Source organism: Streptomyces sp. NPDC102462 (assembly GCF_044765425.1).
Taxonomy (GTDB): Bacteria; Actinomycetota; Actinomycetes; order Streptomycetales; family Streptomycetaceae; genus Streptomyces.
In genome coordinates this window covers 441,254-495,748 of sequence record NZ_JBIWKB010000001.1, presented here as the reverse complement: position 1 = coordinate 495,748, position 54,495 = coordinate 441,254, and the positions used below count along the sequence as shown (strand labels likewise).

The following is a 54,495-nucleotide window of genomic DNA, read 5'->3' as shown; positions in this document are numbered from 1 at the left end:
CTGACGGGCGACGAACGTGTCGACCTGGCCGCCCGGCCGCCCCTCGAAGCCGCGCGCATGCTCACCCAGCAGATCTCCGACACCCAGCCCCTGACCGGCTGGGCCTTCGTCAAGGACCTCGCTGCCCGCAGCGGCGCCTCCCCGGCCACCACCCGCTGGGACACCGGCTCCGTCCTCGTCGCCGTCGCCGCCTTGGCCGGCCCCGAACTGCTCACCCGTATCCTGCGCCAACTCCCGGGCGGCTATGCGCTGCTGTTCGGCCGCGCCGAACTCACCGCAGCCGCATAGGCGGCCCTTTCGGCGGTGGTCCGGGCGGCCGTCAGTCTCCGTCGCTCGCACGGGACGCCGTTGGCTGGTGACGCTCCACCAGCGTCGTACGGCACCGACGGTGGTTGCGACGGCGGCGAACCGGCCGGTCAGCCGAGATCGAGGACGGCTTTGCCGTGCAGGCGGCGGTCGAGCAGAGCCTCGACCGCCTCCAAGTGGCGGGTCCAGGGGCCGCGCCAGCTGATGCCCGGATCGAGGCGGCCCGCGGCGATCTCTCCGGCCAGCCAGGTCAGATCCGCGGAGAAGTCGGTGGCGGGGTCGCCGAGGAGGAAGAAGGTGCGGATCGACCGGTCGTGCCGTCCTTGGTCGCCCAGCAGGGCATCCGGTGACAGCACCGCGTCGGCCTCGGAGGAGCGGCCCACGCTGAAGAGGCTGCCGCCGGCCGACAGCGCGGCGAAGGCGTCGACGAGGTGGTGTCCGCCGACGTTGTCGAGGACGGCTGACACGGGCTGCCGCACCGCGGCCGGCTCGGGGTGGACCTCGTCGGCGCCCAGGGCGCGCAGCCCGTCTGCCTGGGCGGGGCTTCGGCTGATGGCAACGACATGCGCGCCCGCGCGGGCGGCCAACTGGACGGCGTAGCGGCCTACACCGCCGGAAGCACCGGTGATCATCACACGGCGGCCGAGCAGCGATCCCATGCGGCGCAGCACGTGCAGGGCGCTCAGCCCCGCCACGGGAATAGTGCTCAGCGCACCGGGGTCGGCGTCCTTCGGCGCGGTGCCGAGCAGGGCGGCGGGCACGGCCCGCAGTTCGGCCCAGCCGGCCTCGCCGAGGGTGACGACCCTCTCCCCCTCGGCCGGACCCGAGCCGTCGGCGGCCGGCTGGACGACCACGCCCGCCGCGTCCCATCCGGGCACGGTGCCGTCCGGCGTCTTCGCATGGATCGCCTCATGGACCTCACCGAAGTTCAGCGAGACGGCCTCGACCCGTACAAGGGCCTCGTGCGCGGCGGGACGCGGGGCGGGGACGTCCGTCAGCGACAGGTGTCCGGGTGAGGTGTGGTCGACGACGAGTGCGCGCACGGGAAGATCCCTTTCCAAAGTGCCACAGTGAGGCGTTTGCTTCAGTAGAGCATATGCACAATCTCGGCGCGCTTGGTACAGTGCCGGTGATGACCAGCTCCGAACAGCCCACCACCCTGCGCGAACGCAAAAAGCTGCGTACGCGCCAGGAACTGATCGACACTGCCGTCACGCTCTTCGGTGAGCGCGGATTCGACGGCACTCCGCTGGACGCGCTGCTGGAGCAGGTGGAGGTGTCCCGGCGGACCTTCTTCCGCAACTTCCGCTCGAAGGAGGATGTGGCGCTCACCGCCGTCAAGCAACTCTGGGCCACCTACCTGGAAGTCCTCGACGGCATGGAGAAGTCCGGGCCGCTGGCCGATGTCTTCCTCGCCGCCATGCTGACCACGCTGGAGCGCATGGACGAGGGCTGGTACCGGCGCTTTCCCCTCACGCTCCGGCTGATCGCCGGCTCACCCGCACTCGACGGGTACACGCTGCGGCACTGCGCCGAAGTCCAGGCCGAGATCGCGCGCCGATTCGACGAACGGAACCGACTCGAACTGCGGCTCCTCATCGAGTTCTTCACGGCCGCCTGGCGCTGCGCTCTGGACGAATGGCTGCCCGACTGCACACCGGGCGAACTGCCCGCGCTCCTGCGCCGGGTCTACTCGACCATGAACTCCGCGCTCGCCCTTGAGGCATGAGCCGGCCACCGGCGGCCCTGCCGGGCGGCCGACGGAGCCGGAACAGCGGGCTGTCCGGTGGACGGCGTGGTGTCAGGGGTGTTCTGGCTTTGTGGGGAGCGGGTCGAGCACCGGGTTGGTGAGGTGCTGGTAGATGATCGAGGTGCGGAAGCCGGCGATCTCCCGGCGGTTGGTGAACTGGTCCAGGAGGAACGCGTGCAGGTGGTCGATGTCCGGGGCCGTGACATGGACGAGGAAGTCGTCGCTGCCGGCCATCGTGTAGACGGAGATCACCTCCGGCAGCCGCGTCACCGACCGCTCGAAGGCGGCGACGACATCCCGGCGCAGCGGCCGGACCTGGGTGAAGACCATCGCTTGCACGGAGCGGTTGAGCGCCCGCAGGGAGACCTGGGCACGGTAGCCCTGGATGACGCCGCGCCTGTGCAGCAACCTGGTGCGTTCGAGGCAGGTGGAGGGGGCGATGCCGAGCTTCTCGGCGAGGGCCCGGTTGGACTGCCGACCGTCGGCCTGCAGATGGTGCACGATCGCCGAATCAAGTTCATCCATGGCTGCCTCCTGGACCGTGACACCGAATTTCCTTCGGTGTCACGTCAATTGTTCCGTGCATCAGCCTAGCTTCGGGGCATGAGCCGAGCACTTGCGCATGAAGACGTGGTCATTCGACGTGGACGCCGTTCTGGGCTGCCGCTGATCGTGGCCGTCCACTCCCGGGCGCTGGGCCCGGCGGTCGGCGGCTGCCGGCTGCGCCGCTACGACACCTGGCAGCATGGACTGGCTGACGCGCTGCGCCTGTCGGAGGCGATGACCTACAAGGCCGCGGTGGCCGGTCTGGACTTCGGTGGCGGCAAGAGCGTGATCGCCCTCGGCAACGACACGGCGCTCACCCCGCGGTTGCGTGCGGCCGCGCTGGAGGACCTGGGCGAGCTGATCGCATCCTTCCGGGGCTCCTACCGCACCGGCCCGGACGTCGGCACCGGCCCCGAGGACATGGTGGTCCTGCGGCGTTTCTCGCCGTACGCGTACTGCGCGCCCGAGGAGCACGGCGGTACCGGCGATTCCGGGGGCCCCACCGCCACCGGGGTCCTGGCGGCCCTGCGCGCCGGTGCGCGGCATGTATTCGGCGATGCCTCCTGTGCCGGGCGGACCGTGGTGATCAGCGGCTTCGGGTCGGTCGGCAGCGGTATTGCCGCCGGCCTGGCCGCCGAGGGCGCGCATGTCGTCGTCTCGGACCTGGAAGCCTCCCGCAAGGAGGTGGCCCTGGCGAGCGGGTACGGATGGGTCGAGCCCGGTCAGGCTCTGTCCGCGTCGGCCGACATCCTGGTCCCCGCTGCCGTCGGCGGCGTACTCGATGACGTGACGGTCCCGCGGATCACCGCGCGCCTGGTCGTCGGTCCGGCGAACAACCAGCTCACCGAGGAGCGCGTGGCCGATGTGCTTGCGGAGCGGGGCATCGTGTGGGTGCCCGACTATGTCGCCGGGGCCGGCGGTATCGTCTACGCCCTGAGCCGGGAGTCGGAGAACCACGGCCATGAGGCCGCGCAGAAGCGGGTGGAGGGCATCGGTGACACCGTGACCCGCATCCTCGACCTGGCGCTCTCGTCCGGCATCACGCCGCTGCGGACGGCCCGGCAGATCGCCGAGCGCAGGCTGGCGTCCTCGGCCTCGCGGGCCAAGGCCGGCTGACGACCGGACGGCGGCCTGCCGGTCCACACCGGCGCGGCCGAACCGGCCAGTTGCCCCGGACGTGTAGGTGTACGCAACGTGAGGGAGGACGGTATGGAGGCAGGGGAACTCCGCCGCGCAATCGAGGCAGGACGGGCGGCCGCTTCGGAGTCGGGCCTACAGATCAACGATGTGGTCGTCATCCACAACTCGGACCGCGTCGCGCTGCGCCTGGTCCCTTGCGATGTTCTGGCCCGGGTCGCACCCTCGGGGTATCTGGCCGATTCCGAGTTCGAAGTGGAGGTTGCTCACCGTCTCGCCGCCGTCGACGCTCCCGTGGCTGAGCTCGACCCTCGGGTCGCCCCCCGCGTCCATGTGCGTGATGCCTTCGCCATCTCGTTCTGGACGTACTACGAACCTGTGGGATCACAGATCGCGCCGGCCGACTACGCGGACGCGTTGATGCGGCACCATGCCGCACTGCGTCAGATCGATCTGGGCGCACCGCATGTCAGCGATCGAGTCGCCGTGGCGCTGAGCAAGGTGAACGACCCGGAGCAGTCCCCCGAACTGCCCGATGCCGACCGGCGATTCCTCAGCGACACACTCGGTGGTCTGAGCGCCGCGCTCACCGTCGACAGAGCCGACGACCAGCTGTTGCACGGCGAGCCGCATCCGGGCAACCTCCTCAACACAAGGAGAGGACCGCTTTTCGTGGACCTCGCCACGTGCTGCCGTGGGCCGATCGAGTTCGACCTCGCCCATGCGCCCGACGAAGTGGGACAGCACTGTCCGGGGGCCGACCACGACCTGATTCACCGGTGCCGCGCCCTGAACTGGGCGATGTTCTCGGCGTGGCGCTGGCGCCGGGACGACCGGATGCCTGACCGGGAGCACTGGAGAGCGGTGGGGCTCAACCAGGTTCGTACCGCACTTGATCGCTGCGGACTGGGCTGAACACGTCGAAACTGAGGCGCCGCTGGGCAGAACACTCCGTGAGCGCCCTCAGGGGGTCCGTCGGTGTCTGGGTGAGCATCTTCTCGCTCACCCCCGCCAGTCGCTGCCGCAGCTGCGTGAACCGGGGGACGGCCGCAGGCAGACAAGCGGAGGGGTTCCCCTGCTATGGTGCCCCGATGTCATCGATCAAGAAGTTCCAAGTCACCTTCGACTGCGCGGAACCCGAGCGCGTCGCTCGCTTCTGGTGTGAGGTGCTGGGGTACGTCGTACCGCCGCCACCAAAGGGGTTCGACACGTGGGACGATTTCGATCGCTCTCTGCCGGCTGAGGAGCAGGGTTCGTCGTTCGCCTGCATTGATCCCTCGGGCGTGGGCCCGCGGCTGTACTTCCAGCGCGTCCCCGAGGGCAAGGTCGTCAAGAACCGGGTGCATCTCGACGTGCGGGTCGGCACCGGGCTCGTGGGGGAGGAACGCCTCGCCGCGCTCGAAGCCGAGTGCGCACGTCTGGTCGCGCTCGGCGCGGTACGCGTGCAACTCCTGCTCGCCGATGAACACAACGAGTCGTGCATTTCGATGCAGGACATCGAGGGCAACGAGTTCTGTCTCGACTGAGCATCCTCCGAGCGTGGGAGGTGGGAGCCGACTACGCCACGGGGCCCCGACGCATCAGTCGGTGCGGGTGTCGTACGTCGCGCGGTGGGTGAGCACATCGTCCATGTGTGTCTCGGCCCACGTCTTGAGGCCGCGCATCATGTGGTGCAGGGAGAGGCCGAGATCGGTCAACTCGTAGGAGACCGTGACGGGGACGGTCGGTGTGGCGGTGCGGGTGATCAGACCGTCACGTTCAAGCGAGCGCAGCGTCTGCGTGAGCATTTTCTGGCTGACGCCGGCCAGCAGGCGCGACAGCTCTGAGTAGCGCATCGGCCGGGGCTCACCGGCGCAGTCGGCGCCCGGCTGGTGCGAGCCGCCGCTGCCCAGTGCGGCCAGGATCAGCGTGACCCACTTTCCGGAGATCCGTTCAAGCAGCTTGCGGCTCGGACACACCGCCAGGAAAGCATCGTATTCCGCCTTGGCCTGCGCCCGTCGCTGGGCCGCCGTCGTGGTCATCGACCGTTCCTCTCCCCCATGGGTGCCTTACGCACTTCCAGGTGCCTACTTCCCGTCGGGAAGTCACCTGCCCATACTGGCGCACGGAGCCGAAAGGCACCAATCACCCAGCGCCCCCATGAAAGACAGACACATGAGCACACCCTCCGTTTCCCTTCCCGGCGGCACCTGGACCCTGGGCGATCTGACCGTCACCCGCTTCGGCTACGGCGCCATGCAGCTCGCCGGCCCCGGCGTCATGGGGCCGCCCGCCGACCACGACGCCGCGCTGGCCGTTCTGCGGGAGGCCATCGGCCTCGGGATCACCCATGTCGACACCGCCGGAGCATACGGGCCACGCGTCACGAACCGGCTGATCCGTGAGGCGCTGCACCCCTATCCCGAGGCGCTGCACGTCGTGACCAAGGTCGGCGCGGTCCGCGATCAGCAGGGCGGCTGGCCCCCGGCGCGGCGGCCCGAGGACCTGCGCCGCGCCGTCCACGAGAACCTTGAGGACCTTGGCCTCGATTCGCTCGACGTGGTCAATCTCCGGCTCGGTGACGCTCAGGGCCCGCAGCCCGGTTCGCTCGCCGAGCCCTTCGGGACCCTGGTCGAACTCCAGCAGCAGGGCCTGATCCGGCATCTCGGGGTGAGCAACGCGACGGCGGACCAGGTCGCCGAGGCGCAGGAGATCGCGCCGATCGTGTGCGTGCAGAACATGTACAACCTCGCCCACCGTCAGGACGAGGAACTGATCGACGAACTCGCCGACAAGGGCATCGCCTACGTGCCCTTCTTCCCGCTCGGCGGCTTCACGCCGCTGCAGTCCACGGCGCTCTCCGCCGTGGCCTCCCGGCTGGACGCGACACCGATGTCGGTCGCCCTGGCCTGGCTGCTGCGGCGGTCGCCGAACATCCTGCTCATCCCCGGCACCTCGTCGGTGGCGCACCTGCGCGAGAACGTCGCCGGTGCGGGGCTCTCGCTCTCCGACCAGGAACTCGCCGAGCTGGACAAGATCGGCCGCTAGACCCTGTCGTCAAACCCCCGCCTGCCCTCCGGGCGAACGACGGGAGTGTGACGACAGGACCCAGCAGGAAGCGGTCGGCGGACGAGGTGGCGGCCCGATTGCGGCGCCGGGCCGCACACCCCGGCGACCGGGCACGGCGCCTGGCCGCCCTCCCCGCCTCGGCACCGGCGAGAGCGCGCCCGCTCCCCCGGGCCGCAGCCGAGGACGGCTCGGCATCACCGTGTGCACAACCGGTCCAATGCCGACTGGCTCTCATCGTCCGCGGCACGGAAGATCAGCAACCGTTGATCGGGATCCTGAAGCGGCATGAGGACTTCGAAACGCACGGTGATCACACCGGCGTCAGGGTGCCGCATGATCTTGTGTCCGCGGCCGTTGACCCGGATGTCCCGCTCGGCCCACCATCGGGCGAAATCCTCGTCACGGCTGATGAATTCGGCGATGAGGTCGGTCAGCGCCCGATCCTCCGGATGCGCGGCCCACGCGGCGCGCAGATGGGCGATCCCCTCCCGCACGACGCGTTCCCGGTCGACGTAGAACTCGCGTATCTCCGGGTGCCTCAGGCACAGCCGCATCGCATTGCGCTGCGACGGCGGCAGGGTGTCGAAATCCAGTAGCAGCCTGGTCATTTCGCGGTTGAAGGCCAGGATGTCGTACCGGTGGTTCATCAGCATGGCCGGCAGCGGCGACAGATCGGCGACCAGCCGGGCCAGCGACGGCGCCGCGGTGGTGGCGGGCCTGCCGGCCTCGCGGGGGCGCTGCTGGGCCAGGTCGAACAGGTAGGCGCGTTCGACGGGGGCCAGGCGCAGTGCCCGCGCCAGCGCCTCCACCACGTCCGCCGAGGGCCGCACCCCGCGCCCCTGTTCCAGCCGCACGATGTAGTCGACGCTGACCCCGGCCAGTTCGGCGACCTCTTCGCGGCGCAGTCCCGGGGTCCGGCGGGCCTGGCGACGCGACGGCAGACCGAGATCGCGCGGGTCCAGCCGTTCGCGCCGGTTCCGCAGGAACGCGGCCAGCTCCTGTGTCGGGTCCACGGTGTGAGTCGTCATGCTCGTTGCAACAGCCAGGGTAGGACCGGCGTTCCCAGGAAGCTCCTTCCCTTACCCCCGGCTCTCGGCGGTTGCAGCCTTGATCCCGGCAACGGATCACGAGCACAGGAGGACACCATGTCGCTCACCCTCGACACCTACCGGCTGCTGGGCCGCTCCGGGCTGCGGGTCTCACCACTGGCGCTGGGCACGGCGACCTTCGGCACCGACTGGGGCTGGGGAGCCGAGAAGGACGAGGCACGCAGAGTGTTCGACCTCTACGTCGAGCGAGGCGGCAACTTCATCGACACCGCAAACACCTACACCGATGGCAGCTCGGAGCGTCTGCTGGGCGAATTCACCCGCGACAGGCGCGAAAGCCTGGTGCTGGCGACGAAATACACGACGCTGCGCCGGCCCGGCGACCCGAATTCCGGGGGCGGTCACCGCAAGAGCCTGTTCGCTTCGGTGGAAGCGAGTCTGCGACAGCTCGGCACGGACTACATCGATCTGCTCTATCTGCACGTGTGGGATTTCACGACACCGGTCGAGGAGATCCTGCGCGGCATGGACGATCTGGTCCGGCAGGGCAAGGTCCTGTACCTGGCGATCTGCAACGCCCCGGCCTGGCAGGTGTCGCGCATGCAGGCGATCGCCGACCTGCGCGGCTGGTCGCCGCTCGTGGCGCTGCAGATCGAATACAACCTGATCGAGCGTACCGGGGAACGTGATCTGATCCCCATGGCGCGCGAGATGGGGCTGGGTGTGATCCCGTATTCGCCCCTGGCCGGCGGGGTGCTCACCGGCAAGTACAGCCGCGACGACCTGACCGCGGAGAACGGCGCGTCCGACGACGGCACCCGCAGGAACTTCAACCGCGCCGTGGGCACGCTCACCGAACGCAACCTCGCCCTTGCGGATGTCGTGAAGGAGGTCGCCACGGAGCTGGGCCGCACACCCGCCCAGGCCGGGCTGGCCTGGACCCTGCGGAATCCGAGCGTGACGGCACCGATCATCGGCGCCCGCACCCGCACGCAACTGAAGGACAATCTGGGCGCCCTGACGGTCGAGTTCACCGACTCCCAACTGGCCCGCCTCGACGAGGCCAGCGCGATCGCACTCGGTTTCCCGCACGACATGCTCGCCGGCGACCACATCCGCAAGGTGACCGCGGGTGACCTGAAGATCGAGACCCGCCGCTGACACGATCGGGCGCCCGGAACGGCAGGGGCGGTGGGACCGGGCCGGGTCTCATCCGCGCCGTGCTGCGCTGCCCGCCTCGGCGCCGAGTACGTTCAGCAGAGCCAGCGCCTCGGCGGCCGGGGATCCCGGCGGTGCGCTGTAGAGCACGAGGTGCTGGTCTCGCTCCGTGAGCGCGAGGGTGTCGCAGTCGACGGTGATCTCCCCGAGGGCCGGGTGGCGGAACGTCTTCGTGAACATCTGCACGGCCTGCACGTCGTGCCGCTCCCAGAGCCGGACGAAGTCGGGGCTGGCGTCGCACAGTTCGTCGACGAGGCCGGTCACCGCGGGATCGTCCGGGTAGCGGGCGAGGGTGGCGCGCAGTTCCATGACCACGTGGTGCCGGAACTCGGCGGCGTCGGAGATCCCGTACAGCGTCTCGTCGGCGTGCTCCGATCCGAGGAATGCCCGGCGCGCGAGATTGCGGTCCTCGGGGTCGAGCGGGGCGAAGTCCTCCATGAGCGCGGCCGCGAGGTCGTTCCACGCAAGCACCTCGAACACGGCGGACATCACGAAGGCGGCCGTCTGCGGCAGCCGCTCGATGAGCGCGAGAATGCTCGGACGTACGTCGCGCCGGTGCAGCCGGGTACGGGTCGGCGCGGTACCCGCGAGGACGTGGAGGTGGTCGGACTCGGCGTCGGTGAGCCGCAGCGCGCCTGCGATCCCGGCAAGCACCTCGCCGGACGGTCGCGGCGCCCTGCCCTGTTCGAGCCGGATGTAGTACTCCGTGGAAATGTGCGCGAGGACCGCGGCCTCCTCGCGGCGCAGACCCGGTGTCCGGCGTCGCGGTCCCGAGGGGAGGCCGACGTCCTGCGGCCGAAGCCGCTCACGACGGCTGCGGAGGAACGCCCCGAGCGCTTGCTTGTCCATACCCCGAGTGTGCACGCTGCCCGGCGACGGATCCTGGTACCGCCTGTGCCTGTATCCGGCCCGGGGCCGGCCTGACGCTGGTGTCATGACGAACAACAGCGACATCGCACCCCTCGGCCTGCTCACCGGCAAGGTCGTGTTCATCACCGGCGCCAGCCGCGGCATCGGGGCGGCGGCGGCCCGGCTCTTCGCCGCCGAGGGCGCCGCCGTCGTGCTCGCCGCCCGCAGCACCGATGCCCTCGACGGCATCGTCACCGAGATCCGCGCCGACGGCGGCATCGCCGACGCCGTCACCCTGGACCTCGCCGTCGGTGCGAGCATCCGCGCCGCGGTCGGCCGCGTCGAGGAACTGCACGGACAGCTCGACGGCGCCTTCAACAACGGTGCGGCGATCCAACAACCCGGCCCGCTCGACACCACGAGCGAGGAGGACATCGACGAACAGTTCGCCGTGAACTTCCGCTCCCACTGGACCGCGATGAACGCGGAGGCCGCGCTCATGCGACGAGGCGGCGGCGGGGCGATCGTCAACACCTCAAGCATCGGCAGCCGCCGCGCGAACCCCGCCCTGCCCGCATACGGTGCCATGAAGCGCGCACTCAACAGCATCACCGAGACGGCCGCCGTGACCTGGGGCCGGCAGGGCATACGAGTGAACGGCATCACCCCCGGCGGCACCGCCACGACGATGATCGACGCCTGGGAGGCCGTGTCCCCGGGCATCATCGAGCGCAACAACGCGGCGACCCCACTGGGCCGGATGGCCGAGCCCCGCGAGGTGGCCGAGGTGGCCGCGTGGCTGCTCAGCGACCGTGCCTCGATGGTGACCGGCGCGATCGTGCCGGTCGACGGAGGCGCCGGGGCCTGACCAGGGGACCGCCCGGGCAAGCCGCGTCCTTGAGCACATGTGAGCCGCCGGACCCCGGCCCCGTCCGGGGCAGGGTCCGGCATCGGCCGCGGCTCTCGCCCGGCGCCGGCACCGGGCCGCAGGTCCTAGGTCCTGCCTACGTCTGTGGCCCGTTACACCGCCGTGGCATCCTGCCTAGTGTCCATGCCATGGATACGACAGGAACGTTGGACGAGGCGCTTGTGCGACTGCACGACTCCGGGCCCGAACGGCTCGGGCGGCTCACCAACCACGCGCCGATGGCCGTCGAAGCCCTCGCCGCTCACGGGCAGGCACGTTCGGTGCACCGCTGGCTCGACCTGTACGCACACAAACTGGAGGAGTTCCCGTCACGTGTCGAGCCGGTCACGGACGCCGACTGGTCCGCCGCGCTCGGCGATCCGCGGCGCGCCGCCGACTGGATCGGCTACTTCGAGCGCGAGGTCGCCGAGCGTCCCTGGCCCGAGGTGCTGACTTTGTGGTGGCCCCGCCTGCTGCCCGGCCTGTACGGCGGCTCGACACATCCGGTGATCCGGGTGGGCCACGCCGTGCGCACACTTCTGTCCGGTGAGGTCACCGAACCCCGGCTGGCGGAACTGGCCCACGGCCTCGGCTACTGGGCCGCGCGCCACCGGCCCGTCGCGGTCGTCGCCTCGCTGCCCGGCGCCGACGGCGCGGCTGCCGCGCTCGACACGGTCGCGCCGATCGCCGTGCAGGACGGTGGCTTCTCCGCCCGGCTCGACCAGGTCAGGGCCCTGCCGGTGTGGGCGGCCTCGGTGACGGAGCCGAGCGACGCGTACCGCCACCTCACCGAACTGGTGCGGGCGGCAACACACCGGTATGCCACCCACGGCCACGGCGAGGCGACGATGCTGGTCCACGCGGCCACGGCTCCCAACGCCGTCCTGCGCACCCTGCCCGCGCTCCCCCAGACGCTGTGGGCGCCGAGCCTGCGGGCGGCCTGGACGGCCTCCGCGGCAGTGACCGCGATGTACGCACCGGCCGCGCCGGCCGACTACACCCCGCCCGGCGCCCTCACCCCCGAAGAGGTGTTTGAACGGGCCCTGGCGCACGGCGACGAACATGTCATCAAGCTGACGGACACGGCCCTCGACGTCGGCGACGGACCGGCCATGGCGGCGGCTCTGCGGTCCATGGAGCTGAGCGCCCCGCTGGCCTGAGCACGTGCCTGGGGGCGGTCGCGGGGCGGTGGGCAGGCGGTTCAGCCGGCGCTGGACCAGGTGTGGTGCGCCCAGTCGGTGAACCGGGTCCAGCGGATCTCCGGGTGGGCGGCATGGAGCGCGGGGATGTCGACGCGGTAGCCGGGCCCGTTCAGGAACGCCCACATCGCGTGCATGTCCGGGTTGCCGATGGCTGTCAGCGGTACCCGCTCGTGGCGGACGTCCCGGCCCAGCGCGGCGCCGAGCGCGGCCGCCATCTGCGCAGGGGTGGGGTCGTCAGAGGCCAGTTCGATGCGCCGTGAGACGTACGGAGCGGGGTCGAGGAGCACATGCGCCGCGAACGCGCCGAGGTCGGGCCGGGCGAGCTGCTGCAACGGCCGGTCGGGCGGCAGCGGCAGATCGAGTACGCCGTCCAGGATGCGCCGTGCCCCGCCGAGCGCGTTGTCGAAGAAGTACGTCGGCCCCAGAATCGTGTACGCGACATCGCCGGCGGTCAGTTCCGCCTCGATGCGCGCCTTGCTCTCGAAGTGCGGTACCCCGCTGTTCTGGTCGGCCCCGGCGACCGAGCTGAACACGAGGTGCGGAACACGTTCCTGTGCCGCGGCGGCGAGGATGGCCCGCCCCTGGGCCACCTCCGCCTCGATGCCGGCCTCGAAGGGTGTGGTGAACGCGAAGACACCGGCCACGCCCTTCATGGCCGCGGCGAGCGATCCGCGATCGCTCAGCGAACCCGCCACCACGTCGACACCCTGGCCGGCCAGTTCCCGTGCGGCACCGCGGGCCGGGTCGCGGACCAGCGCCCTGATCCCGGCCCCGCGGGCCAGCAGCGCGTCGACCACGGCCCGGCCCTGTCCACCGGTCGCCGCAAGCACCAAGACCGGTTCATCGACCATCGAAGAACTCCTTTCCCAGCCATGGGGGCATCGGATCGGCAGCCGGCCCCGGCGGTCATCATCCGTGCCGCAGGAGGGCGAACGGCGCCGACATGCCAGAACAGGGCACTGGTGGGCTCATTCCCGTGCACCCACAGTCATGACGAGCGTGCGACCGGCGCCTAGCGTTCCCCACCTCACACGTTTGCCGGAAGAAGAGGGATCCATGCAGTTCGGCATCTTCACGGTCGGGGACGTGACGACCGATCCGACCACAGGCCGTACTCCACCGGAGCACGAACGCATCAAGGCGATGGTCGCCATCGCGCTCAAGGCGGAGGAGGTGGGTCTGGACGTGTTCGCCACCGGCGAGCACCACAACCCGCCGTTCGTGCCGTCGTCCCCGACCACAATGCTCGGCTACGTCGCGGCCCGCACCGAGAAGCTGATCTTGTCCACCGCGACGACACTGATCACCACCAACGACCCGGTGAAGATCGCCGAGGACTTCGCGATGCTCCAGCACCTCGCGGACGGCCGGGTGGACCTGATGCTGGGGCGCGGGAACACCGGGCCCGTCTATCCGTGGTTCGGGCAGGACATCCGGCAGGGCATTGCGCTCGCCCGGGAGAACTACACGCTGCTGCACCGGCTGTGGCGCGAGGACGTGGTGGACTGGGAGGGGAAGTTCCGCACCCCTCTTCAGGGCTTCACCGCGACTCCGCGTCCGCTGGACGGCGTACCGCCGTTCGTCTGGCACGGTTCGATCCGGTCGCCGGAGATCGCCGACCAGGCGGCCTTCTTCGGCGACGGCTTCTTCCACAACAACATCTTCTGGCCGGCCGAGCACACGAGGCGCATGGTGCAGCTGTACCGGCGGCGGTACGCCCACTACGGGCACGGCCGCCCCGAAGAGGCCGTCGTCGGGCTCGGCGGTCAGGTCTTCATGCGGAAGAACTCGCAGGACGCCGTACGGGAGTTCCGCCCCTACTTCGACAACGCCCCTGTGTACGGCCATGGCCCGTCCCTGGAGGACTTCACCGAGCAGACACCGCTGACGGTGGGCTCCCCGCAGCAGGTCATCGAGCGGACGCTGTCGTTCCGGGAGACCGTCGGCGACTACCAGCGGCAGCTGTTCCTGATGGACCACGCGGGCCTGCCTCTGAAGACAGTGCTGGAACAGCTCGACCTGCTCGGCGAACAGGTGGTGCCCGTGCTGCGCAAGGAGTTCGCGAAGGGGCGTCCCACCGACGTGCCCGACGCGCCGACGCACGCGGCCCGGGTCGCCGCGGCGGCGGCCTCGAAGGGGGAGGACGCCGCGTGAAGCTCGTCGCCGTGTCCGCGGGGCTGAGCACCCCGTCCTCCACCCGTCTGCTGGCGGACCGTCTGGCCGAGGCGGCCCACGGCGAGCTGGCCGGCCGGGGCCTGGACCCGAAGACCGAGGTCGTCGAACTGCGCGAGCTGGCCGTCGCCGTCGCCAACAACCTCGTGACCGGGTTTCCGCCGCCCGCGCTGGCCGCCGCGATCGACTCGGTGACGGGGGCCGCCGGTCTGATCGCGGTCACCCCCGTCTTCACCGCCTCCTACAGCGGGCTGTTCAAGTCCTTCTTCGACCTGATCGATCCGGAGGCCCTGACCGGCAAGCCGGTCCTGATCGCGGCGACCGGTGGGACGGCCCGCCACTCCCTGGTGCTGGAGCATGCGCTGCGCCCGCTGTTCTCCTACCTGCGCGCGGCCGTCGTCCCCACCGCGGTGTACGCGGCGTCCGAGGACTGGGGCTCGGGTGGTGACGCGTACACGGAGGGACTGCCCGGGCGCATCCGGCGGGCGGGCGGCGAGCTGGCCGCCCTGATCGCCGCGCGTCCTGCCGGGCCGGCCCCCGAGGACGACGTCACCGCGCTCGAACGGCAGCTTTCCGATCTGCGCTTCGACTGAGCCCGCCCCCTGCGTGCGCCGCCGGACCGCCACCGGTCCGGTCCGTGACCGGTGGCCGGGCTGACGACCGGGGTCCGTGGCCGGCCGGACAGGCCGGGGTGCTGCTCCTGCACGGCGGTCACCGAGGTCCCGGGCGGCGGCCGGAACAGCGGGGCCGGCGGCGCCACGACCACCTCCAGGACGGCCCGCCGTGTGCCGCAGGCGTCATCGCCGGTCCGGTTCACGGGGCCCTGCGCGCAGGACCGTACGGTCGCGGGCGGGTCATTCCCGGCCGGCCGTCAGGTGGTGGACGACTCGGTCCAGATCGATGTGGCGGTGCTCGGTGCCCGGTGGGACCAGGGCGTCGGTGCGGTGCAGAAAGGCCGTGACGGCGCGGGAGGCGACCTCGAGGACCGCTGCCCCGTGCCGTGTCCTGAGCAGGACGCCGACCGTGTCCTGACGGCCACGGTGTCGTGGGATCACCACCACGTCCCCGTACCCGGCGGGGCGGCACAGGCCCTGGGCGAGGAGCGACCGGGCGAAGACCCAGTCGACGGAAGGGGCAGAGGGGGCGCCCAAGGACATGCACACGGCGTAGGGGTCCGTCGCGGTGTAGCGGAGCTGCGCGGGCAGCGGTACCGGCGGATCGTCGGCCACGGTGACGAGGACGGTCGTCGCGCAGACGATCGGGCCCTCGTCCGCGGCACCGGTGTGATGCTGTCCCATGCCGCCCCCTGTCTGCCACTTCCTGCTGTGTTCCGTTCGCCCGCCGGGTGCCGGCGGATCACGGCGGCCATGACCGTACGGCGGCCGGGCCGGGGAGAATTGCCGGCGAGCGCACGGGGTGTTGCCGGTCGGGGAACCGTGACCACGGTTACGGGCCGACTAGTGGTTGAATATGAAACAATTACCTGGCTGAGAGGCGGTCCACCATGAGCAATGTCGAGACGAGGCCCGTCGAGGTGCCGTGCGGCGCGGCGCCGGACGGCGGGCGGCCGGGCGGGGTGCCCCGAGTCGACGTGCTCACCCCGCGGGATGTGCCCCTCGGCGGCCCGCGGGCCATGACCGTGCGGCGCACGCTGCCCCAGCGGGCCAGGACCCTGATCGGCGCCTGGTGTTTCGCGGACCACTACGGTCCCGACGACGTCTCCGAGACCGGCGGCATGGACGTCGCCCCGCATCCGCACACCGGGCTCCAGACCGTCAGCTGGCTGTTCAGCGGCGAGATCGAGCACCGGGACAGCCTGGGCAGCCACGCCTTCGTACGGCCCGGTGAGCTGAACCTCATGACCGGCGGAGGCGGCATCGCGCACTCGGAGGTCTCCACCGCGCGGACCACCGTCCTGCACGGCGTCCAGCTGTGGGTGGCGCTGCCCGAGGAGCACCGGCACACCGCGCGCGACTTCCGGCACCACGTCCCCGACCCGGTACGCGTCGACGGGGCGGAGATCAGGGTCTTCCTGGGCTCGCTGGCCGGCGTCACCTCACCGGTGCCGACCTTCACTCCCCTGCTCGGCGCCGAGATCGTGCTCGCACCCCGCTCGTCGGTCACGCTCGCGGTGGACCCCGGCTTCGAGCACGGCCTCCTGGTCGACCGGGGCGACGTCCGGCTGGCCGACGTCCTCCTGCGCTCCGCAGAACTGGGCTACGTCCACCCGGGTCCCGGCGCGCTGACCCTGACGAACGAGTCGGACGGCCCCGCACGGACGGTCCTGCTCGGCGGGACGCCGTTCGGGGAGCAGATCGTGATGTGGTGGAACTTCATCGGCCGCAGCCACGAGGACATCGTGAAAGCCCGCGAGGACTGGCAGAACTCCGCCGAGCGCTTCGGCGCCGTCGAAGGATATCCAGGGGACCGCCTTCCCGCACCGGCCCTGCCCCATGCGAGCATCAAGCCGCGCGGGAATCCGGCGGATCACTGACCCCGGCCGGGGGCGCCCCACGGGCCGGCCTTCCGCGTACCGGTACGGCCGGCCGTGGCTCCGGCGGCCGGCCTGTGCGGGCAGCGCACCGCTTCCGTCCGCACCGTGCACGGGCCCGCCTGTCGCCCGCCGCGCCGCTTCGGCCGCGGTTAGTGTCGGAAGCGGCTGAATTCCACGGATTTGGTGCTCCGTAGGAATGACGTCGATTCCCGCAAAGACACGAACGGGGTGTTGTTGTGGAGCAATGGACGAGGCGCGAGGACGAGCGGCTGCTTTCCGGGCGGGGCCGGTATGTCGCCGACATCCGCGTTCCCGGATGTCTGGACGCCGCATTTGTGAGAAGCAAGGTGGCCCACGGCGCGCTACGAGCCGTGGACTGCACGGCGGCCCGTGATGTGCCCGGGGTACTGGGAGCCTGGTCGGCCGCCGACCTGCCGGGCCTTCCCCCGGTTCCGTACACCCTGCTGGCCGGACTGTCCACACAGGACGCCGTCGCCGGCCGGGAGTGGCCGGCGCTCGTCAAGGACCGGGTGCGCTATCCGGGCGAGGCGCTGGCCGTCGTCCTCGCGACGGACCGGTACCGGGCCGAGGACGGGGCCGCCGAGGTCACCGCCACGATCGACCCGCTGCCGGCCGTGGTGACCCCCGCCGAGGCGCTGGACGACTCCGTCCGCCTGTTCGACGGACTGAGCAACATCGCCCTGCGCGGCGAGGCGGGCGAGCCCGTCGAACCGGCCGTCTGGCAGGACGCGGCCGTCGTGGTCGAGGCCGCCTATCGCCAGCAACTGCTGATGCCCAGCCCCATGGAATGCCGCACCGTCCTCGCCGTACCCGAGGGGGACCGGCTGACCGTGTGGTCGGGGCACCAGATGCCGCACCGACTGCGGCGGGAACTCGCCGCGCTGCTCGGCTGGTCCACCGACCGGATCCGGGTGGTCGTCCCCGACACGGGAGGCGCCTTCGGGTCCAAGAGCGCCGCCTTTCCCGAGTTCGTGGTCGTCGCCTACCTGGCCGTGCGGCTCGGGCGGCCGGTGCGCTGGATCGAGGACCGCCTGGAGTCGATGCTGGTCGCCACCCGCGGCAGAGGACAGGACCAGAGGGTCCGCCTCGCCGCCGACGCCGAAGGCCGGCTCCTCGCCTATGAGTTGACGATCGACGCGGACGTCGGCGCCTATCCGCACCTCGGCGCGGGACTGCCCATGCAGACGGCGTGGATGGCGACCGGCGCGTACGCCACCCCGCGTGTTCACGCGACCCTGCGCTCGGTGCTCACCAACACCATGGTCACCTACCCGTACCGGGGTGCCGGACGTCCCGAGGCGGCGATCGCCATCGAGCGGACAATGGACGTGCTCGCCCGTCGGCTCGGCATCGACCCGATCGAGCTGCGGCGGCGCAACTTCATCCCGCCGGCGGCCTTTCCGTACCAGACACCGACCGGACGCCGCTACGACAGCGGGAACTACGCCGCCGCCCTGGACCTGGCACTGGATACGCTCGGCTACGAGGAGTGGCGCGCCGAGCAGGCCCGCCGCCGCGAGGATCCGGCCGCGCTGCCGCTGGGCATCGGAGTGTCCTGCTATGTGGAGCGCTCGGGCGGTGAACGGGGCGGCCTGCACGAGTTCGGCAGCCTGGAAGTCCACGAGGACGGCACCGTCACCGCCCGCTGCGGTACGGCCCCCAGTGGCCAGGGGCACGAGACGGTCTTCCCCGCCCTGGTCGCCGAGGTCCTTGGCATCCCCGAGGCGCAGGTACGCCTCGTGGAGGGCGACACCGACGAACAGCCCGAAGGGCTGGGCTCCTTCGCCAGCCGGTCCGCCCAGGTCGCCGGCGCCATGTTCCAGCACGCCGCGACGCTGCTGATCGCGGAGGCCCGCACCAGGGCGGCGGACCTGTGGGGCGTTCCGGCCGACGACGTCGAGTGGGCGGACGGCACCGTGCACCCCGCCCACGACGGTTCGGCGGCCACCGGACTCGGCGATCTGGTGAAGTCCACCGGCCCGTTGCGCGTCGAGGACCGGTACGAGGCCGGCATGGCGTTCCCCTTCGGGGCGCACGCGGCGGTGACCGAGGTGGATCCGGACCTCGGCACCGTGCGCGTCCTGCGGCTCGTGGCCGTGGACGACTGCGGTGTCGTCCTCAACCCCACGGTGGTGCGCGGTCAGGCGTTCGGATCGGCCGTGCAGGGCATCGGCCAGGCCCTCTACGAAGGCATGACGTTCGACGACGCCGGCGTGCCGCAGCTCGCGAACGGTTTCCTGGACTACCTGCTGCCCACGTACTCGGAGATCCCGCCCATCGACGTCAAGGACACCCGCACCCCCGGCCCCAACACACCGCTGGGCGCGAAGGGAGCCGGGGAGTCGGGCTGCATCGGCACTCCGGCCGCCATCGTCAACGCCGTGGCCGACGCCCTGCGGAGCGCCGACCCCGATCTGCTGCAGATGCCGCTCACCCCGGACAGCGTCTGGCATGCGGCGCGAGCCCCGCAGCACGAGGGAGGCGCCCGGTGAAACCCGCATCCTTCGACTACGCGGTGCCCCGCACGGTCGCCGAGGCCGTCGAAGCGCTCGGCGCCAGCGGGCGCAAGGCCCAGGTGCTCGCCGGAGGGCAGAGCCTGATCCTGGAGATGCATCTGCAACGCATCCGCCCCGACCTCGTCGTCGACATCAACCGCATCCCGGATCTCGACCACATGAGCGTCGAGGACGGCGAGCTGCGCGTGGGCGCCCTGATCCGGCACGCGGCCTTCGAACGGGCCGATGCCGTACCGGGTCCGCTCGGCACTCTGCTGTCCCGGGCCGTGGTCAACATCGCACATCCGCCCATCCGTTCCCGCGGCACCATGGCCGGCAGCTTCGGCTGGGCCCATCCCGCCTCCGAATGGTGCGCCATCGGCGTCGCCCTGGACGCCACCGTGGAGGTCACCGGCCCCGCCGGCGCCCGCGCCCTCGCGGCCGGCGACTACTTCCTCGGCCCGTACCGCACGGCCCGCCGGCCGCAGGAGCTGATCACCGCCGTGCGCCTGCCGTTGCTCGGCGAGCACACCGGCGTCGGCTTCATCGAGCACCGCCGCACCCATTTCTGCTTCGCACAGGTCGCGGTCGCGGCGGCCCTCACGGTCCGCGACGGCGTGATCGGCAACGCACGGATCGGACTGGTCAACTCCGCCGACCGCCCGCTACGGGCCCGCGCCGCCGAACAGATGCTGCTCGGTGCCGAGTTCGGCCCGCTGCCCACGGGGCGCAGGCTCCCGGGCGACCATCCGTTCGCCCGGGCCGGCCGGGTCGCCGCCCAGCAGGACGCGGCGCCGGTCGCCGAACCGTACGCCGACGCCGAGTACAAGCGGCAGGCCATCGCCGTCCTGGTCGGCAGAACCCTGTGCGAGGCCGCGACGGATCTGCGCGCGCGTCTCGCCGCACGCGAGGGAGACCACCGATGAAGATCACGCTCAAGGTGAACGGCACCGGCCATCTGCTCGACGTGGAGCCCCGGCGCCTGCTCGCCGACGTCCTCCGCGACGACCTGGGCCTCACCGGTACGCACCTGGGGTGCGAGCACGGTGTCTGCGGGGCCTGCACCGTCCTCATGGACGGTACACCGGTCCGCTCGTGCCTGGTGCTGGCCGTGCAGTGCGACGGCGGCTCCGTCCGTACGGTGGAGGGACTTGCCGGACCCGACGGCGAACCCCACCCGCTGCAACGGGCGTTCTCGGCCGAGCACGCCCTCCAGTGCGGCTTCTGCACACCGGGCTTCTTGATGGTGGCCGCCGGAGCGCTGGAGGCAGACCCCGACCTCGCGGACAAGCCCGACGCCGTAGCGGGCGTGGTCGGCTCCAACATCTGCCGGTGCACCGGCTACGAACCCATCCGGCGCGCCATCGCACGGGCCGCCCTGGAGCATCGGGGAGAAACATCATGAACGGTGACATCCGTGCCGGGGTCATCGACGTCCACGCCACTGGCTGCCACGCGATCTGCTCGCCCTGCCGCCGGAGAACCCGCTCGGCGGCATGCACGACCTGGACGGGAGCGGCGTCAGGGCGTACGGTGCCGGCACCCTCGGCGCGTCGGCACCCGAGGAGACCGCCGTATCGTTCGCGGCGGAACTCATCGCGGTGCGCAACGGCCGCAGCGGCCGTTCGCTCTCCCTGCTGGACGGGCCCCTTCGCACCGCGGCACACCCCGACGGCCCAGGCACCGAGGCGTCCAGCGGCCCCGCGGTGAACGCCCCGCGGTGATCTCGGTCGTCCTGGCTCAGGCCGACGTGGGCCGCCGGGCCCCCCGGCCCAGCCTGCCGCCGAACAGCGCGCACCTGAGCATCGCTGACAGCGCACGGGTCGCGCAGCGCCGAAGGAGAGGAGAAGGCACTGTGCCCGCAACGGCCGAACAGGCCGGGAATCTCCGTGCGCTGTGGGGACATCGAAGGGGCGCTCGGGGAAAACTGCCGCGTGCGCGCAGTGCCTACCGTTCGGTGCAGCGGCGCCGGAGTGTCCGGTACGACGATGCGTGTCGTACCGGGAACGGCCGCCGCGCCCGATGAATCACAGGAGATGCGCATGTCTGATGCCCTCGCGCCGGTCGAGCCGGTGCTGGAACCCGCGGCAGCCGCGTTCGCGGAGGCCACCGCCAACCCGCCCTACCTCTTCGACCTGGCCCCGGCCGAGGGCCGCAAGGCCGTCGACGAGGTGCAGTCCGGCGAGGTCGACAAGCCGGCGATCGACGAGGAGTGGACCAGCGTCACCGGCGGTCCGACGGGCTCCGTGCGCGTCCGCATCGTCCGGCCCGCCGGCGCCACCGGCACCCTGCCGGTGATCCTCTACATCCACGGCGCCGGCTGGGTCTTCGGCAACGCCCACACCCACGACCGTCTGGTGCGCGAACTCGCCGTCGGCGCGAACGCCGCGGTCGTCTTCCCCGAGTACGACCTGTCGCCCGAGGCCCGCTACCCCGTCGCCATCGAGCAGAACTTCACCGTCGCGCAGTGGATCGTGGAGCAGGGCGCCGACAAGGGCCTCGACGGCACACGGCTGGCCGTGGCGGGCGACTCGGTCGGCGGCAACATGACGGCCGCGCTGACCCTGATGGCCAAGGAACGCGGTGGCATCCCGCTGGTCCAGCAGGTGCTGTTCTACCCGGTCACCGACGCGAACTTCGACACCGGCTCCTACCACCAGTTCGCCACCGGCTACTTCCTGCGCCGCGACGGCATGCAGTGGTTCTGGGACCAGTACACGACCGACGAGAGCGAGCGGGCACAGATCACCGCGTCCCCGCTGCGCGCCACCACCGAGCAGTTGCAGGGCCTGCCCCCGGCACTGGTCATCACCGGCGAGGCCGACGTACTGCGCGACGAGGGAGAGGCGTACGCCAACAAGCTCCGTCAGGCGGGTGTGCCGGTCACCGCCGTACGTTTCCAGGGCATCATCCACGACTTCGTGATGCTCAACGCCCTGCGCGAGACCCACGCCGCCGAAGCCGCCATCGCCCTGGCCGTCCGCACGCTGCACGCGGCCCTGCACGCCGGCTGACCCGACAGCCCACACTCACCAGCAAGGAAGGAGAACAGACACACATGGTCACCAAGCCCGCGCCGACGGTTGTCCTGGTGCACGGAGCCTTTGCCGACGCCGCCAGCTGGTCGGGGGTCATCGCGGAGCTTCAGGAGCACGACGTCGCCGTGGTGGCGCCGCCCAACCCGCTCCGCGGCCTGGCCTCGGACGCCGCGTACATCGCTTCCGTGGCGTCTCAGATCGACGGTCCGGTCGTCCTGGTGGGCCACTCCTACGGTGGTGCGCTCATCACCGTGGCCGGTACCACCCAGAACGTCGTCGGACTCGTCTACGTCGCCGCCTACGCCCTCGAAGAGGGCGAGAGCCTTGGTGAACTCCAGGACCGCTTCCCGCTCTCGGCGCTCGTGAGCAACCTCAAGGAGGCGACGTACCCCGTCCAGGGCGCTGAGCCCGCCGTCGAGGTCACCATCGCGGCCGAGGCGTTCCCGGCCATCTTCGCCGCGGACGTCCCGGCCGACGTCACCAAGGTGCTGGCGGTGGCGCAGCGCCCGCTGGCCGCCGGCGCGTTCGAGGAGACGGCCTCGGCCGCGGCGTGGAAGACCAAGCCCGCTTGGGCGCTCATCGCCGGCGCGGACCAGGCGATCAACCCCGAGGTGGAACGCTTCGGTGCCCAGCGGGCCGGGGCGACGACCGTCGAGATCGACGGTGCCTCGCACGCGGTCGCCGTCTCCCAGCCCAAGGCCGTCGCACAGCTGATCCTCGACGCGGTGCGCGCCACGAGCTGAGCGCTCCGCTGGATGGGCCGCGCCGTGCAGTCGGTCGTCTGCGGCTGCGTCGTGGCTGGTCGCGCCCGCCCGGCGGAGCCGCAAATCGATACAGCCCCGCGCCCCTTCGGGGCGCTGTCGAACCGGCTGGGAAAACGGGGGCGTTCGGACGGCCGCTTCCCTTAGGTTTCACCGCATGGCCTCATCCGCTGAACCCGAACACCGAGTTGCCGGGGCGCGGCCACCTCTGGTGACCCGCCCGCTGCTGTTGCGCTTTGTGACGGTCGTCGGCTCGTCGGCGAGCTTCTACCTGCTGCTGTCCGTCGTACCGGCGTACGTGCAGAGCGTGCCGGGCCGGGGCAGCGACGAGGCGGGCCTGGTCACCGGTGTGCTGATGCTGGCCACGGTGGCCGGCGAGCTGATCGCCCCATGGCTGGCCGCGCGCTGCGGCTATCGCGTGATGCTCGGGGCGGGGCTGTTCCTGCTGGGCGCTCCGGCCCTGGCCCTGACCGTGTCGCAGAGCATGGCGTGCATCATGGCGGTGTGCCTTGTCCGGGGCCTCGGCTTCGCGTTCACCCTGGTGGCGGGTGGGGCGCTGACGGCGTCGCTGATCCCGCCCGAACGCCGCGGGGAGGGGCTGGCCCTGATCGGCGTCATGGCCGGTGTGCCGTCCCTGGTGGCCTTGCCGCTCGGGGCGTGGCTGGCCTCGCACACCGGGTACCAGCCGGTCTACTGGGCGGCGGCGCTGATCGCCCTGGTCTCCATCGCCGCCGTCTGGGGCCTGCCCGGCCGGGAAGCGGCCCAGGGGCCGCCTCTGGGGATCTTCGCCGGGGCCCGTTACGGTGCGCTCGGCCGGCCCACGGGCGTGTTCGCGGTGACGGCAGTGGGCGCGGGGATCGTCGTCACCTTTCTGCCGCTGGCCGTGGCGCCGGGCCATTCCGGCCTGGTCGCCGCGGCGCTCTTCGTGCAACCGGCCGCCGCGACCGCATCCCGCTGGTTCGCCGGCCGGCGCGCCGACCGGCGGGGAGCCGCCGGGCTGGTCGTGCCGGGGCTGGTCGTCTCGGCCGCCGGCATCCTCGTCGTCGCCCTGACGGGCGTTCCCGTCGCGGTCGTGGTGGGTGCCGCCGTGTTCGGGGCGGGCTTCGGCATCACCCAGAGCGCCACCATCACACTGATGTACTCCCGCGTCGCGCCCTCCGGGTACGGGACGGTGAGCGCCCTGTGGAATGTCGCCTACGACGCGGGTATGGGCGTCGGCGCGGTCGGCTTCGGCACGGTGGCCGGCCTGACCGGCTATCCCTGGGCGTTCGTCCTGACCGCGCTCCTGATGCTGACGGCCCTCGTCCCGGCCCGGTGGGACCGCACGGCGGCGCGCGAACAACATGCGACGAGAAAGGAGCGGGCGCTGAAGGCGGGGGGACAGCGGTGAGCGCGATCGCCCCTCGAGTCGGACGCGTCCACGGGGAAACGTGCGCCCGTCAAGCGGGCGGCCTGTCCACCAGCTCGGGTGCCGCCCCGGGTGCGCTGCCGACCGCGAGGGATCTGGCGGCGGTGTTGGGCACGTAGCCGAGTTCCACGACCGCCGCCTCCACGGCCGCGCGTGTCGCCTCGCTCACATGAGGCGAACCGTTGATCACCCTGGAGGCCGTGCCACGGCCGACACCGGCGTGCGCGGCCACCTCTTCGAGGGTGGGCCATGAAGGGGTTTGGCGACGAGCGGGCGGCGGGTGGATCGGACCGGTGCGCCGGCTCAGTGGGAGGCCACTGCCCAGGTTCAAGGCGGCGATGATCTCGGCCGCGATGGAGACCGCCGTCTCCTGCGGTGTGCGGGCACCGAGGTCGAGCCCGATCGGTGAGCGCAGCCGGGCCAGTCGGTCCTCCGGCACACCGGCCTCGCGCAGCAGCCGCAGGCGTTCGGCGTGGGTGCGGCGGGATCCCATGGCGCCGACGTAACCGACGGGGAGACCGAGGGCCAGGCGCAGCAGGGGGATGTCGAACTTGGCGTCGTGGGTGAGCACGCAGACGGCGGTACGGGCGTCCACGTCCGTACGCTCCAGGTAGCGGTGGGGCCAGTCGACCACCACCTCGTCGGCGTGCGGGAAACGCGCCTGGGTGGCGAAGACGGGGCGGGCGTCGCACACCGTGGTCCGGTAGCCGAGGAGTTGGCCGGCCTGGCCGAGGGCCGCGGCGAAGTCGACCGCACCGAAGATCAACATGCGGGGCCGGGACGCGTTGACGTGGACGAGGACCGACAGTCGTTCGGGGCAGGTGTCCGCCGTGCCGCCGATCTCCACCCGGGCCGTGCGCCCTGCCCTGAGCAGGGCACCCGCCTGCGCCGCCACGGCACGGTCCAACTGCCCGCCGTCCAGCGCCCCGTGGGAGGTCTGCGCCTCGCCGAGGACCGTCAGGGTGGCGCCGAGGTAATGGCCGGGACCGTCGACGATCTGTGCCACGGCCGTGGGCCTGCCCTGGGCGGCTTCGGCGAGGGCTGCGGCGATGTGCGGCTCGGCTGCGGCATCGAAGCGCCGGACGAGTACGTCGAGTTCACCGCCGCAGGTCAGTCCGACGGCGAAGGCGTCGTCGTCGGAGTAGCCGAACGAGGCGCGCCGCGGTCGGCCACCGTCCTGGAGGACCTGGCGGCACAGCTCGTACACCGCGCCCTCGACGCATCCGCCGGAGATGCTGCCGACCGCGTTGCCGTCCGTGTCCACCGCGACCGACGTACCGGCCGGCAGCGGCGCGCTGCCGCGCACGTCGACGACGGTGGCCAGGGCGAAGGGGCGTGCCGCGCGGCACCATTGGTGCAGTGTGTCCGCGATGTTGAGCATGAACCGTTCTCCGTGGTTCGCAGTGGGGGACGCCGGCCGTCCACCGGCCGGAGGTCAGAACAACGCTTCCGCGGTGATGGGAAGTTCGCGCACACGGCGGCCGGTGGCGTTGAAGACCGCGTTGGCGATCGCGGGGGCGACGCCGACGTGGACCAGCTCACCGAGCCCCTTGACGCCGAGCGGATCGGCTTCGGGGTCCTCGCCGTTCAGGTAGATCGCTTTGAGGTCGGGGACGTCGGCGTTGACGGGCACGAGGTAGTTGGCGAGATCGGCGTTGACGATCCGGCCGTCGCGGTGGTCGGTGACCGTGTGCTCAAGGAGCGCGGTGCCGATGCCGCCGGTGATCCCGCCGATCGCCTGGCTGTCGGCGAGCTTGGGGCTGATGATCCGGCCCGCGTCGTACACTCCGAGCACGCGCCGCACCCGTACCAGGCCGAGCGACGCGTCGACGGCCACCTCCGCGAAGGTCGCGTTGTAGCCGTAGAAGGAGTGCCGCTCGGGACCGGACGGCAGCGTGAAGGACCCCAGTGCTTCGAGGTGCGTGCGATGGTTGCGGGTCAGCAGTCGCTGGTAGGTCTCGCCGCGGGCCGGGGTGTCGCGCAGGTGCAGCCGGCCGTTGCGGACCACGACGTCCTCGGCGGGCACGCCGTGCAGCGGTGACTCCTCGTCCTGGACGGCCAGTTGGACGGCCCGCCGCCGGACCTGGTCGCAGCCGTCGAGGACGGCGGAGCCGACACTGGCCATGGTCATCGAGCCGCCGTGCGGCGGGGTCTGCGGGTACAGCGAGTCGCCGAGCAGGAAGGTGACCGTGCGCATGGTCAGGCCGAGCGCGTCGGCGGCGACCTGGGTCTGGGAGGTGTAGGTGCCGGGCCCCATGTCGCTGGCGGCGGCCTCGACGACGGCCGTGCCGTCGGCGTCGAGGCGGACCCGGGCCTGGGCGGCCGCGCGTGCGGTGTCGTACACGCCCGCGGCCATGCCCAGGCCGATCAGCCAGTCGCCTTCGCGGGTCGAGCGGGGCTTCGGGTGGCGCCGGTGCCAGCCGAACTCACGGGCGCCCACGGTGTAGGGACTGCGGGATGCGCAGCACGAAGTCCTCGGCTACGACGATGCCGCCGCAGTAGCCGCCCTGGGTGATGGTGCCGTCCCGGTCCTCGGCTCCGTAAGTGGCGATCATGCCCTTCAGGCAGTACTGCTCGTCACCGGCGCGGCAGTGCACACACTCGCCGCAGGAGCCCACCAGGCAGCCGACGCCGACCCGGTCACCGGCCTTGTACGTGGTGACCTCGGGACCGACTTCGGCGACCACGCCGGCGATCTCGTGGCCCACGGTCAGCGGGTAGTGCTGCGGGCCCCAGTCGCCGCGGACGGTGTGGATGTCGGAGTGGCAGATGCCGGCCCAGTGGATGTCGATGCGCACGTCCTTCGGGCCCACCTCGCGCCGCTCGACCGTCCCGGCGGTCAGGGGCTCAGTGGCGGAAGGGGCGACGTAAGCGCGTACGAGGGTCATCGGGTTCCTTCACAAGACGATCGGAATCGCTCCTTGTCCGGCACGCCGTGGAGCCGGCGTGGAGCGAGGGAATGGAGCGAGGGGACTGATGCGGTGCAGACCCCCCACGTGCTCAAGGCAACCACTCCGCGGCGCGAGGTGGGAGGTTCTGTCAAGGCCCCCCGGGCTGCCTCCGGCCGGTGTCGGACGTGGGGCGAAGCAGCCGAGATCGGTGTTCCGCCGGGGGCCGCCGGGGGAAGGCCGCCGAGACCTTCGGCGCCGAGTAGCAGCGGTCAGTGCCCTCGCGCCGGGTTTCGGTGTGAAGCCATCGAGGTCGCCGTCGTCCTGAAGAGGGCCGGCGATCCGGGAACCGAGCGGGGGTCTGTCCGCACACTGCGCGGACAGACCCCCGTGATCGAGCGCCGGGCAGGCCTTGCACCTGCATCTCCCCGCAGGAAGCGGGGCGTCTTTCCTTGGACCACCAACGCAGCGCCGATCGGCCTCAGTTGTGGCGACCGGCTCAAGATCTACTATACCCGGTCCGGCGCACCGATCATCACACTTGCCGTCCGCTCAGGCAGAGCTGCCGCCGGCCGACGCGGTGGGCATCGAGCGCCCTGCGGCCGGCGCCACACGGTCGTCGGGATCGCCCACGAGACCGCACTGACCGAAGAGCGGCTGGGGCGCCCCCGGTCACGGCCATCGGCCTCTCGCCGCGCCGACTGGGCGCCGCCTGTGCCCGGGCACTCGTGAACCACCTGGACCACGATGCGCCGCGGCCGAACTCACGCTGCTGGACACCCACTGAGGCTGCGCGCCCATGGGGCGCGGTGTCAGGTCCGCGCCCCATGGGCCGCTCGGGGATCGCCGTCAGGCGGTGGTGATGCGCAGGACCGCCTGGCTGGTCAGTGCGCGGCTGTGCGGTGCGCCGTTGTCCAGGGCACGGTGCAGCGCGAGCCCTTCGATGAGCGCGTCGAGTTGACGTGCGGTGTCGGGGTCGAAATGCCGTTCCAGCAGTTGCCTGCTGCGGCGCATCCAGGCCTGGGTCAGCTCCTGGTACTCCGGCCGCCGGGCGGCGAGGGTGTAGAGCTCCTGGGTCAGGATCAGGTCGCGGCGTGGGCCGTCGGAGAGCGTGTGCACCAGGTCGGTGACGGCCTCACGCGCCTGTTCGGGCCCCTCGGCGCGGCTCATGTACTCCTCGAAGACGGCCGCCATCTGATCGGCGAAGCGCGTGAAGGCTTCGCGCAGGAGGTCGTCCATGCCGCCGAAGTGGTATGTCATCGAGCCGAGGGGAACGGCGGCGCGGGCGGCGATCCTACGGTGGGAGACACCGGCCACGCCCTCCTCCGCGATGTGGTCGAGCGTCGCGGCAAGGATGCGCTCGCGGCGCTGCGGGTCAGCGTGTCCCGTGGCCATCTGCGACGTGCTCCTGGAGGCTCCGGATCGGCCGGGCGGGGTTGCCGACGGCGACGACATCGGCGGGGATGTCCTTGGTCACCACCGCGCCCGCGCCGATGACACTGTTGTCCCCGATGGTCACGCCGGGGCAGACGATCACGCCGCCGCCCAGCCAGACGTTGTCGCCGATCGTGATGGGCAGCGCGGCCTCCAGCTTGTCACGCCGGGGCTGCGGCTCCACCGGGTGAGTGGGCGTGAGGAGTTGCACGTTGGGCCCGATCTGGCAATCCTCGCCGATGGTGATCGCGGCGACGTCCAGCGCGGTGAGGTGGTAGTTGACGAAGGTGCGGGCGCCGATGGTGATGTTGCTGCCGTAGTCGACGTAGAGCGGCGGGCGCACCTCGACGTCCTCGCCGACCGAACCCAGCAGCTCCGCCAGGACCGGCCGGGCCTTGCCCGGATCCTCCAGATGCATGGCCTGGTACTGGGCGGCGAGTTGCACGGCGCGCTGCTGCCTGCGCGCGATCTCGGGGTCGTCGGCGATGTAGAGGTCGCCCGCGAGCATGCGTTCCAGGTTGGTGCGCGGGTCGTCGGCGAAGTAGTCGGTCGGCATGCGTACGATCGTACACTCTGGAGTGTACGACCGTACGCTGCCTCGACCCCGCGACGCGCTCAGTGTGCCGGGCCGGCGGCCGGGGCGAGCGAGCCGAGGGATCCGGGGAAGAGGTACTTCTTCTGGGGGGCGGTGGTGCCGTGTGCCCACGCCGCGAAGAAACCGGTGAGGTCCTTGCCGGAGACCTCTTCGGCAAGCGCCTCGAACTGCGGCCAGGACGCGTTGCCGTAGCGGTGGTCGCGCTGCCAGCGCTTGAGGGTGCCGAAGAACGCCGGGTCCCCGACGGTGCGCCGCAGGGCGTGCAGCATCATGGATCCCTTGCCGTACAGGGCGTAGCTCAGTTCGCGGCCCCGGCCGGCGTCGTACAGCTTCGTCGTCCAGAAGTCGGGGTCCGTCGTGCTCTCCTCCACCATGGAACGGTAGAAGCCGTGGTCCAGGTCGAACCCGTCCTTCTCCTCGTACCAGAGCTGGACGGCGTACTGGGCGAAGCACTCGGCCAGGCAGGTGTCGCGCCAGTCGGACACGGAGACACTGTCGCCGAACCACTGGTGGGCGTTCTCATGGACCATCGAGGCATCGAAGAACCCTCCGTGGTACGTCGGGCGGCTCTGTGTCTCCAGGGCGATCGGGCCGCCGCCGTCGTCGCCGTTGATCACGATCGCCCCGGCCGAGGAGAACGGGTACGGGCCGAACTTCGCGGCCAGGACGTCGATGACCTCCGGCAGCAGCGCCTCCGCCTCGGGGTCGACCCTGGCCCCGGGGCTGTAGGCGTGGATGACGGGGGTGCCGTCGGAGAGTTCCGAGGCGCGCACCGTGAACCTGTCGATGGCGATGGTGCTGAGGTAGGTGGCCATGGGCCGGTCCTCGTACCAGCGGAACGTGGTCGTGCCCCGGCCGGTGGTGGTGGCGCCCGGCCTTCCGTTGCCGACCACCGTCCAGCCGTCGGGGACCGTGGCGGTGAGCCGGAACGTGGCCTTGTCCGAGGGGTGGTCGTTCGCCGGGTACCAGGCCGTCGCGGCGTGCGGCTCGCCCGTCACGTTGGCACCGCCGTCGGCGAGGGTGTGCCAGCTCTCACCGACCGGTTCCCCGAAGTAGCGGACGCGTACCGCGAAGGACGCGTTCTTCGCGAGCGGCCGGGCGGGCGTGACGACGAGTTCGTGTGCGCCCTCGCGGGTGACCGCGCGTGCGGGCCTGCCGTCCACGGTGACGGAGCTGACCTGGAAGCCCTCCAGGTCCAGGTTGAAGCGGTCCAGGTCCTGTGTCGCGACGGCCCGCACCGTGGTGTCGCCCGCCAGATGGCGGGGACGGGCCGGATCGTAGCTCACCTGCACGTCGTACTCGGTGACGTCGTAGCCCGAGTTCCCGTCGTCGGGGTAGTACGGGTCACCGGCGCCGGGGGCGGCTGCGGCGGGCAGGGCGGTCAGCATGACGCCGGCGGCGACAGCCGAGGCGAGTAAGGCGGTGCGACGGCGGTTTTTCCAAGGGGCGGGCAAGGGCTGCTCCTTCGGGGTGAGGTGTCGAGGGGCCGGGTGGGGGTCAGTGCCGAGCGATGAGCTGCCAGACCGCGCTGATGACGGCGTTGGTGCTGATGGTCTCGGTCCGCGGGTCCACGTTCTCGACGCGGTCGCACACCTCGTGGGTGCAGTCGTCGATGCCCGTGGCGAAGCCGCCCACCGGGATGCCGGCGTCACCGAAGGACACATGGTCGCTGCCGCCGACGCCGATCTCGAAGGTGGGCAGGTTCCGAGCCGCGAAGTACTCCTCGAAGGCCCTGGCCGCTGACGGGTCGTCATGGACGACGAGCCACTGCCGGATGTCCCTGGTACCGGCCATGTCCACGTTCACGTAGACGTCGATCCGGTCGCGTTCGGCGGCGGACAGGTCCCGCACATAGGCGGTGGATCCCACCATGCCCTGCTCCTCGGCGCCCCACCAGGCGAAACGCAGATGGCGGTCGGTGGCCAGGCCCGCCTTGGACACTTCGAGAGCGGTGGCGAGCAGAGCGGCGGCGCCTGAGCCGTTGTCATTGATGCCGGGTCCGTCCTCCACGCTGTCGAGGTGCGCGCCGGCGAACAGGACATGTCCGGGGTCGCCGCCGGGCCAGTCCGCGACGAGGTTGTAACCGGCGGCGCCGGCGTGCGTGAAGCGGTGCAGCGTGGTGCGGAAACCGGCCCGGTCCAGTTGGGCCTTCACATAGGCGACCGAGCCGCGGTAGCCCCGGGTGCCATGGGCGCGGTTGCCCCCGGCGCCGTCCGCGATCCGCTGCAGGGCGTAGAGGTGCGGCATGACCTGGTCGGCCGTGACGACGGGCGGGGCGGGTTCCGCGCGGAGTTGAACCGCGGCGGCGGGAACCCCGACGGGAACTCCCCCAAGGACGGCGCACAGGCCGAGGACCGCGGTCGCCCGCCGGAGACGGCGCGACATGCGGGACCCGGGGGTGCGGGGGACGGTTGCGCGAGGGCCGGCCGTACGGCGGTCCGGCCTGCTGATCAGGTGCATCGGTGTGGGTCTCTCCGGGACGTGGACGGCGAGTGCGCCCGGGTTCTGGGGCGCAGGAGGCGGGGCGGGCTGTAGTGCTCTGAAGCCCGGCCGGAGAGACGAGGCGGCGACGCCACCGGTTGTAAAGAGATCGCAAATCGCCGCCTTCGGCGAGGAACTGCCCGGAGGTAGCCCGGCTCGGCGAGGACATGGGTGGCGGCGGGATTGCCGTTGCCGGTCCATGCGGACATCACGTCGGGAGCGGTGCCCGAGGACAGTTGAGTGCGGATCTGCTGCTGGTACTGGTCCGCGCTGCTGGTCGTGCAGCGGACATGGACACCAGGGTTGGCCGCTTCGAAGGCCTTGACGACGTCTTCCACCGACCCCTGGTCGACGGAGGCGAGGGTGAGGGTCTGCGGGTCGCTGCCGCCGGCCTGTTCGGTGCCGCCGCTGCACGCGGCCTGCAACGGAACGACGACACCGCCGCACCCTCCCCGGCCGGCGGGGCAGCGGGTCGGGAAGGGTGCGGCGGCATCTGTGGGGCGTGGTGACGGCCCGGCCGCCGAGGGCGTGCCGGAACCGGGTCTCTCAGGCTCGCTACTGGGCTACGAGGTACCAGAGGCGCGAGGGGTCGGTGTCACAGTTGTAGATGACGGTGGGCGTGTTGTTCAGGACACCCCCGCCCGCCGGGCTGAGGCACTTGCCGCTGTTGTAGTTGACGAGGTGGTAGTTGAGGTTGCCCTTGTCGACGAAGTACCAGAGTCTCGACGGATGGTCGTCGCAGTTGTAGATGACCGTCTCGGTGTTGTTGGTCCCGGCTCCCCCGGCGGGGCTGAGGCACTTGCCGCTGTTCAGGTTCAGGATCTGGTAGATGTTGTTGCCCTTGTTCACCAGATACCAGGAACGCGACGGGTCGGTGTCGCAGTTGAAGATGACGGTGAAGGCGTTGTTGTCCACGCGGCCGCCCGCCGGGCTGAGGCACTTGCCGCTGTTGTAGTTCGCGAGGTAGAGGCCGAACCCGGCGGCCGCCGCGGTCGCCGACGGCGTCGGGGACGCCGCGTGCGGCGCTGCCGACGCCGACGCGGTCGGCGCCGACAGGAGCGATCCGCCGATGGCCGCGGCGGTCGCCGCGATCAGCCCGGCGGTCCTGAAGTACATGGTCGTCGTCATCTGCCGTCTCCTTCGAGTGCGGAGGACTGATTTCCAGGGGAGATTCCTTGATCGTCGCGTTGCGCGGGCGGCCGGTACGTCACCCGCCGCGACGTGCCCTGCACGGGCCGGACCGTTTGCTGCTCAGCCGCACCTGCGGAACGCATCCGTGGTCCCGGCCGTGGTGACGAGGCCGGACTTGCGGTCCAGGACCACGACGGTGGCGGGCTGGGTGACACCGCTGCGGCAGCTGATGAACCCGACGGTCTGGTAGCCCTGGATGCGGCCGGCGGCGTCGGCGGTCAGCTGGCCCAGCGAGAAGGGGCCGGTCGTGTTGATGCCGACTGCGTAGAACGACACCGTGCCGTTCGGGGACAGCCCGCTGCCGGTGGCGGTCAGGTAGGCGCCGGTCGAGTAGCCGTATTCCGTGAACACCGACACACCGCCCCGAGGCGTGGCGCCCGGATCGACCAGTCTCCAGGGCGCGTTGGCGTTGTCGGCGCGGGCCTGGTCGCGGGCGGCCGGCGGCACGCACACATGGTCGGCGGGGCTCGTCTCGCGCCATACGTAGCCCTGCTTGCAGGTGTCGGGCCCGTAGGTGCCGCCGTCGGGCTCGCGGCGCGAGGCGGCGAGCGAGTTCTCCGTGGCGGTCTGGGAACGGATCTGCGGGGTGACGCAGACCAGGTCGGACGGTACGGCCTCGCGCCAGACGTAGCCGTTCACGCAGCTGTACGGCCCGTACGGCAGATCGGCCGCGCTCGCCTGCGGGCCCGTCGCCAGCAGGCCCGTGACCAGTGCGGCCACCGCGGCCGGCGCGGCGGTGGCACGCCGAGCGAATCGGGCCATCCGGGCGTAGGTGCTTGGTGTGTCACGCATGTGACCCCTCTGGGTAGATCGGGTGCGACGCGGTGTCGAATGCACGCGTCGGACTGCTGAATTCCCCTGCCCATGTGCGGGGGTGACCGGGGAGCCGGTCCCGGCTGTCACCCGTCGGCACGGCGAAAACGTATCTGTGGGACGGCACCCGGTCGTGAGTAACGTCTTACTCAATTCGCGGACTTGAACCTGCCCGACGGTTCGGGCCGACCTGTGCGGAGTGGCTGCTGATGACGGATCGGGAGAACGCACCGGACCACAGACCTGGCGCAGTTCTCGACCGCTCGTGGCCGGTCACCGGCCGGAACGGTTCGCTGGCGGAGTTGACGCGGCTGCTGGCGGGTCCGACCGGGTCCGGCGTTGTGATCATGGGGCCGCCGGGGGTCGGCAAGACACGGCTGGCCCGTGAGCTGCTGGCGCGGTCGGCCGCGGGACGGGTGCTGGTGGTCGCGGCCACCGCGAGCACCGGGGAAATCCCGTTCGGGGCCTTCGCACACCTGCTGCCGGCGTCACTTCCGGCCACCGGCGGGCGGCCCAACCTGCTGCGGATCCTCGCCGACGCGGTCCTCGCCGACGCGGACGAGGGCCGGACGCTGTTCGTGGACGACGCCCATCTCCTGGACGACGGTTCGGCGGCCTTGCTGCTGCACCTGGTCGTGCGCGGCGGTACCCGGACCGTGCTCACCGCGCGCTCCGGTGTCCCGGTGCCGGACGCCGTGGAGGCGTTGCTGCGCGGCGGCTATTCCACGCGTGTCGATGTGCCGCCACTGGACCGGGACGACGTCGGCCGCCTGCTGGAGCGGGCGTTGGCCGGGCAGGTGGAGACCGCGAGCGTCCATCGGCTCTGGCAGGTCAGCGGCGGCAATGTGCTCTGGCTGCGCCAGCTCGTGGAGGCGGGCCTCGCCGCGGGGACGCTGGCACCCGTCGCGAAGGTGTGGCGCTGGCGCGGTCCGTTGGGACTGTCGACGGAGCTGACCGACCTGGTGAGCCACCGGATGGGGCGACTCGGGCCGGACGAGCAACGCGCCGCCGAACTACTGGCGTTCGGCGAGCCGCTCGGAACGGCCGTCCTCGCACACCTCACGCATCCCGCAGTCGTGGAAGCGCTCGACCGGCGTGGTCTTCTCCTCGGTGAGGAGGACGGCCGCCGCACCCTGCTCCGGCTGGCGCACCCCCTCTACGGAGAGGTCCTGCGCCGCACGACGCCTCCCCATCGGCGGCGGCGCCGCTGCCGGGAACTGGCCGCGGCGGCCGAACGGACCGGCCTGCGCCGGCGCGGGGACATCGCGCGCGTGGGCGCCTGGCGACTGGCCGCCGGGGACCACACCGATCCGCGTTTTCTGCTCGCCGCGGCGGAATTCGCCATCCGCACCATGGACTTCGCGCTGGCGGCCCGGCTCGCCGAGGCGGCCTGTGCCGCAGGGGGCGGGCCGTCCGCCCGGCGGGCGCTGGCCGCGGCGCTCGGCCACACCGGGGACGGCGTGCAGGCCGAGGAGGTGCACGGCGCACTGCCCGAGACCGGCGCGTCCGCACACGAAGAGGCGCGCTCGGTACAGCTGCGGGCGGCCAACATGTATCTGTCGCTGGACCGGCCCAACGACGCGCGCGACCTGCTGCGCCGCGCCGAGAACGCCCTCGGCGACCCGGCTGCCCGATCCGAACTGGCCGGGCTTCAGGCCGTGTTGGCAGCCACCCAGGCCGACTGGCCGGCGTACGAACGGGACCTGGCACGCGCCCGGCAGCACCCCTCGCCCGGCGCCCCCACCGAGGTCAGGACCCGCTACGCCGAATGCGTCACGCACTTCGCGCACGGACGGACGCGCACGGCGCTCGAACTGGCCGAGTCGGCCCTTGCGATGCTGGCGGCCGGGGACGGCGAGGAGGACATACCCATGCTCGGGGCAGGGCTGGTGAGCTGGCTCGCCAACGCCCGGGCCTTCGCGGGGCGGCTGGATGAGGCCGAGGCGACCGCCGACGCCCAGTACCGGCTCGCGCGGGAGTCCGGCTGGGTCGGCAATCAGGGCGCGTGGCAGTTCTTCCTGGGCCGGATCGCCGCCCGCCGGGGGCGGCTCCGCTCGGCGCGGCGGCACATGCGGGAGGCCGCCTCCACGTTGCGCGAGGACACCACCTGGGGGCAGCAGGCGCTGGTTTTCGGGGAGTTGGCCACCATCGAGGCGCTGCTCGGTGATGTGTCCGAGGCGCGGGCCCTGCTCGACCAGGCACACCTGGCGCGCGTGGAGTCCTATCGCATCCTCGACGTGCCGGCGTTCCAGATGGCCCGGCCGTGGATCCTGGTCGCCCAGGGGCGGGTGTACGACGCTGTGCGGCAGGCGGTGCGCGCCGCGGCGGACGCCCGTGACCGGCGGGCGCTGCTGTGGGAGGCGGAGCTGCTGCACATCCCGGTGCGCCTCGGGCGGTCCTCGACCGTTGCCCGCCGGCTCGCCGAACTCGTCGCCGTCTGCGACGCTCCGCACATCGCCGTCTACGCCGATCATGCCGCGGCGCTCGCGGCCCGCGACGCGGCCGCCCTGGTGCGGGTCTGCGGCGCGTACGAGGCGGGCGGCCTGCATCTGCACGCCGCGGAGGCCGCCGCGCAGGCCGCCCGGCTGTGGTCGGGAACGGGCGACTCGACGTCCGCCCAGCGGGCCGCCGACCGCTGTCACCGCCTGGCACGCCGCTGCGAGGGGGTGGCGACGCCCGCCGTGCTGGCCTGTTGGTCTCCGGAGCTGACCGACCGGGAACGCGATGTGGCCAGGCTCGCCGCGGCGGGGCTGAGCAGTCGGGACGTCGCGGAACGGCTGGGCATCACCGTACGGACCGTCGACAACCATCTGTATCGGGTCTACCGGAAAACAGGTGTGACGAGCCGCGGCGGTCTGCGCCGGGTGCTGACGCCCGGCGCCCCCGAACCCCAGGACGGGTGAGCTGGTGACGCATCTCACACCACACCTGTCGGATATGCCCGGTTAACCACCTGGAAGCCGGGAAGCCGCTCATATGTAAAGACATCTCCTCATGGAGAGGAGACGGCAGCAATGTCGTATCCACAGCACTCCACGGGCATGACGGGACACCCCGAGATTGCAGAGATGCGGGAGCGACTCGAACGCACGGCCTCCTCGGGCAGGGCGATCGTCCTTGAGGGACTGATCCTCCTGGCCGGTGTGTATGCCGCGATCTCGCCCTGGGTCGTCCACTTCTCGACACAGCCCAACATCACTGTGAACAACCTGATCGTCGGCATCACCGTCGGCCTGATCGGTTTCGGCCTGACGCTCGTTCCGGAGCGGATGTTCCGCCTGGTGTGGACCATCGCGCCCCTCGGCGTCTGGCTCATCATCTCCCCCTGGGTGGTCACCGCCACCCACGGTGCGCGGGCAGGCATCGTATGGAACAACTGCTGGCTCGGCGCTGTCACCCTGCTGCTGGGGCTGGCCGCCATGGGCCTCACCATCGGCACCACCCGCGGCACCCGTCGTTGAGGACATGAGCGTGTCGTGCTCCGCTCGCAGGTACGGCACGCTCGTCCGTGACGGCACCGTCCCGTACTGCGCACCACCGCGCCGGGTGCGCTCCGCGGTCGGCGCTCCCCCACGGAGCGTGAGATCCATGGCTCCGGCTTGCCGGGTCTGGGCCGAGCGCGCAGCGTGGGCGTTGTGACACCCTCCCACGGCACGCTCGCCCACGGCACGCTGGCGCACCGGCTCATCGCCGATCACCTGGTCGACGGTGTGATGGAGCCGGGCCGGGAGATCGGGCTGCGGATCGACCAGACGCTCACCCAGGACGCGACCGGCACCCTGGTGATGCAGGAGCTGGAGGCCCTTGGCCTGGTCCGGGTCCGTACCGAGGTCAGCGTCCAGTACGTCGACCACAACCTGCTCCAGGCGGACGAGCGCAACGCCGAGGACCACGCCTTCCTGCGCTCCTCCTGCCGTCGCTACGGGATCGGGTACTCCAAGCCCGGCAACGGTGTCTCCCACCCCACCCACATGCAACGCTTCGGCATCCCCGGCAGGACGCTCGCCGGGTCCGACTCGCACACCTGCGCGGCCGGCTCGCTCGGCATGCTCGCCCTGGGCACCGGCGGCCTGGAGGTCGCGCTCGCCATGGCCGGGCGGCCCCTGCACGTGACCATGCCGGAGATCTGGGGCATCCGCCTGACCGGCCGGCTGCCTGCCTGGGTGAGCGCCAAGGACGTGGTGCTGGAGCTGCTGCGCCGCCACGGCGTCAAAGGCGCGGTCAACCGGATCCTGGAGTACCACGGCCCGGGCCTTGCGCATCTCACCGCGATGGACCGGCATGTCATCGCCAACATGGGTGCCGAGCTGGGCGCCACCACCTCCGTCTTTCCCGCCGACGAAGCGGTGCGTGACTTCCTGCGCGCCGAGGACCGCGAGGCCGACTTCCGTGAGCTGGCCGCCGAGCCGGACGCCGTCTACGACCTGACCGAGGAGGTCCGTCTGGACACGCTCGGACCGCTCATCGCCCGGCCCACCTCGCCCGGCAACGTCGTACCGGTGAGCGAGGTCGCGGGCCTGCCGATCGGGCAGGCCGTCATCGGTTCCTCCGCCAACCCGGGGCTGCGTGACTTCGCCGTCGCCGCGGCCATCGTCGCCGGCCGCCAGACCGACCCGGCCGTCAGCTTCGACGTCAACCCCACCTCGCGCGAGATCCTCGCCGACCTCACCAGGGCGGGCGCCACCTTCGAGCTGATCGCCGCGGGGGCCCGTATCCACCAGGCCGGCTGCCTCGGGTGCATCGGCATGGGGCAGGCCCCGGCACCCGGCCGGAACAGCCTGCGTACCTTCCCGCGCAACTTCCCCGGCCGTTCCGGCACCGAGCAGGACGCGGTGTGGCTGTGCTCCCCGGAGACGGCCGCCGTGTCCGCCCTCACCGGTACGATCACGGACCCGCGCGTGTGGGCGGCCGAGGAGGCGGTGCCGTATCCGGACCTGCACCTGCCCGAGCGTGCCTCGGTCAACCGCGCCATGCTGGAGCCGCCGCTGCCGCCCGAGGAGGCGGCCCTGGTCGAGCTGGAACGCGGCCCCAACATCTCCGGGCTGCCCGACTTCGACCCGTTGCCGGACGAACTGACCGGCCCGGTCCTGCTCACCTGCGGCGACAACGTCTCCACCGACGAGATCTCCCCGGCCGGGGCGAAGGCGCTGCGTACCGCTCGAACATCCCGAGGCTCGCCGAGTTCACCTTCACCCGGATCGACCCCGGCTATCCGCGGCGCGCCGCCGATCTGGCCGCCCACGGCCGTCCCGGCACGCACTTCGTCGTCGCAGGGGACAACTACGGCCAGGGTTCCTCCCGCGAGCACGCCGCCATCACCCCCCGCCACCTCCGGTTGCGCGCCGTCGTCGCCAAGTCCTACGCCCGCATCCACTGGCAGAACCTGACCAACTTCGGCGTCCTGCCGCTGGAGTTCGACGACCCCGGTGACTACGACCGCATCGACATGGGCGGCCGGCTGCACCTGGGGAACCTCCACACGGCCCTGGCCCCCGGTGCCGAGCCCCGCCTGCGTCTGCGCAATGTCACCAAGGACGAGACCTACCGGGTCCGCCACCACCTGTCCGACGGCCGCAGGCGCACCGTGCTCGCCGGAGGCACCATCGCCTCTCTCAGCGCGGGCGGCTACTGATCGCCGCGCAGATATCGGGTGATCATGTCGACGAGTTCGTTCTCGAACGTCTCGACCCGGATGGTTCGCGGGTCGGCCATGAGCTTGTGCGTGTTCATCTCCACCGTGCCCACGATCAGCTCGGCCGCCGTGTCGAGGTCGCGTACGCGGACATCCGGGTGCCTGGCGAGGAGGTCGCGCACCTGACCCACGCGCATCCTGCCGTGCCGTTCGATGGTCTCGATCAACTCCTGCGAGAACGGCGCCTCCTCGATCATGATGCGTAGCAGCTGCGGGTCGTCGCGGTGGTTGTCGATCGCGTCGCGGACCAGGGCCCGCACCGCCGCCTCCAGGCTCCCGGCGGACAGATCGAGCTGGTCGGCCTGTGTCCATGTGCCGCGGTCGATGTGCCGCACCAGCAGCTCGGCGAGGATGGCGTCCTTGTTCGGGAAGTACTGGTACAGCGAGCCGATGGAGATACGGGCGCGTTCGGCGATGCGGTTGGTGGTGCCGGCGGCGTAGCCGTGCTCGGCGAAAACGTGAGCAGCGGCGGTGAGACGATCCCGCACTGCTGGAGACGATGGCGCTGCGCGGGATGCCCCCGCACCTCGCGCTGCTCATCGACGTCGAGCACGCCGAGGTGACCGCCAACGGCGCCGTGGCGCGCTCACGGATGTGGGCCCCCGGCGCGCACCTCGCCCCCGAGACCGTCCCGGACCTGCTGGCGCTGGCGGCAGAACACCTCGCCGCGAACTCGGCGGGCGCCGACGGCGCTCCCCCCGCCTTGCTGCTCAGGGTCCTCGGTGCCGTCCCCGGGTCGAAACGGCTGCTGCGGCTGGTGGCGAACCGTGCCTACCGTTCCGGCTTGCGCAAAGAGGGCTACGAAGACTACGCGGACATCCAGCGCCCACCCGGTTCGTAATGACATCCGTTTTCATGTAGCGTCTGCTGTGCTCACCCGAGAAGGAGAACCATGGCAGTCCCCAAGCGCAAGATGTCCCGCAGCAACACCCGTCACCGCCGCGCCCAGTGGAAGGCGGCCACGCCGACGCTGGTCCCGCTCACGATCGACGGCGTCCGGCACCTCGTACCGCAGCACCTGGTCAGGGCGTACGAGCGCGGGCTGCTGCGCCCCGAGAGCTGAGGGGGACGGCCATGACGCACGACCGGCTGCCGGTGACCGTGCTGTCCGGCTTCCTCGGTGCCGGAAAGACCACTGTGCTCAACCATGTGCTCGGCAACCGCGAGGGGCTGCGCGTCGCGGTCATCGTCAACGACATGAGCGAGGTCAACATCGATGCCTCGCTCGTGCGCGGCGGCGAGGCGGCGCTGTCGCGGACCGAAGAGCGGCTGGTCGAGATGACCAACGGATGCATCTGCTGCACCCTGCGCGACGATCTGCTGGTCGAGGTGGACCGCCTGGCCCGTGAGGGCCGGTTCGACTACCTCCTCATCGAGTCCAGCGGCATCTCCGAGCCCATGCCGGTCGCCGCCACCTTCGCCTTCGCCCGCGACGACGGCGCCACCCTCGCCGAGACCGCCCGCCTGGACACCATGGTCACGGTCGTCGACGCGGCCAACTTCCTTCCCGAGCTGGGCAGCGGGGACGAGCTTGCCGAGCGCGGACTCGACCAGTACGAGGGCGACGAACGGACCGTCAGCGACCTGCTGGTGGACCAGATCGAGTTCGCCGACGTCATCGTGCTCAACAAGCTCGACCTGGTCGACGACGCCACCGCCGACCGACTGCGCGCGACGCTGACCCGGCTCAACCCGGTGGCCCGGGTCGTGCCCGCCCGCCACGGACGCGTGACCGTCAAGGACGTCCTGGGCACCCGGCTCTTCGACCTCGAACGGGCCCAGCAGGCGCCGGGCTGGATCATGGAACTCAACGGCGACCATGTCCCGGAGACCGAGGAGTACGGCATCTCCTCCACCGTCTTCCGGTCGCCTCTGCCCTTCCATCCCGGCCGGCTGTGGCGGTTCGTCACCGAGGCGATGGACAGCGGCGCCTACGGGCAGATCCTGCGTTCCAAGGGGTTCTTCACCCTGGCCAGTCGTCCCCGTGTGACGGGGCTGTGGTCCCAGGCCGGCTCCATAGCCCGCTTCGAGCCCTCGGCCGCCCATGACGCCGGCAGCCCGGCCGGCCAGGAACTGGTCTTCATCGGCACTCACTTGCACGCCGAAGCACTCCGGGCAGCGCTCACCGACTGTCTGCTGGCCGACGGCGAGAGCGTGCCGGCGGACGATCCGTTCCCCGCCTGGGACACCTACGGCATCGAGGACACCTGCGAGCACGAGCACCCCGAACTCGCGGTACGCGACTGAGGGCACGCCCTCTGACGCGCACCGGTGGACCGGGCACGGCAAGCGGGCCTCGGCCCTCGGCGGGCGGCGGCACAGGCGGCGCTGCTCCACCGCGAGCGTCGGCACCGCCGTGGACGAGCGGGCGCCGGCCGCGGCCACACGGTCCCCGCTGGACGCCGCCGCGGCCCCGGACCACCGGGGCGTCGGAACTGGATCGGCCGGCCGGACGAATGCGCCGGATCGAGAGCCGCCCGCCCCAGCCGGCTTCGAGAAGCGGCACAGGGAGGAACCCGCCCGATTTCGACCGGACGCGCCGAGTGCTACGGCAGCGTCGCCGTGCTGGAGGGCGGCACCAGGTCGTCCCCGTCGTCCGTCAGCGTGGAAACCGCGGCGACGACGTAGAGACAGCCCGCCGTCACCACCGCCAGACCGGCCAGAAGCGGGGTCCAGGCCCTGAGCCTGGCGGCGGCCGTACGGCCACGGAACTGTCTCTCCAGGACGGTGAAGCCGCGGAGGGTGGCCACGCCGACTCCCGTGAGGGTCAGCGCCATCCCGACACCGAACGTGAGCACGATGGCCAGGGCGCCGAGCGCACGTCCCGTCAGCAGACCGCTGACGAAGATGAGGAACGCCGACGGCGATGGCAGCAGTCCGCCCGAGAGTGCCAGCGCCACAAGGCCCTGGCGTGACCACGGATTGACCAGTTGCTCCACGTGGTGGTGGGCGTGGGCGGTGGCCTCCTGCGCAGCGGTCTCATGGCCATGGTGTCCATGGGCGTGCCCGTGCCCGTGCTCGTGGTGGAGCTGGGCGGAGTGGCTGTGCCCGTGGGAATGCCCACGGCGGCGCAGCTGCCGGTGGACCAGGCTCATCCCCACGAACGCGACGACCGCCCCGGCCGCGGCCTGCATCCACGCGGTGGCGGTCTTCGTGCTGACCGCCGTGCCGCTCACCCCGACCCACAGCAGCGCGAGCACCAGCACCGAGAAGGTGTGCATGGTGGCAACGATCACGCCGAGCCGTACCGCGTCCTTGTAGCGTCCCCGCGTGCCCACCAGGAACGCGGCGGTGATGCTCTTGCCATGGCCCGGGGCGACGGCATGAGCCGCGCCGACACCGAGCGCGACGACCAAGGCGACCCAGAAGAGCGCGTTCCCGTCGAAAAGGGCTATCAGGTGGTTGTCGGCGCGTCCGATGCCTGTCATATGTCACTCCTGGTGCCTGCGCCGGTGTCGGCGGTCGTCACGGCGCTGCGGCGCGACCGCCGCAAGGCCCACCCGCCGATCGCCAGGGCGGCGACAGCGGTACCGACGGAGAAGACCGCGACCGTCCTGCGGACGCTTCCGCCCGAGGCCGTGAACCGTACGTGTGCGGTCGGCTCGGCGGAGGTGAACAGCGTCTGCTGCGGCTCGGCCGGGCCCTGCACGGTGAGCATGGTCCGATACGCGGGGTGAAGGTCCGTGAGGGCGCTGATCGTGACGTCCACCTCGACCACCGGGGCCGGGCAGGCGAAGACCAGCTGAGCCCCTTGGGCCACGAAGTCCTCCATCGCCCCTGCCACGGTCCCCCGGCAGGGCCGGCCCGCCTGACCGACCGCGATGTGCCCCAGCAGATACGACCGCACTGCCGGCGACCGCCGCAGCCTCTGCTCGAAGGACAGGCCCGGGGAACCACCGCCGTTGCCATCGAGGACACCGAGTGACTGACCGAGCGTCACCCAGTCCAGTTTGTCGGTGTTCCAGGCGAGCAGCAGACGAGAGCCCCGGACGCTGACCTCCGCAGTGGACGGCGGTCCGAACGGGTGCGCGTCGGCGGACGGGGCGGGCCCCACGAAGGCGGCGAGGACGGCCAGCGTGACCCCTGCCGCCCAGGTGCCCGGCGACAGCCGGGCCAGTGCCGTCGAACGGGCGAGGATCTGCAGGGACACGGTGCGGTTCTTTCGTGCGGTCTGTGCATGCCGGCGCTCGATCACGCGACGCCGGAACCGCACTGTGTCCGGCTGACCGGACCTTTGCCATACCTTTGCCGGACGATCACATGGAGACCAGATGAACTCGCAGTCTGCGAACCGGGTCACGGCATGTCAGCAGCCGTCCACCGTCTGAAGAGACCGGCGCGCGGGCATGGCCGTGCCGGGTGCGCACCGGGCCCGTCGGCGGTGCGCACCCGGCACAGGGCATCCGCTCAGGCGCGGACCGGCGCCTGAGCGGCCGGCGCCTCCTCGTCGGCGGAGTCGTCGGCGGCCCCGCGCAGGGCGGGGATGAGGCAGGCGACGGCGGCCGACAGCAGTGCCACGCCGCAGCCGATCAGCAGGCCCGTGCGGAAACCGTCCTCGGAGGCGAGCGTGTGGCCGCCCATCGTGATGGTCATCTGTGCCAGGACGACACCGATGACCGCCGAGCCGATGGTCGTGCCGAGCGAACGCATCAGGGCGTTGAAGCCGTTGGCCGCCGCCGTCTCGGACAGCGGTACGGCGCTCATGATCAGGGCGGGCATCGCGCCGTAGGCGAGGGCGACGCCACTGTTGATCACGATGCCGACCACCATCAGGCCCCAGGCGGTGCCCATCAGCGGCAGCGCGATCCCGTACCCGGCCGCGATCACCACCGCGCCGCAGACCAGGGCGAACTTGGGGCCGCGTGCGTTGATCAGCTTTCCGCCGAGCGGGGAGACGATCATCATCATCACGCCGCCGGGCGCCATCCACAGGCCGGCCGCCAGCATCGACTGGCCCAGGCCGTAGCCGGTGGCCTCGGGGAACTGGAGCAGCTGCGGCGCGATCAGCATGAAGGCGTACATGCCGACACCGATGAGGATCGACGAGACGTTGGTCAGCAGCACCCGCGGGCGGGCCGTCGTGCGCAGGTCGACCAAGGGCTCGCGGGTGCGCAGCTCGTAGAAGCCCCACACCGCGAGCGCGGCGACCGCGAGGGCGAACAGGCCCAGCGTGGTGCCCGAACCCCAGCCCCAGTCGCCGCCCTTGGAGATCGCCAGCAACAGCGACACCAGGCCGATGGCCAGACCCACGGCGCCGGGGACGTCAAAGCGCTGCCCCTTCGCGCCGGCCGGCACATCCGGCACGATGAAGAAGATCAGCGCGCCGATCAGCAGGGCGAGACCGGCCGAGCCCCAGAACAGCACCCGCCAGTTCGCGTACTGGGCGACGGCCGCGGCCAGGGGCAGGCCGATGGCGCCGCCGATGCCCATGGAGGCACTGACCAGGGCGATGGACCCGCTCAGTCGCTCCGTCGGTACGACATCGCGCAGCAGAGCGATGCCCAGCGGCACCATGCCCATGCCCATGCCCTGGAGACCGCGTCCGACGATCATCGGCACGATGGACGAGGCGAGCGCGCACACCACCGAGCCGGCGACCAGCGGCACGGCACAGATCAGCAGCATGCGCCGCTTGCCGATCAGGTCGCCGAGGCGCCCGGAGACCGGCACACACACGCCCGCGACGAGCAGGGTGACGGTGATCACCCATGCCGCGTTGGAGGGGCTGGTGTGCAGGATCTGCGGCATCTCCGCGATCAGCGGGGTCACCAGCGTCTGCATGATCGCGGCGACGGTGCCAGCCAGCGCGAGTGTGGCGACGACGGCGCCTGAACGGGTGGTCGGCTGGGGGCCGTCCATCATGGGGCTCCTCTGTGAACGTCAATCGGGAAGCGGCGAAGCGCTTTGTGCATGATGCACATCGAGTGGGCCGACCATACCTCATGCATGATGCATATGATGGACCGCGAGGTGAACTGAAGGGGCCCAGAGCAAGGGAGCGGGCATGTGAACAGGGCGGACGAGGCGGACACGGCCACGGGTCTGGTCGAGTTCGAACAGATGCTGCTGAGCCGCTATCTGCATCTGAACAAGGGCAGGGAACGAGGCCCCGGCAGTGTCCTGGACCGCAGTGCCTACATCCTCCTCAGCCGTGTCCGCATGGAAGGCCCCATGTCGATCGGGCAGCTCGGCGAGGCGTTCCGTCTTGACGCGTCCACCCTGAACCGGCAGACGGCGGCCGCCATGCGCGCCGGTCTCGTCGAACGCATCCCCGATCCCGAAGGGGGGATGGCCCGCAAGTTCCGCATCACCCAGGAGGGCGCGCGGCAGCTCGAACGGGAACGCGCGCGCATCATCGCCGGCCTCGACCGCATCATGGCCGACTGGCCGGACGCGGACATCGCGGCCTTCGCCGGCTTCCTCCGGCGCTTCAACTCGGGCATCGAACGCATCCACGGCCTGCCCTGGCCCCGCCCGCGGGCAGCAACCCCCACCCCGCCGACCTGACACGCACATGCTCCAACCGACTCGGGTCATCCGGCCGAGAAGCCGGCGCGGGCGTGGCCTCGCGCGCCCGTGCGACCCCCGCCTACCCGCCGGCGAAGCTGGGGTTTTCCTGCGGGGAAGTGCCGGCCGGTACCCTGCCGGGATGACGCAGCACCCCATGCCGGACGGGCGGCGGCCGGCGAACCAGGGGCCGAGGGCTGCCGCCCGCAACCGGGCCGCCCTGGTTGCCGCCGCCCGTGCGATCTACGCGGAGCACGGTCTCGATGCCCCGCTGTCCGCGATCGCGCGGCGGGCCGGGGTCGGACAGGGCGTTCTGTACAGGCATTTCCCGGACCGCGCCGCCGTGGCGACGGCCGTGCTCGAGGAGAACGTGCGGCAGATCGAGCAGGCGGCCGCCGCCCCGGACGCCGACCTGGCCAGCGTGCTGGGCGTGCTGACCTGGCATCTGACGGAGTCGGCGGCCTTCATCGGCTTCCTGCACGCCGACGGCGAGTACCGGCGCTCCGGCGCCCTCGCCCGTGGCCTGGCGCTCGCCGAGCGGGTCAAGGGCGCCCTGCGCGGACATCTTCCGGCCGGTCACCGGCTGGCCACGGCGGACGACCTCATGCTCGCCGTCTCCATGGTCTCGGGCGCGGCCTCCGGACTCACGCGGGCGGAGCGTGAACGCCGGGTGCTGGCCGCGTGGCGGCTGCTCGGCGTCGAGGTGGGACCTCTGCGCCCCTTCGACGGGTGACCGCGGGTCGCATCAGCCTCCGTTGGACTGGCGGATGCCTTCCGCCAACGCGTCGAAGCGGTAGAGGAACCCTCCGGCGGGACCGCTGACGGTCATGTACGCGGTGGTCCCGCCGGGTGTGATGGCGATGTTCGTCGCCGACTCAAGCCCCTTCGCACGGGCGGGAATCTCGATCGTGGCGAGGCGCCGCCCGTACCGGTCGTAGACCAGCATGGCGGGACGGCCGTGCAGTGCCTGGTAGAGGTTGCCGTCGGCGTCCACGGCGATGGAGTCGGTCTGGGCGAGGCCGCCGTCGACGCGGACGGCCGTATGCCGGGCGGCGGCACGCCCCTCGTCGCTGAGGCGGAGGTAGGAGATCCGGTTCTCGGTGAGTTCACTGATCCACAGCCCGCGGTAGTCCGCGTCGAAGGAGATGCCGTTCGTGGCCGCCAGGTCCCGGGCCAGGACGGTGGCCGTCCGGCCGTCCCGGCTGACGCGGACGACGCGGCCGTGCGTCTCGCCGGTGGACAGGCCGCGTGAGTCGCTGACGTACAGGTTGCCGTTCCGGTCGAAGGTGATGTCGTCGGGGTTCATCTGCGCCCCGTCGACAGGGCCGGAGAAGAAGGTCCGGGGGTCGCTGCCGTCCGGGGCCAGGCTGATGATCTCGCCGTGCGCGTAGTCGGAGAGGTAGAGGCGCCCGTCGTACGGGCTGAACTGCGCGGAGGTGTAGGCGCCCCGGCTGTCGGTGTGCAGCGCCTGGGACCTCTTCTTCCGGACATCGACGCGCAGCACCTTCGGCTCGCCCGCGGGAGCGGTGACGTCGACGACGATCAGGCGGCCGTCCTTGTCGAAGACCGGGCCTTCCAGCAAGGTCATTCCGGTCTCGGGGTGGACCTGGGTCAGCCGCATGACCTCGTGCGCGCGGATGGTCCTGCCCGTGCCCGCGGCGGACGGGCCGCTGTCGGTGGCGGCCGTCTGCGTACCGCATCCGGTGAGGGCGAGCGTCGCGGCGGCGGCGAGGGCGGCGAGGACCTGAGCCGGGCGTTGTGGCATGAGGCGTCTCTCTTTCTGTCGGCGGATGCGGTGGTGCGTGCCTTCCGGCACCGGTGGACGCGCCTTGGCCGGATACCGCGGTGCGCCCGCCCCTCAACCGGACAGTGTTGTCCGGTTGTTGCTACGGTAGCGGACGGCCGCGCATCGCGGACGCAAACCGTGAAACAGCAGACCGACATGATTGAGGGCCCCCCACGTGACTCCCCCGCAAGCACCGACGCCCGACGACCTCGCCGCACTGAAGGAGCGCTACCGTGTCGAACGTGAGCGCCGTCTGCGGCCCGACGGCAGCCGCCAGTACCGCGCCGCCGACGCCGAGTTCGGCTACTACGCCGCCGACCCGTACACGGGAGACCCGGTCGAGCGCGCACCGCTGCAAGACGCGGTCGACGTCGCGGTCGTCGGCGGCGGATTCGGCGGCATCCTCGCCGGGGCGCGGCTGAGGCAGCAAGGCGTGCCACGTGTCCGCGTCATCGAGACGGGCGCCGACTTCGGCGGCACCTGGTACTGGAACCGGTACCCCGGCATCCACTGCGACATCGAGTCGCACGTGTATCTCCCCCTGCTGGACGAGACCGGATACGTGCCCGAGTGGAAGTACGCCCCCGGAGAGGAGATCCGCCGCCACGCGATGCGCATCGCCCGTCGGTTCGACCTCTACGCGGACGCGTTGTTCTCCACGACGGTCACCTCGCTGACCTGGGACGAGGATTTCGGCAGCTGGGTCGTGGCCACCGACCGGGACGACGCGTTCAGGGCCACGTACGTCGTGACCGCCACCGGCACCCTCTCCGAGCCCAAGCTCCCCGGGATCCCCGGAATCGAATCCTTCGAGGGTCACACGTTCCACACCTCGCGGTGGGACTACGCCTACACCGGCGGCACCCCGGACGGCGGCATGACCGGCCTCACGCACAAACGGGTGGGCGTCGTCGGTACCGGCGCCACCGGCGTCCAGGTCATCCCGATGCTGGCCGAGGACGCCGGACACGTCTACGTCTTCCAGCGCACCCCCTCCACGGTGGACGTGCGCGCCAACCGCCGTACCACCGCGCGGGACGTCGGCGCCGACCACGACGGCTGGGCACGTGAACGCCGCGACAACTACCTCCGTATCGTCTCCGGTGAGACGGCCGAAGAGGATCTTGTGGCCGATCAGTGGACCGCTGCGGCCGGCCTGCTGGAGAAACTGCTGCCGAGCTTTCGCCGGGACGGCGACCGGGAAGCCTTCGAAGCCGCCTACGAACTGGCCGACGCCGCCAAGATGAACGAGCTCCGCGCCCGAGTCGAGCAGATCGTCACCGACCCGGACACGGCCGAGAAGCTCAAGCCGTGGTACCGCTACGCCTGCAAACGCCCCACCTTCTCGGACCTGTACTACCCGGCGTTCAACCGCGACAACGTCACCCTCGTCGACACCGCGGACACCCACGGCATCGAACGCGTCACCGAGCACGGCGTCGTGGTCGGCGACACCGCGTACGAACTGGACTGCCTGATCTTCGCCACCGGATTCTCCGTGGGAACCTCGGGCATCCACTCCGGCAAACTGCCCGTCCACGGCAGGGGCGGCACCCGGCTGCTGGACGCGTGGGCGCAGCACGGTCCGCGCACGCTGCACGGCTTCACCAGCAACGGCTTCCCCAATCTGATCCAGATGGGCTCCCTCCAGAACGCCAGCAGCGTCAACTTCACGCACATCCTGGACGAACAGGCCGTCCACGCCGCGGCCCTGGTCGCGGCGGCCGAGGCCAAGGGCGCCCTGATCGAACCGTCCCGCGAGGCCGAGGACGCCTGGATCGCCTTCCTGGCCGAGGGCGCCCCCGACCACGAGTGGTTCCACGCGGAGTGCACCCCGGGCTACTACAACCGCGAAGGACGCGGCCGCCCGAACGGCCCGACCGCCTATCCCCATGGCGCCGTCGCCTTCCACGAGTTCCTGGGCCGGTGGCGGACGGAGTCCATGGGCGAGATCCTTCAGGGCAGGGCCCTTGCCCGCTGATTCCCCGTGCGTCTCACCCGGGCCGCTCACAAGCGCGCAAGCTTGCACGGTGCTAGCGGTTCCCGAGTTCAGGATCCCTGTCGCCCGTGGTCTGCACATGGTGCAGTGAAAGCGCCCGGGCATGCACTTGAGGGGTCTGCACCCTACGGGCGGTCCATCGGAAAGGTCCGTGACGTCCAGTCGCCTGACGGGGTGAGGATATGCCCAGGACTCCCAATACGCGTCTCAAGGCGCTGATGGCGGAAGCCGGGCTGAGCCCGTCCCAACTCGCCCGCATGCTGCGCTCGGTGGCCGCCGAGCGCGGTGTGCCACTGGCCTGCGATCAAACCGCGGTGCGGCGCTGGCTGGCCGGCGCACACCCCAGGCCGCCCGCTCCCGCACTGTTGCTTGAATGCCTCTCGCGCAAGCTGGACAAGCCCGTCACCGCCCAGGACGCCGGGCTCACACGCACTCCGGCGACCGTGGTCAACTCGCCGGAGCAGTCCCCTTTACGGACGCTCATCCAGCTGACCCGGGCCGAGTTCGACCCGTCGCGGCGGGTCGTGCTGGGTGCGGGCGGCTTCAGTCTCGCCGCGCTCTCTCGCACCGGCCTGGCGATCTTCGATCAACCGACGGAACAGCCGCCGGCCGCCGCAGCCGCCCCGACGCACGTCGAGCAGGGCCACATCGACGAGATCAGCGCCATGGCGGCGCTGTTCCACGGCGCGGCCGAACGGCACGGAGGCGAGGCGATACGGGCCGCGCTGGCCGCCTACCTCGCCGACCGCGTCGCTCCCCTGCTGCACATCTCGGCCCATGACACCGTGCACCGCCAACTGCTGTCCGCCATCGCCCGGCTGACCTTGCTGCTGGGCATCGCGTCGGCGGACAGCGGACACCACGGCGTCGGCCAGCACTACCACCGATCCGCCGCGCGGCTCGCCACCGACGCCCAAGACGCCGTCACGTTCGCCATCGCGTTGCGCGTCATGGCCACCCAGGCCCACGACCTGGGCCACCACAGCCCGGCGGTACTGAATCTCGCGGAACAGGCCGTCGCACACGCCAGGCACGCCCCGCCCGCCGTGCTCGCCTACGCCCTGTCCCATCTGGCGGTGGTGCAGGCGCACGGCGACCGCCGTGGCGCGCTGGCGTCGCTCGCTCGCGCCGAGCACTGCCACGCGCGCGCCGACGCGGCGCCCGGCCCCTTCACCGGCTACCCTGCGGGCGCGCTGCACTACCAGCGAGCCCAGACCCTGGCCGCGCTGGGAGACCTCGCCGGCGCCCGCGCGGCGCTGACGCTCTCGCTGCGGCTGCGCACCGCCGCCGAACCCCGCGCCACCGCTCTCACCCGCGCGTATCTCGCCGAGACCCATCTGCGCATCGGCCACCTGGACGCGGCGCTTTCCCAGTGGCGGACCTTCCTCGCCGCCTACCCCGCACTTCACTCGGCCCGCGCGACCCGCCGGCTGCAGACCATGATCAGACAGTTGCGGCCCCATCGGGCTCATCCCGCCGTCCGGCAGTTCCTCGCCGAGGCAGCCGCGCTCGCCCCCTGACGCCGTATCGCGCCACACGTGCGGCCGCGGCGGCCGGACGGGGGCGCCGCGGTGGCCGGTCCACGGTTTCACAAGTGCACTAAGTCACCAAGTTCGCCCCCGTCCGCTCTTCTTGAGCGGCTGTGCACCGTTCGCCCCGGACGGTCTACTGGGCTGTCACAGCGGGATTCGCCCACACCGGGTGTTGGGCTCACCGAGCCATGGGAGGAGAGAACATGCCTCGTCTTGCCCGATCGGACTGGTACGACCTGACGCGGGACATGAACTGGACGCTGTCGTACGTCGAGGAAGCAGAGGCGTTCCCCGACACGATGTGCGCCAAGTTCGGCATCCCCGCCGAGAACTGGTGGTCCTGGGACGAGCCCTACAAGATCAGCTATCGCGAGTACGTGCACAACCAGACGGCCAAGGAGGCGTCCGTCTACGCGGTGAACTCCGTGGTCAGCCGTACGACGACGTACGAACAGCTCGACCCGGGCTGGAAGTCGGCCGCGCTGATCCACTTCAGCGCCGCGCCGTTCACGGAGTACATGGCGGGGTTCGGCGAGCTGCGGATGGCCCGGTTCGGGCGCGCGGCGGCGTGGCGCAACCAGGCGGTGTACGGCTTCCTGGACGAGATCCGGCACGCCCAGATCCACCTCTACTTCTCGTACCAGCTGCTGGCCAAGGAGCCCCGGATGGACTGGGCGCACAGGGAGCAGCACACCAACAACTGGGGGGCGATCGCGAATCGTTCCGAGATCGAGGACCTGGCCGTGGCCGGCGACGCCGTCTCGATCGGGGTGCAGCTGCCGTTCTCTTTGGAGACCGGCTTCACCAACCTGCACTTCATGAGTCTGGCCGCCGACGCGCTCAGCGTGGGAGACATCGACTTCGCGTCGCTGGTCGCCTCGGTCCAGACCGACGAGGCGCGCCATGCCCAGCAGGGCGCGGCGACCATCGCGGTGCTGACGGCCAGCGGCCGCAAGGACGTGGCCCAGCGCCTGGTCGACATCTCGTTCTGGCGGGGGTGGCGGCTGTTCTCGCTGCTCACCGGCGTCTCGACGGACTACTACTCGCCGCTGGAACATCGTGAGCGCTCGTTCAAAGAGTTCATGAACGAATGGATCGTCAAGCAGTTCCTGGACCAGATCCGCGAGGCCGGACTGGACAAGCCCTGGTACTGGGACGATCACTTCCTGCCGGAACTGGACTGGATCCACCACGCCTACCAGCTGGGCCTGTGGTACCTGCGGCCCACCCTGTGGTGGGACCCGGACGCGGGAATGTCCACCGCCGAACGGGACTGGCTCGAACAGAAGTACCCCGGCTGGAACGAGACCTTCGGCAAGCCGTGGGACATGATCACGCGGAATGTCCGGGAAGGCGCCCTCGAACGCACGGTGTCGCAGACGCTGCCGGTGATGTGCAACCTCTGCGACCTGGCGGTCCTCACCCCGCTCGGCCACCTCGCCGGACACCTGGAATCGCCGGCTCCGCTGACGGTCGAGCGCAACGGCCGCACCTACAGTTTCTGCTCCGCACCCTGCAAGTGGATCTTCGAGCAGGACCCGGAGCGCTACGCCGGGCACCTCTCGCTCTCCGACCGGTTCGCCGCCGGCCAGATCCAGCCCGCGACCCTGGAGGGTGTACTGGCCTACATGGGCATCAGCCCTGCCGAGAGCGGAAAGGACGCCACCGGCTATGCCTGGGCCGAGCCCGACCGGACGCCGGCGCCCGCGGCGCTCCCGGCGCGCGCCTGAGCGCTCTGCCGCAAGCCCCTGCAGTTCCTTGCCATCCCTTGCGTTCCCCTGGACGCACGAGCAGAGCGGAGACACCGTGGCAGTGATGTTCGTCCGTGCGGCATTCGACGGTGACGTGATGGTCCGGCTGATCCCGGTCGACGACGCCGACTCTCTGGCGGCCGTGGCCCAGGCCGTGGCCCAGCAGGCGGTCGGGTCCACGGTCGCCCCCCGGGACCGGCCCATCGGCGTGTGGCACAACGAGAACCTGCTGGACCAGCAGAACACGGTCCGGGCAGCGGGCATAGCCCCGATGGACATCCTGCGGATGGCCTACGTATGAGCGAGGACGTCCGCTGGGTGACGGTGCTGCCCGACGAGGAGTTGCTGGAGGGCGACTTCCTGGACGTGGACATCGACGGCCGGGCAGTACTGCTGCTGCGTCTGATCGGCGGTACCGTCAAGGCGTTCCAGGCCACGTGTCCGCATCAGGGGTCCCTGCTGGCCGACGGCGACTGGGACACGGAGAGCAACGTCCTGACCTGCCCCAGCCACCTGTGGGAATTCGATGTGCGAGACGGCCGGGGGGTCAATCCCCAGAACTGCCGACTGCGTGAATACCCGGTCCGTCTGAACGGGGACCGGCTGGACATCGCCGTCCCGGCCGGGACGGGAACGACGAGTCACTGACGCCGCGGCCGTGGCCATCGCGACCGTGGAGACGAGCAGACGAGCCAAGGGGCCGAAGTGCTGGACGAAGAGCCGCAACCCGCGGCCAAGATGGTCGGGCCGGTCATCCGGGGTACGGATTCCGAACTCACTGATGCCATCATCGCCGCCATCGAAACGGACAACCACGACAAGAACGTCCAAGTGATCGACAGGGGCGGCTACATAAGGATCCAGGCCGCATGGGAATGCCGGCTCACCCGGGCCAGCCTCGAAGAGGAACTGGGCGCTCCCTATCCGCTGTCGCAGATCGAATCCGTGCTGACCGCGTTCGCCGGCCGGATGAGGACCACCGAGGATCAACTGACCTGGTATCTGGAGAGGCAGGAGGCCGGCAGTGCACATCCGTAAACGCCCGAAGCCGAAGGCCTGGAGCGCGCTCGGCGACGTCAAGAGGAAACCGAGTGAGTACGAGGTGGTGACCGCCCGGTTCCTGCACAGCTTCCGGCGCGATCCCGCCCCGTTCGAGATCTCGCCCGCGGCACCGGTGAACCAGTGGTACCTGAAGTACCGCGAAGGGTCACCCTTCCAGGTCGAGGACTGGGAATCCTTCCATGACCCGCACCGCCTGACCTACCGGAAGTACGTCCTCCAACAGCACGGCCGTGAGACCTACGTCGACGCGCTCGTCGACGACCACGAAACCGCGGCCTCGGTGGACGACCTCGACCCGGAGTGGGTCCGCACCCTGCGGCATCTCGCGGTGCCCATGCGGTTTCCGCTGCATGTGCTCCAGAT

At 71.1% G+C, this 54,495-nt stretch carries 56 protein-coding genes and 1 pseudogene (2 of these 57 only partly in view); 35 read left to right on the top strand and 22 right to left on the bottom strand.

Annotation, left to right across the window (positions count from 1 at the left end; genetic code table 11):
* Positions 1–288, top strand: partial view of a DUF2267 domain-containing protein gene (locus ACIRFL_RS02105; protein WP_404023135.1) — the 3' portion only. It extends 147 nt beyond the left edge of the window; the window shows 288 of its 435 coding nt (coding positions 148–435); the start codon falls outside the window, past its left edge; it ends in the stop codon at positions 286–288.
* A 128-nt stretch (positions 289–416) separates the two neighbouring features.
* On the opposite strand, the gene ACIRFL_RS02100 is transcribed toward ACIRFL_RS02105, so the two are convergent.
* Positions 417–1,349: a zinc-binding dehydrogenase gene (locus ACIRFL_RS02100; protein WP_404023134.1), complete on the bottom strand. Its 933-nt coding sequence runs from the start codon at positions 1,347–1,349 to the stop codon at positions 417–419.
* Positions 1,350–1,438: 89 nt separating this feature from the next.
* On the opposite strand from ACIRFL_RS02100, the gene ACIRFL_RS02095 reads away from it, so the two are divergent.
* The gene (locus ACIRFL_RS02095) at positions 1,439–2,035 is read left to right on the top strand and encodes a TetR/AcrR family transcriptional regulator (protein WP_404023133.1); all 597 of its coding nucleotides are present in this window, start codon (positions 1,439–1,441) and stop codon (positions 2,033–2,035) included.
* A gap of 72 nt (positions 2,036–2,107) precedes the next feature.
* On the opposite strand, the gene ACIRFL_RS02090 is transcribed toward ACIRFL_RS02095, so the two are convergent.
* The gene (locus tag ACIRFL_RS02090; RefSeq protein ID WP_404023131.1) at positions 2,108–2,581 is read right to left on the bottom strand and encodes an Lrp/AsnC family transcriptional regulator; all 474 of its coding nucleotides are present in this window, start codon (positions 2,579–2,581) and stop codon (positions 2,108–2,110) included.
* A gap of 78 nt (positions 2,582–2,659) precedes the next feature.
* Here ACIRFL_RS02090 and ACIRFL_RS02085 point away from each other — a divergent pair, with 78 nt between their 5' ends.
* The 3 genes from ACIRFL_RS02085 to ACIRFL_RS02075 all read left to right on the top strand — a co-directional run bounded on the left by ACIRFL_RS02085 (position 2,660) and on the right by ACIRFL_RS02075 (position 5,265).
* Positions 2,660–3,718, top strand: a complete 1,059-nt coding sequence (locus tag ACIRFL_RS02085) for a Glu/Leu/Phe/Val dehydrogenase dimerization domain-containing protein (RefSeq protein WP_404023129.1) — start codon at positions 2,660–2,662, stop codon at positions 3,716–3,718.
* Positions 3,719–3,811: 93 nt separating this feature from the next.
* A complete protein-coding gene (locus ACIRFL_RS02080; RefSeq protein ID WP_404023128.1) occupies positions 3,812–4,654 on the top strand; it encodes a phosphotransferase family protein in 843 nt (280 codons plus the stop codon).
* Between the two features lie 176 nt (positions 4,655–4,830).
* Complete coding sequence (locus tag ACIRFL_RS02075; protein WP_404023126.1) at positions 4,831–5,265, top strand: VOC family protein; 435 nt, start codon at positions 4,831–4,833, stop codon at positions 5,263–5,265.
* A gap of 54 nt (positions 5,266–5,319) precedes the next feature.
* Here the strand turns inward: ACIRFL_RS02075 and ACIRFL_RS02070 are convergent, their stop codons facing one another.
* Entirely contained in the window at positions 5,320–5,760 is a 441-nt protein-coding gene (locus ACIRFL_RS02070; RefSeq protein WP_404023125.1) for a winged helix-turn-helix transcriptional regulator, read from the bottom strand.
* 133 nt (positions 5,761–5,893) lie between these two features.
* Between ACIRFL_RS02070 and ACIRFL_RS02065 the strand changes: the two genes are divergently transcribed.
* Positions 5,894–6,766 carry an aldo/keto reductase family oxidoreductase gene (locus ACIRFL_RS02065; RefSeq protein ID WP_404023124.1) on the top strand — a complete coding sequence of 291 codons (873 nt, stop codon included), beginning with the start codon at positions 5,894–5,896 and terminating at the stop codon, positions 6,764–6,766.
* A gap of 215 nt (positions 6,767–6,981) precedes the next feature.
* Here the strand turns inward: ACIRFL_RS02065 and ACIRFL_RS02060 are convergent, their stop codons facing one another.
* A complete protein-coding gene (locus ACIRFL_RS02060; RefSeq protein ID WP_404023123.1) occupies positions 6,982–7,815 on the bottom strand; it encodes a helix-turn-helix transcriptional regulator in 834 nt (277 codons plus the stop codon).
* A 117-nt stretch (positions 7,816–7,932) separates the two neighbouring features.
* Here ACIRFL_RS02060 and ACIRFL_RS02055 point away from each other — a divergent pair, with 117 nt between their 5' ends.
* On the top strand, positions 7,933–8,997 hold the full coding sequence (locus ACIRFL_RS02055) for an aldo/keto reductase (protein WP_404023122.1): 1,065 nt from the start codon (positions 7,933–7,935) through the stop codon (positions 8,995–8,997).
* A 48-nt stretch (positions 8,998–9,045) separates the two neighbouring features.
* Here the strand turns inward: ACIRFL_RS02055 and ACIRFL_RS02050 are convergent, their stop codons facing one another.
* Complete coding sequence (locus tag ACIRFL_RS02050) at positions 9,046–9,903, bottom strand: helix-turn-helix transcriptional regulator (RefSeq protein ID WP_404023121.1); 858 nt, start codon at positions 9,901–9,903, stop codon at positions 9,046–9,048.
* 85 nt (positions 9,904–9,988) lie between these two features.
* Here ACIRFL_RS02050 and ACIRFL_RS02045 point away from each other — a divergent pair, with 85 nt between their 5' ends.
* Both ACIRFL_RS02045 and ACIRFL_RS02040 read left to right on the top strand, forming a co-directional pair.
* Complete coding sequence (locus ACIRFL_RS02045) at positions 9,989–10,771, top strand: SDR family NAD(P)-dependent oxidoreductase (RefSeq protein WP_404023119.1); 783 nt, start codon at positions 9,989–9,991, stop codon at positions 10,769–10,771.
* 188 nt (positions 10,772–10,959) lie between these two features.
* The gene (locus tag ACIRFL_RS02040; RefSeq protein WP_404023118.1) at positions 10,960–11,970 is read left to right on the top strand and encodes a questin oxidase family protein; all 1,011 of its coding nucleotides are present in this window, start codon (positions 10,960–10,962) and stop codon (positions 11,968–11,970) included.
* Positions 11,971–12,011: 41 nt separating this feature from the next.
* Here the strand turns inward: ACIRFL_RS02040 and ACIRFL_RS02035 are convergent, their stop codons facing one another.
* Positions 12,012–12,863, bottom strand: coding sequence for an NmrA/HSCARG family protein (locus ACIRFL_RS02035; protein ID WP_404023116.1), 852 nt, complete (start codon positions 12,861–12,863; stop codon positions 12,012–12,014).
* A gap of 205 nt (positions 12,864–13,068) precedes the next feature.
* On the opposite strand from ACIRFL_RS02035, the gene ACIRFL_RS02030 reads away from it, so the two are divergent.
* Both ACIRFL_RS02030 and ACIRFL_RS02025 read left to right on the top strand, forming a co-directional pair.
* Positions 13,069–14,166 carry an LLM class flavin-dependent oxidoreductase gene (locus tag ACIRFL_RS02030; protein ID WP_404023115.1) on the top strand — a complete coding sequence of 366 codons (1,098 nt, stop codon included), beginning with the start codon at positions 13,069–13,071 and terminating at the stop codon, positions 14,164–14,166.
* The gene (locus ACIRFL_RS02025) at positions 14,163–14,777 is read left to right on the top strand and encodes an FMN reductase (RefSeq protein ID WP_404023114.1); all 615 of its coding nucleotides are present in this window, start codon (positions 14,163–14,165) and stop codon (positions 14,775–14,777) included. Before ACIRFL_RS02030 ends, ACIRFL_RS02025 begins: the two co-directional genes overlap by 4 nt.
* Positions 14,778–15,038: 261 nt before the next feature.
* Here ACIRFL_RS02025 and ACIRFL_RS02020 read toward each other — a convergent pair whose 3' ends face one another.
* Positions 15,039–15,482 (bottom strand): SsgA family sporulation/cell division regulator, encoded by a 444-nt coding sequence (locus ACIRFL_RS02020; protein WP_404023112.1) that lies wholly within the window; start codon positions 15,480–15,482, stop codon positions 15,039–15,041.
* A 206-nt stretch (positions 15,483–15,688) separates the two neighbouring features.
* Here ACIRFL_RS02020 and ACIRFL_RS02015 point away from each other — a divergent pair, with 206 nt between their 5' ends.
* The 8 genes from ACIRFL_RS02015 (at position 15,689) to ACIRFL_RS01980 (ending at position 24,383) form a co-directional block, all read left to right on the top strand.
* Positions 15,689–16,678 carry a pirin family protein gene (locus ACIRFL_RS02015; protein WP_404023111.1) on the top strand — a complete coding sequence of 330 codons (990 nt, stop codon included), beginning with the start codon at positions 15,689–15,691 and terminating at the stop codon, positions 16,676–16,678.
* A 335-nt stretch (positions 16,679–17,013) separates the two neighbouring features.
* Positions 17,014–19,191, top strand: a complete 2,178-nt coding sequence (locus ACIRFL_RS02010) for a xanthine dehydrogenase family protein molybdopterin-binding subunit (RefSeq protein ID WP_404023109.1) — start codon at positions 17,014–17,016, stop codon at positions 19,189–19,191.
* Entirely contained in the window at positions 19,188–20,120 is a 933-nt protein-coding gene (locus tag ACIRFL_RS02005) for an FAD binding domain-containing protein (RefSeq protein WP_404023107.1), read from the top strand. Before ACIRFL_RS02010 ends, ACIRFL_RS02005 begins: the two co-directional genes overlap by 4 nt.
* On the top strand, positions 20,117–20,599 hold the full coding sequence (locus tag ACIRFL_RS02000; protein WP_404023105.1) for a (2Fe-2S)-binding protein: 483 nt from the start codon (positions 20,117–20,119) through the stop codon (positions 20,597–20,599). Before ACIRFL_RS02005 ends, ACIRFL_RS02000 begins: the two co-directional genes overlap by 4 nt.
* 91 nt (positions 20,600–20,690) lie before the next feature.
* Positions 20,691–20,918 carry a hypothetical protein gene (locus ACIRFL_RS01995; RefSeq protein ID WP_404023103.1) on the top strand — a complete coding sequence of 76 codons (228 nt, stop codon included), beginning with the start codon at positions 20,691–20,693 and terminating at the stop codon, positions 20,916–20,918.
* Between the two features lie 318 nt (positions 20,919–21,236).
* Complete coding sequence (locus ACIRFL_RS01990; protein ID WP_404023102.1) at positions 21,237–22,208, top strand: alpha/beta hydrolase; 972 nt, start codon at positions 21,237–21,239, stop codon at positions 22,206–22,208.
* A gap of 44 nt (positions 22,209–22,252) precedes the next feature.
* Entirely contained in the window at positions 22,253–22,975 is a 723-nt protein-coding gene (locus tag ACIRFL_RS01985; RefSeq protein ID WP_404023101.1) for an alpha/beta fold hydrolase, read from the top strand.
* 175 nt (positions 22,976–23,150) lie between these two features.
* Complete coding sequence (locus ACIRFL_RS01980; RefSeq protein WP_404023100.1) at positions 23,151–24,383, top strand: MFS transporter; 1,233 nt, start codon at positions 23,151–23,153, stop codon at positions 24,381–24,383.
* A 49-nt stretch (positions 24,384–24,432) separates the two neighbouring features.
* Here the strand turns inward: ACIRFL_RS01980 and ACIRFL_RS01975 are convergent, their stop codons facing one another.
* From ACIRFL_RS01975 to ACIRFL_RS01930, 10 genes and pseudogenes are all read right to left on the bottom strand, one after another.
* Entirely contained in the window at positions 24,433–25,782 is a 1,350-nt protein-coding gene (locus ACIRFL_RS01975; protein WP_404023099.1) for an XdhC family protein, read from the bottom strand.
* A 54-nt stretch (positions 25,783–25,836) separates the two neighbouring features.
* Positions 25,837–26,856 (bottom strand): annotated as a pseudogene (locus ACIRFL_RS01970) (xanthine dehydrogenase family protein molybdopterin-binding subunit); the annotation flags it as partial.
* On the bottom strand, positions 26,828–27,289 hold the full coding sequence (locus tag ACIRFL_RS01965) for an alcohol dehydrogenase catalytic domain-containing protein (protein ID WP_404023098.1): 462 nt from the start codon (positions 27,287–27,289) through the stop codon (positions 26,828–26,830). The pseudogene ACIRFL_RS01970 and the gene ACIRFL_RS01965, both read right to left, overlap by 29 nt.
* A gap of 849 nt (positions 27,290–28,138) precedes the next feature.
* The gene (locus ACIRFL_RS01960) at positions 28,139–28,684 is read right to left on the bottom strand and encodes a TetR/AcrR family transcriptional regulator (RefSeq protein WP_404023097.1); all 546 of its coding nucleotides are present in this window, start codon (positions 28,682–28,684) and stop codon (positions 28,139–28,141) included.
* Positions 28,665–29,279, bottom strand: coding sequence for a sugar O-acetyltransferase (locus ACIRFL_RS01955; protein WP_404023096.1), 615 nt, complete (start codon positions 29,277–29,279; stop codon positions 28,665–28,667). The genes ACIRFL_RS01960 and ACIRFL_RS01955 overlap by 20 nt, the downstream gene beginning before the upstream one ends.
* A 59-nt stretch (positions 29,280–29,338) precedes the next feature.
* The gene (locus tag ACIRFL_RS01950; protein ID WP_404023095.1) at positions 29,339–30,772 is read right to left on the bottom strand and encodes a M1 family metallopeptidase; all 1,434 of its coding nucleotides are present in this window, start codon (positions 30,770–30,772) and stop codon (positions 29,339–29,341) included.
* Between the two features lie 43 nt (positions 30,773–30,815).
* On the bottom strand, positions 30,816–31,703 hold the full coding sequence (locus tag ACIRFL_RS01945; protein WP_404023094.1) for a M20/M25/M40 family metallo-hydrolase: 888 nt from the start codon (positions 31,701–31,703) through the stop codon (positions 30,816–30,818).
* A gap of 65 nt (positions 31,704–31,768) precedes the next feature.
* Entirely contained in the window at positions 31,769–32,224 is a 456-nt protein-coding gene (locus ACIRFL_RS01940; RefSeq protein ID WP_404023093.1) for an extracellular solute-binding protein, read from the bottom strand.
* Positions 32,225–32,354: 130 nt separating this feature from the next.
* Positions 32,355–32,927 (bottom strand): RICIN domain-containing protein, encoded by a 573-nt coding sequence (locus ACIRFL_RS01935; protein WP_404023091.1) that lies wholly within the window; start codon positions 32,925–32,927, stop codon positions 32,355–32,357.
* Between the two features lie 123 nt (positions 32,928–33,050).
* Positions 33,051–33,782, bottom strand: coding sequence for a hypothetical protein (locus tag ACIRFL_RS01930; RefSeq protein WP_404023089.1), 732 nt, complete (start codon positions 33,780–33,782; stop codon positions 33,051–33,053).
* Between the two features lie 230 nt (positions 33,783–34,012).
* Here ACIRFL_RS01930 and ACIRFL_RS01925 point away from each other — a divergent pair, with 230 nt between their 5' ends.
* The 4 genes from ACIRFL_RS01925 (at position 34,013) to ACIRFL_RS01910 (ending at position 39,435) form a co-directional block, all read left to right on the top strand.
* Entirely contained in the window at positions 34,013–36,706 is a 2,694-nt protein-coding gene (locus tag ACIRFL_RS01925) for a LuxR C-terminal-related transcriptional regulator (protein WP_404023088.1), read from the top strand.
* Positions 36,707–36,817: 111 nt separating this feature from the next.
* A complete protein-coding gene (locus ACIRFL_RS01920) occupies positions 36,818–37,264 on the top strand; it encodes an SPW repeat protein (protein ID WP_404023087.1) in 447 nt (148 codons plus the stop codon).
* A 174-nt stretch (positions 37,265–37,438) separates the two neighbouring features.
* Positions 37,439–39,190 (top strand): aconitate hydratase, encoded by a 1,752-nt coding sequence (locus tag ACIRFL_RS01915; protein ID WP_404023085.1) that lies wholly within the window; start codon positions 37,439–37,441, stop codon positions 39,188–39,190.
* Positions 39,118–39,435: a hypothetical protein gene (locus ACIRFL_RS01910; protein WP_404023170.1), complete on the top strand. Its 318-nt coding sequence runs from the start codon at positions 39,118–39,120 to the stop codon at positions 39,433–39,435. The genes ACIRFL_RS01915 and ACIRFL_RS01910 overlap by 73 nt, the downstream gene beginning before the upstream one ends.
* On the opposite strand, the gene ACIRFL_RS01905 is transcribed toward ACIRFL_RS01910, so the two are convergent.
* The gene (locus ACIRFL_RS01905; RefSeq protein WP_404023084.1) at positions 39,429–39,983 is read right to left on the bottom strand and encodes a TetR/AcrR family transcriptional regulator; all 555 of its coding nucleotides are present in this window, start codon (positions 39,981–39,983) and stop codon (positions 39,429–39,431) included. The two genes, ACIRFL_RS01910 and ACIRFL_RS01905, sit on opposite strands and share 7 nt — an antisense overlap.
* Before the next feature lie 11 nt (positions 39,984–39,994).
* Between ACIRFL_RS01905 and ACIRFL_RS01900 the strand changes: the two genes are divergently transcribed.
* The 3 genes from ACIRFL_RS01900 to ACIRFL_RS01890 are packed head-to-tail and all read left to right on the top strand — an operon-like array spanning position 39,995 to position 41,742.
* Complete coding sequence (locus ACIRFL_RS01900; RefSeq protein WP_404023082.1) at positions 39,995–40,336, top strand: hypothetical protein; 342 nt, start codon at positions 39,995–39,997, stop codon at positions 40,334–40,336.
* Positions 40,337–40,387: 51 nt separating this feature from the next.
* On the top strand, positions 40,388–40,558 hold the full coding sequence (gene rpmF / locus ACIRFL_RS01895) for a 50S ribosomal protein L32 (RefSeq protein WP_404023081.1): 171 nt from the start codon (positions 40,388–40,390) through the stop codon (positions 40,556–40,558).
* An 11-nt stretch (positions 40,559–40,569) separates the two neighbouring features.
* Complete coding sequence (locus ACIRFL_RS01890) at positions 40,570–41,742, top strand: GTP-binding protein (protein WP_404023080.1); 1,173 nt, start codon at positions 40,570–40,572, stop codon at positions 41,740–41,742.
* A gap of 299 nt (positions 41,743–42,041) precedes the next feature.
* Here the strand turns inward: ACIRFL_RS01890 and ACIRFL_RS01885 are convergent, their stop codons facing one another.
* From ACIRFL_RS01885 to ACIRFL_RS01875, 3 genes are all read right to left on the bottom strand, one after another.
* Positions 42,042–42,923: a nickel/cobalt transporter gene (locus ACIRFL_RS01885; protein ID WP_404023079.1), complete on the bottom strand. Its 882-nt coding sequence runs from the start codon at positions 42,921–42,923 to the stop codon at positions 42,042–42,044.
* The gene (locus ACIRFL_RS01880) at positions 42,920–43,645 is read right to left on the bottom strand and encodes a hypothetical protein (protein WP_404023078.1); all 726 of its coding nucleotides are present in this window, start codon (positions 43,643–43,645) and stop codon (positions 42,920–42,922) included. Before ACIRFL_RS01880 ends, ACIRFL_RS01885 begins: the two co-directional genes overlap by 4 nt.
* A 257-nt stretch (positions 43,646–43,902) precedes the next feature.
* Positions 43,903–45,354 (bottom strand): MFS transporter, encoded by a 1,452-nt coding sequence (locus tag ACIRFL_RS01875; protein WP_404023169.1) that lies wholly within the window; start codon positions 45,352–45,354, stop codon positions 43,903–43,905.
* 201 nt (positions 45,355–45,555) lie between these two features.
* Here ACIRFL_RS01875 and ACIRFL_RS01870 point away from each other — a divergent pair, with 201 nt between their 5' ends.
* Both ACIRFL_RS01870 and ACIRFL_RS01865 read left to right on the top strand, forming a co-directional pair.
* Positions 45,556–46,002, top strand: a complete 447-nt coding sequence (locus tag ACIRFL_RS01870) for a MarR family winged helix-turn-helix transcriptional regulator (RefSeq protein ID WP_404023168.1) — start codon at positions 45,556–45,558, stop codon at positions 46,000–46,002.
* 142 nt (positions 46,003–46,144) lie between these two features.
* Positions 46,145–46,735, top strand: coding sequence for a TetR/AcrR family transcriptional regulator (locus ACIRFL_RS01865; protein WP_404023076.1), 591 nt, complete (start codon positions 46,145–46,147; stop codon positions 46,733–46,735).
* A 12-nt stretch (positions 46,736–46,747) separates the two neighbouring features.
* Here the strand turns inward: ACIRFL_RS01865 and ACIRFL_RS01860 are convergent, their stop codons facing one another.
* A complete protein-coding gene (locus ACIRFL_RS01860; RefSeq protein WP_404023074.1) occupies positions 46,748–47,767 on the bottom strand; it encodes an SMP-30/gluconolactonase/LRE family protein in 1,020 nt (339 codons plus the stop codon).
* A gap of 196 nt (positions 47,768–47,963) precedes the next feature.
* Between ACIRFL_RS01860 and ACIRFL_RS01855 the strand changes: the two genes are divergently transcribed.
* The 7 genes from ACIRFL_RS01855 to ACIRFL_RS01825 form a co-directional block, all read left to right on the top strand.
* Entirely contained in the window at positions 47,964–49,769 is a 1,806-nt protein-coding gene (locus tag ACIRFL_RS01855; RefSeq protein WP_404023073.1) for a flavin-containing monooxygenase, read from the top strand.
* 200 nt (positions 49,770–49,969) lie between these two features.
* Entirely contained in the window at positions 49,970–51,307 is a 1,338-nt protein-coding gene (locus ACIRFL_RS01850) for a hypothetical protein (RefSeq protein ID WP_404023071.1), read from the top strand.
* A gap of 215 nt (positions 51,308–51,522) precedes the next feature.
* Positions 51,523–53,049 (top strand): YHS domain-containing protein, encoded by a 1,527-nt coding sequence (locus ACIRFL_RS01845; RefSeq protein ID WP_404023070.1) that lies wholly within the window; start codon positions 51,523–51,525, stop codon positions 53,047–53,049.
* A gap of 85 nt (positions 53,050–53,134) precedes the next feature.
* Positions 53,135–53,371: a toluene-4-monooxygenase system B family protein gene (locus ACIRFL_RS01840; RefSeq protein ID WP_404023167.1), complete on the top strand. Its 237-nt coding sequence runs from the start codon at positions 53,135–53,137 to the stop codon at positions 53,369–53,371.
* Positions 53,368–53,718, top strand: a complete 351-nt coding sequence (locus ACIRFL_RS01835; protein ID WP_404023068.1) for a Rieske 2Fe-2S domain-containing protein — start codon at positions 53,368–53,370, stop codon at positions 53,716–53,718. The genes ACIRFL_RS01840 and ACIRFL_RS01835 overlap by 4 nt, the downstream gene beginning before the upstream one ends.
* 57 nt (positions 53,719–53,775) lie before the next feature.
* On the top strand, positions 53,776–54,108 hold the full coding sequence (locus tag ACIRFL_RS01830) for an MmoB/DmpM family protein (RefSeq protein ID WP_404023066.1): 333 nt from the start codon (positions 53,776–53,778) through the stop codon (positions 54,106–54,108).
* Positions 54,095–54,495, top strand: partial view of a hypothetical protein gene (locus tag ACIRFL_RS01825; RefSeq protein ID WP_404023064.1) — the beginning only. 631 nt of this gene lie beyond the right edge of the window; the window shows 401 of its 1,032 coding nt (coding positions 1–401); the start codon lies at positions 54,095–54,097; the stop codon falls past the right edge of the window. The genes ACIRFL_RS01830 and ACIRFL_RS01825 overlap by 14 nt, the downstream gene beginning before the upstream one ends.

Bases quoted from the DNA above. Each gene is read 5' to 3' on its own strand.
- ACIRFL_RS01865 (WP_404023076.1), top strand. From the start codon at position 46,145: ATGACGCAGCACCCCATGCCGGACGGGCGGCGGCCGGCGAACCAGGGG.
- ACIRFL_RS02000 (WP_404023105.1), top strand. From the start codon at position 20,117: ATGAAGATCACGCTCAAGGTGAACGGCACCGGCCATCTGCTCGACGTG.
- ACIRFL_RS01990 (WP_404023102.1), top strand. From the start codon at position 21,237: ATGTCTGATGCCCTCGCGCCGGTCGAGCCGGTGCTGGAACCCGCGGCA.
- ACIRFL_RS02095 (WP_404023133.1), top strand. From the start codon at position 1,439: ATGACCAGCTCCGAACAGCCCACCACCCTGCGCGAACGCAAAAAGCTG.
- ACIRFL_RS02015 (WP_404023111.1), top strand. From the start codon at position 15,689: ATGAGCAATGTCGAGACGAGGCCCGTCGAGGTGCCGTGCGGCGCGGCG.
- ACIRFL_RS02075 (WP_404023126.1), top strand. From the start codon at position 4,831: ATGTCATCGATCAAGAAGTTCCAAGTCACCTTCGACTGCGCGGAACCC.
- ACIRFL_RS01955 (WP_404023096.1), bottom strand. From the start codon at position 29,279: ATGCCGACCGACTACTTCGCCGACGACCCGCGCACCAACCTGGAACGC.
- ACIRFL_RS01845 (WP_404023070.1), top strand. From the start codon at position 51,523: ATGCCTCGTCTTGCCCGATCGGACTGGTACGACCTGACGCGGGACATG.
- ACIRFL_RS02020 (WP_404023112.1), bottom strand. From the start codon at position 15,482: ATGGGACAGCATCACACCGGTGCCGCGGACGAGGGCCCGATCGTCTGC.
- ACIRFL_RS01925 (WP_404023088.1), top strand. From the start codon at position 34,013: ATGACGGATCGGGAGAACGCACCGGACCACAGACCTGGCGCAGTTCTC.
- ACIRFL_RS02030 (WP_404023115.1), top strand. From the start codon at position 13,069: ATGCAGTTCGGCATCTTCACGGTCGGGGACGTGACGACCGATCCGACC.
- ACIRFL_RS01980 (WP_404023100.1), top strand. From the start codon at position 23,151: ATGGCCTCATCCGCTGAACCCGAACACCGAGTTGCCGGGGCGCGGCCA.
- ACIRFL_RS02060 (WP_404023123.1), bottom strand. From the start codon at position 7,815: ATGACGACTCACACCGTGGACCCGACACAGGAGCTGGCCGCGTTCCTG.
- ACIRFL_RS02035 (WP_404023116.1), bottom strand. From the start codon at position 12,863: ATGGTCGATGAACCGGTCTTGGTGCTTGCGGCGACCGGTGGACAGGGC.
- ACIRFL_RS01885 (WP_404023079.1), bottom strand. From the start codon at position 42,923: ATGACAGGCATCGGACGCGCCGACAACCACCTGATAGCCCTTTTCGAC.
- ACIRFL_RS01965 (WP_404023098.1), bottom strand. From the start codon at position 27,289: ATGACCCTCGTACGCGCTTACGTCGCCCCTTCCGCCACTGAGCCCCTG.
- ACIRFL_RS01840 (WP_404023167.1), top strand. From the start codon at position 53,135: ATGTTCGTCCGTGCGGCATTCGACGGTGACGTGATGGTCCGGCTGATC.
- ACIRFL_RS02070 (WP_404023125.1), bottom strand. From the start codon at position 5,760: ATGACCACGACGGCGGCCCAGCGACGGGCGCAGGCCAAGGCGGAATAC.
- ACIRFL_RS01870 (WP_404023168.1), top strand. From the start codon at position 45,556: ATGCTGCTGAGCCGCTATCTGCATCTGAACAAGGGCAGGGAACGAGGC.
- ACIRFL_RS01995 (WP_404023103.1), top strand. From the start codon at position 20,691: ATGCACGACCTGGACGGGAGCGGCGTCAGGGCGTACGGTGCCGGCACC.
- ACIRFL_RS01985 (WP_404023101.1), top strand. From the start codon at position 22,253: ATGGTCACCAAGCCCGCGCCGACGGTTGTCCTGGTGCACGGAGCCTTT.
- ACIRFL_RS01975 (WP_404023099.1), bottom strand. From the start codon at position 25,782: ATGCTCAACATCGCGGACACACTGCACCAATGGTGCCGCGCGGCACGC.
- ACIRFL_RS02085 (WP_404023129.1), top strand. From the start codon at position 2,660: ATGAGCCGAGCACTTGCGCATGAAGACGTGGTCATTCGACGTGGACGC.
- ACIRFL_RS01875 (WP_404023169.1), bottom strand. From the start codon at position 45,354: ATGGACGGCCCCCAGCCGACCACCCGTTCAGGCGCCGTCGTCGCCACA.
- ACIRFL_RS01945 (WP_404023094.1), bottom strand. From the start codon at position 31,703: ATGTCGCGCCGTCTCCGGCGGGCGACCGCGGTCCTCGGCCTGTGCGCC.
- rpmF (WP_404023081.1), top strand. From the start codon at position 40,388: ATGGCAGTCCCCAAGCGCAAGATGTCCCGCAGCAACACCCGTCACCGC.
- ACIRFL_RS01890 (WP_404023080.1), top strand. From the start codon at position 40,570: ATGACGCACGACCGGCTGCCGGTGACCGTGCTGTCCGGCTTCCTCGGT.
- ACIRFL_RS01960 (WP_404023097.1), bottom strand. From the start codon at position 28,684: ATGGCCACGGGACACGCTGACCCGCAGCGCCGCGAGCGCATCCTTGCC.
- ACIRFL_RS02045 (WP_404023119.1), top strand. From the start codon at position 9,989: ATGACGAACAACAGCGACATCGCACCCCTCGGCCTGCTCACCGGCAAG.
- ACIRFL_RS01850 (WP_404023071.1), top strand. From the start codon at position 49,970: ATGCCCAGGACTCCCAATACGCGTCTCAAGGCGCTGATGGCGGAAGCC.
- ACIRFL_RS02090 (WP_404023131.1), bottom strand. From the start codon at position 2,581: ATGGATGAACTTGATTCGGCGATCGTGCACCATCTGCAGGCCGACGGT.
- ACIRFL_RS02065 (WP_404023124.1), top strand. From the start codon at position 5,894: ATGAGCACACCCTCCGTTTCCCTTCCCGGCGGCACCTGGACCCTGGGC.
- ACIRFL_RS01930 (WP_404023089.1), bottom strand. From the start codon at position 33,782: ATGCGTGACACACCAAGCACCTACGCCCGGATGGCCCGATTCGCTCGG.
- ACIRFL_RS02040 (WP_404023118.1), top strand. From the start codon at position 10,960: ATGGATACGACAGGAACGTTGGACGAGGCGCTTGTGCGACTGCACGAC.
- ACIRFL_RS01900 (WP_404023082.1), top strand. From the start codon at position 39,995: ATGGCGCTGCGCGGGATGCCCCCGCACCTCGCGCTGCTCATCGACGTC.
- ACIRFL_RS02055 (WP_404023122.1), top strand. From the start codon at position 7,933: ATGTCGCTCACCCTCGACACCTACCGGCTGCTGGGCCGCTCCGGGCTG.
- ACIRFL_RS01920 (WP_404023087.1), top strand. From the start codon at position 36,818: ATGTCGTATCCACAGCACTCCACGGGCATGACGGGACACCCCGAGATT.
- ACIRFL_RS02080 (WP_404023128.1), top strand. From the start codon at position 3,812: ATGGAGGCAGGGGAACTCCGCCGCGCAATCGAGGCAGGACGGGCGGCC.
- ACIRFL_RS01935 (WP_404023091.1), bottom strand. From the start codon at position 32,927: ATGACGACGACCATGTACTTCAGGACCGCCGGGCTGATCGCGGCGACC.
- ACIRFL_RS01860 (WP_404023074.1), bottom strand. From the start codon at position 47,767: ATGCCACAACGCCCGGCTCAGGTCCTCGCCGCCCTCGCCGCCGCCGCG.
- ACIRFL_RS02050 (WP_404023121.1), bottom strand. From the start codon at position 9,903: ATGGACAAGCAAGCGCTCGGGGCGTTCCTCCGCAGCCGTCGTGAGCGG.
- ACIRFL_RS01835 (WP_404023068.1), top strand. From the start codon at position 53,368: ATGAGCGAGGACGTCCGCTGGGTGACGGTGCTGCCCGACGAGGAGTTG.